This window comes from Flavonifractor sp. (assembly GCF_019422385.1).
Taxonomy (GTDB): domain Bacteria; phylum Bacillota; class Clostridia; order Oscillospirales; family Oscillospiraceae; genus Flavonifractor; species Flavonifractor avistercoris.
Map to the genome: position 1 here is coordinate 1 of NZ_JAHZDL010000004.1, position 57,559 is coordinate 57,559.

Consider the following 57,559-nt stretch of genomic DNA (forward strand, 5'->3'; position numbering starts at 1 on the left):
CTTAGCTGGCTTTCTCCGAATGAATTCACTGTCCAATATGTTTGACAAACCTACAAAAAAATGGCGGCGGATTCCAGCGGAAAAATGAATCTCCTTCTTGCAAAAAGGCGAAAGATAGGATATACTACTCATATCCTAGAGAATCGGAGGTATTCCCCCTATGGCTCAGATTACGAAAGATACCATCATTGGCGATATTCTGGACATCGCGCCGGAGACGGCCCCCATTTTCCTGTCCATCGGCATGCACTGCCTGGGCTGCCCCTCCTCCCGCGGGGAGACGGTGGAGCAGGCCTGCATGGTGCATGGCGTGCAGGTGGATGAGCTGTTGGAGCGCATCAACGCCAGCATGGCCGAGGCCAAGTAAGAAGTTTGAGCGGCTCAAAAAGGAGTGGCGGTTAAAAGCCGCCTCTCAGTCTGTCGAAAAAGCCTCGCAGAGTTCGCGCCCGCAGGCGCGAAAAAATTGAAATCTGTTTTCTCCGGCGACATGTGCGTCGGAGAAAACACTTCTCAGGCCGCAAGTGTGGGATTTGTCCGCTTCAGGCGAACAAATCCTGCGCGCGGCGGACTGCATCCTGCTCGAAAAGTGGCAAAGCCACTTTTTCGACAGTTTCAGAGGCGGTTAAAAGCCGCCTCTTTTTTTCTCCGGAGGTGACGTATTTGAGAAACATGGAGCTCTCGCCCCGCCTGCGCTCTGTGGCGGAGCTGGTGCCCTGGGGGGCGCGGTTTGCGGATGTGGGCACTGACCATGCCTATCTGCCTGTCTGGCTGCTGCAGCGGGGGGTGATCTCCCGTGCGGTGGTCTCTGACCTGCGGCAGGGCCCCCTGGATCGGGCGCGAAGCACGGCGGAAAAATACGGCCTGACCAACCAAATGGATTTTCGCCTGTGTGACGGCCTGTCCGCCATCCGTCCGGAGGAGGCGGACACCATCGCCATTGCCGGGATGGGCGGGGAGACCGTGGCGGCCATCCTGGCCGCCGCCCCCTGGATCTGGGAACGGGACTGCCTGCTGCTGCTTCAGCCCATGAGCGCCCAGCCCTTCCTGCGCCAGTGGCTCCAGGCCCACGGATACGCCATCCGGCGGGAGGTTTTGAGCAGGGAAGGGGATACCATTTACACCATTTTTGTGGTACGTGCAGGCCCCATGCGGGAGCTGACGCCGGCGGAGCTCTGGGCCGGATGCCAGCAGGAGGGGGAGCAGGCCCCTCTGCGTGCGGATTATCTGAACCGCCTGCTGCACCAGACGGAGCGGGCGGCGGCGGGCCTGCGCCGATCCACCCGGGCAGAGGATGCCCAGCGGCTGGCAGAGATGGAGCAGGTTTTCCAGGGCCTGCTGGACATGAAGGAGGAATGGCTGTCATGGCAACGGTAAGAGAGGTATATCAGTATCTGGACGGGCTGGCTCCGTTCTCCCTGCAGATGGACTTTGACAACGCCGGCTTTCTGGTGGGGCGGGGAGACCGGACGGTGACAAAAATCCTGGTCTCCCTGGACATCACCGAGGAGGTGGCGGCAGAGGCCGCGGAGGTGGGGGCGGAGCTGATCGTCTCCCATCACCCGGTGATCTTCCATCCTGCCAGGTCGGTGACCGACGGCGGCCCGGATGGCCGCATCCTGCTGTCCCTGATTGAGCACGGAATCGCCGCCATCTGCGCCCACACCAACCTGGACGCGGTGGCCGGCGGCGTCAACGACGCCCTGGCCCAAAAGCTGGGCCTGGTGCAGATTGAGCAGCTCCATCAGGATGGGGTGGACGCCTCCGGCCGGCCCTACGGCATTGGCCGGGTGGGCAATACCGTCGGTGCGCCCATGTACGCCCCTGCCTTCGCCGCCTTTGTGAAGGAGGCCCTGGGGGCCAACGGGGTGCGCTATGTGGATGCCCGCCGGCCGGTGCGCCGGGTGGCCGTGGGGGGCGGCGCCTGCGCCGACATGCTGCGGGACGCCCTGGCCCTGGGGTGCGACACCTTTGTCACCGCGGATGTCAAGTACAACGGCTTCCTGGACGCCAAAGCCCTGGGGGTGAACCTGATCGACGCGGGCCACTATCCCACCGAGCAGGTGGTGTGCCCCGTACTGGCCAAATGGCTGTCCTCCGGCTTCCCCCAGGTGGAGATTGTCCCCACAAATCGGCATAAAGAGGTCTTTTCCTACCTCTAAGGGGTTGCCAAGCCGCCGCAATCGTGATAAACTAGTTCCGCTGATTTTCGATAGCAGGAAGGGAACGAATCAATATGTCAGGACATTCCAAGTGGCACAATATCCAGAAGACGAAGGGTGCGGCCGACGCCAAGCGCTCTCAGATATTTACCAAGATCGCCCGCGAGATGATCGTGGCGGTCAAGACCGGCGGCAGCGGCGACCCCAATAACAACTCCCGCCTGGCCACCGTCATCGCCAAGGCAAAGGCCGCCAACATGCCCAACGACAACATCAAGCGCACCATTGACAAGGCTCTGGGCTCCGGCAACACCGACAGCTACGAGAACGTGGTGTACGAGGGCTACGGCCCCTCCGGCGTGGCCGTGATCGTGGATGCCCTCACCGACAACCGCAACCGCACCGCCCCCGAGGTGCGCCACCTGCTGGACAAGTACGGCAAGGGCCTGGGCGCCACCGGCTGCGTGTCCTGGTCTTTCGACCGCAAGGGCGTGATCGTCATTGAGAAAGAGGATCTGGATGAGGACACCGTCATGATGGACGCCCTGGACGCCGGCGCCGACGACATGCAGGTGGAGGACGAGGTGTTCGAGGTGTACACCGATCCCGACGCCTTTGGCTCCGTGCTGGCCGCCCTGGAGGAGAAGGGCTACACCTTTGTCCAGGCCGCGGTGGAGATGGTTCCCCAGAACTATGTCAAACTGGAGAACGAGGACGATATCAAGAATATGGAGAAGCTCATCGACCTCCTGGAGGAGAACGACGACGTGCAGAACGTCTGGCACAACTGGGATCAGGACTGAGCGGATACAGACAGACGGGGAGCGGCAAATCGGCCGCTCCCCGTTTTGCTGCGCTGCCCGGCTATAAATAGGGCTTCATCTGGACGATATTGGCCTCCTCGGTGGCCAGGAGCTTGTGAGCCAGCTCCCGCACCCGCACATCCTTGCCGTGATAGCTGTGCAGATTCCGGAGCCCCTTGGTCAGACCCATGGTATTGCCCTGGATCATCATCTCCGCGATTTTGGATGTGGACTGGCCGGCCATGGATCGGAAGGCGCCCGCCATCCCGGCAGAGAACCTGACCACCGGGCTGAGCCCCTTCGGTTCCTGCCCCCGGGCACGGAGCATCTCGGCCGCAGTGCCGTGAATGGCCCTGTACTCCGCCAGCTGCTGCTCCAGAGCCGCGCGGAAGGGCCCCTCCCCCGAGTGGGGCAGGACGGTTTCAATCCCATCCCGCCCCATCTCGGTGGTGGGCGAAACATCGTAGAGCAGTTCGGCTTCGGTAAGCAAATGGATCACCTCCCACACAGTATGCCATGGGAAAGGAGAAATTATCGGCCGCCGTCCTGGAAATACCCGGACAGCAGGGCCAGCAGCTCGCTGGAATACCGCGGCGCATCCCTTTATGATTCGGAAGCCAGTCTCGGCAGAGGCCCGGCCCGTCAGGCGCCGTTTTCAGAGAGGTATGCCTCCATGGCCGCACGGTTCAGCAGTCGAAGGCTCCGATAGCCCGTCCGTACCCAGCCCCGCCGGTCAAACTCCCCCAGCACCCGGCTCACCGTCACCCGGCTGACCCCCACGGAGGAGCCGATCTCCTCGTGGGTGCAGTGGAGCTCTCCCCGGGCGTCGGCGGGGAGGGAGAGAAGGTGCCGGGCAATGCGCTTGTCCGCCGGGAGAAATTCGCCGTCCACATGCTCTGAGAGCAGGCGCACCCGCCTGGCCAGATTTTCCAGCATGGAGATGGCCAAATCCGGGTGGCGGGCAAACACCTCCGTCAGCCGCTGCCGGTCCACCTCCACCAGCTGGCAGGGGGTAACCGCCACGGCGGAGGACACCCGGGGCTGCCGGTCAAAAAAGGCGGCCTCTCCAATCAGCTCGCCGGCGTGGGGAAGGGTAAGGATACGCTCTTCTCCCTCTGGAGAACTGATATAGCACTTTACCGTGCCGGATACAATGTAGTAAAAGCACTCCGCCCGGGTGTCCTGCAAGTAGATCAGCTGGCCCGGCTCCTTGTGCTGGACAGGCTGTCCGTCGGCTAGGGGGGTCCAAATATTGCGCAGCATGGCCATCGCCTCCTGAATCAAATTGTAACACGCTTTACATTCTTTTGACAAGGGCCATGGTATGCTGAATGCAACAATCATAAAGAGGAGGCACCCAAAGATGGGAATGACCATGACCCAAAAGATCCTGGCCAAGCATGCCGGCCTGGACCACGTTGTCCCCGGTCAGCTGGTGGAGGCCAAGCTGGATCTGGTGCTGGGCAACGACATCACCACCCCAGTGGCGGTTTCTGAATTCGATAAGGCCGGGCTGACCCAGGTATTCGACAAGGACAGGATCGCCCTGGTGCTGGATCACTATACCCCCTGCAAGGATATCAAAGCCGCCCAGCTCTGCGCCCAGGTGCGGGAGTTTGCCAAGCGCTTCAACATCACCCACTTCTACGACGTGGGCTGCATGGGGGTGGAGCACGCCCTGCTGCCGGAAAAGGGCCTCACCGCCCCCGGCGAGTGCATGATCGGCGCCGACTCCCACACCTGCACCTACGGCGCGGTGGGCATGTTCTCCACCGGCGTGGGCTCCACCGACATGGCCGCCGGCATGGCCACCGGCCTGGCCTGGTTCCGCATTCCCTCCGCCATCAAGGTGACTTTGAAAGGCAAGCTCCAGCCCTGTGTCTCCGGTAAGGATGTGATCCTCCACCTCATCGGTACCATCGGGGTGGACGGCGCCCTGTACAAGTCCCTGGAGTTCAGCGGGGAAGGGGTGGCCTCCCTGTCCATGGACGACCGTTTCACCATCGCCAATATGGCCATCGAGGCGGGCGCCAAGAACGGCATCTTCCCAGTGGACGACAAGACCCGGGCCTATCTGGACGGCCGGGTGACCCGGCCCTGGGAGGCGGTGGAGCCCGATCCCGACGCCGAGTATGAGCAGGAGGTGGTCATCGACCTGGATACCCTCCAGCCCACCGTGGCCCTGCCCCACCTGCCCTCCAACACCCGCACCGTGGATCAGGTGGCGGGCACCCACATCGACCAGGTGGTCATCGGCTCCTGCACCAACGGTCGGCTGGACGACCTCCGTCAGGCCGCGGCGGTGCTCAAGGGCCGCAAGGTTCACGACGGGGTGCGCTGCATCGTCATCCCCGCCACCCAGCAGATCACCCTGGATGCCATGGCAGAGGGCCTGATCCAGACCTTCATCGAGGCCGGCTGCGCCGTGTCCACCCCCACCTGCGGCCCCTGCCTGGGCGGACACATGGGCGTCCTCTCCGACGGGGAGCGGGCTATCTCCACCACCAACCGCAATTTTGTGGGCCGCATGGGCCCCGTCACCTCCGAGATCATCCTGGCCAACCCGGCGGTGGCCGCCGCCTCCGCCGTGGCGGGGTGCGTGGCGGATCCCCGCAAGCTGTAACCGGCCGGTTCTGAATCTGTAGGGCGGGGGCTTGTCCCCGCCGCCCAAGAAAGGATTGTTATCATGAAGGTCTATAAATACGGAGACAACGTGGATACCGACGTGATCATCCCCGCCCGGTATCTCAACGCCCCCGACGAAAAGTCCTTGGCCTCCCACTGCATGGAGGACATCGACGCCAGCTTCGCCTCCACCGTGGAGCCGGGCGACATCATCGTGGCCGGGGCCAACTTCGGCTGCGGCTCCTCCCGGGAGCACGCCCCCCTGGCCATCAAGGCCAGCGGTGTCAAGTGCGTGATTGCCCCCTCCTTTGCCCGCATTTTCTACCGCAACGCCATCAACATCGGCTTCCCCATCCTGGAGTGCGCCGAGGCGGCGGAGGGCATCCAGGCCGGCGATACGGTGAGCGTGGACTTCAATACCGGCGTGATCACCGACGAGACCACCGGCAAGACCTATCAGGCTGCGCCCCTGCCCGAGTTTGTCCAGGGCATCGTGGACAACGGCGGCCTACTGAAATCCCTGAAGGCCCGGGGGGTGGCGAAATGAACTATAAAATCGCCCTGATCCGCGGCGACGGTATCGGCCCCGAGGTGGTTGGAGAGGCCGTCAAGGTGCTGGAGGCCGTGGGCAGAAAGTTCGGCCACAGCTTTACCTATGAGGAGGTGCTGCTGGGCGGCTGCGCCACCGACGCGGTGGGGAAGAGCTACCCCGACGGCACTGCCGAGAAGTGCAGAGCCTGTGACGCGGTGCTGCTGGGCGCGGTGGGCGGCCCCAAGTGGGGGCCGGACAAGCCCGCCGAGCAGCGGCCCGAGACCGCCCTGCTGGCCATCCGCAAGGATCTGGGCCTGTACGCCAACCTGCGCCCCGCGACCCTGCGGCCCGCCATGGCCGACACCTGCCCCCTGAAAAAGGAGACGGCGGAGAAGGGCATCGACCTGATGATGGTGCGGGAGCTCACCGGCGGCGTCTACTTCGGCAAGCGGGACAAGTACCAGACCGAGGATCGGGGCCTGGAGTGTACCGACCTGATGGCCTACTCGGAGAAGGAGATTGAGCGGGTGGGCCGCCGGGCCTTTGAGCTGGCCCGGCTCCGCCGGAAGAAGGTGTCCAGCGTGGACAAGGCCAACGTGCTGGAGACCAGCCGCCTGTGGCGCTCCGTCATGCACCGGCTGGCGGAGGAGTATTCCGACGTGCAGTACGAGGACGTGCTGGTGGACAACTGCGCCATGCAGCTGGTGAAGGATCCCGGCCAGTTCGACGTGGTGGTTACCGAGAACATGTTCGGCGACATCCTGTCCGACGAGGCCAGCATGGTCACCGGCTCCATCGGCCTGCTGCCCTCCGCCTCCATCGGCGACACCGCCCCCGGCCTGTACGAGCCCATCCACGGCTCCGCCCCCGACATCGCCGGCCAGGACAAGGCCAACCCCATCGCTACCATCCTGTCCGTGGCCATGATGTTCCGCTACTCCTTCCGCCTGGCCGCCGAGGCCGACGTGGTGGAGGCGGCGGTGGACGCGGTGCTCTCCGAGGGCTGGCGCACCCCCGACATCGCCGAGCCCGGCGTCACCCCCATCGGCACCAGACAGATGGGAGATCTGATCTGCCAGCATATCTGACCATCGGCGGGCAGCCACTTGGCTGCCCGCCTCAGCGTGTCGAAAAAGTCTTTTCGACACGCTTCTGAACTTTTTGAAACTTTTTTGAAGTTTCAAAAAGTTGTTTGATCAAACGCGAAAGGGAACCCTGACGGTTCCCTTTCACACTATCCTTCCTTCCGAATCCTTTGGCTGGAGGGTTTATCGACAGCCTCCGGCGGGCGGCCACTTGGCTGCCCGCCTTTCTCTTGACCGGCCAGATCCCATTTGATATAATGAGTTCAAAGGCACAGAAGGGGAGGGGACGGCTGTGATTTTGGCGGTAGACGTAGGCAACTCCAACACCACCGTCGGGCTGTTTGACGAGGCGGGGAAGCTGACCCTCCGGGCCCTGCTGGAGACCTCCCGGGGCAAAACCCGGGATCAGTGCGCCATTGATCTGCTGTGCGTGCTGAATCTCTACGGCGCCCAGGCGCGGGCGGTGGACGGGGCCATCCTGTCCAGTGTGGTGCCCCCCCTGACCGCTGTTTTCATCGACGCTATCGCACGGCTCACCGGGAAGCCCCCTCTGGTGGTGGGGCCCGGCATCAAGACGGGCCTGAACATCAAGGCGGAGATCCACAACCAGCTGGGCAGCGACATTGTGGCCTCCTCTGTGGCGGCCATTGCCAGGTATCCCAGCCCCCTGGTCATGGTGGATATGGGTACGGCCACGTCCCTGTCCCTGATTGTGGGCAGCGTGTACGAGGGGTGCAGCATCATGCCCGGCCTGGCCCTGGCGCTGGACGCCCTTTCGGAGCGTGCGGCGGCCCTGCCGCCTATCTCCCTGGAGAGCCCGTCCACGCCGACGCTGCTGGGACACACCACCGAGGAGGCCATGCGCTCCGGCGTGCTCTATGGACACGCCAGCATGGTGGACGGCATGGTAGACCGGATGGAGGCGGAGCTGGGGCAGGCGGTCACGGTGGTGGCCACCGGCGGCAACGCCCCCCGCATCCTGCGCTATTGCAAACGGCATATCCACTACGACGCCGACCTGGTCATGACCGGGCTTTATCTGCTCTATCAGAGAAACGCAAAAAAGCACCGGAAGGCGTGACGCTTCGGCCCATTTCCCTGTACTCGACGGCTGCTCGCCGTGAGTAAATACATTGCGCTGCATCCTTGAAGGAGAGAGGAGCGGCAGCAGGAGGTAAAGTGAATATGAGAGCACATGAGAAAACCAGGCGGCTGACAGGACTGGCCCTGATGACGGCCATCGTCGTAGTCCTGCAGCTAGTCGCAAGCGCGCTGGTTCGGGTGGGCGTGTTCGCCCCCACCCTGACCCTGGCCCCCATCCTGATCGGGGCCGCCATCTACGGCCCCAAAGCGGGCGCCTATCTGGGCGGCGTGTTCGGTGTGGTGGTAACGATCACCTGCATCATCGGCTGGGATGCGGGCGGCAACGCCCTTTGGAATGCCAACCCCTTTTTGACCGCCCTGATCTGCATTGTCAAGGGAGTGGCGGCCGGCCTGGCGGCCGGCCTGGTCTATCGGGCTGTCGTGGGAGACAGCCTGGCCCACGGCCGGATGATAGCCGGCTCCGTTGCGGCCGGCATTGTCAGCCCGGTGGTCAACACCGGAATTTTCCTGCTTGGCCTGTTCTTCCTGTTCCCCAGCTTTTTGGAGGCGTGGGCCACCAGCGCGGGACAGACGGTTCTTACCTATATGATTTTTACCATGGTCAGCATCAACTTTGCTCTGGAGCTGGTCATCAACCTGGTGCTCAGTACCGTGATCGTCCGCGTCATCGGTGCGCGGATGCTCCGCTGACAGCAGGCCCACAGACGGCGTCCATCCGGTTCGGATGGACGCCGTTTTGCATTTTGCCAAGAAAAATCATTCATAATTGGCGAGAATTTTTGGATAAGGGCTTGCAATTTTGCAAGTTGAGGCATATAATAGGGCAGAATTTGATAAGACAAGGGAGAGATTCCATTGAAAGAGCTGTCCAGGATCGCCACGGAGGTTCGCGCTTCCACCACCATGGCCATTGACGCCATGTTCAAGCAGATGAAGGCTGACGGCATCGACGTCATCGGCTTCGGCGCCGGTGAGCCCGACTTCAATACCCCCGACGAGATCAAGGCGGCGGGCATCGCCGCCATCGAGCAGAACGCGACCCGCTATACCCCCGCCGCCGGCACGGTGGAGCTGCGCCAGGCGGTGTGCGGCCGCATGAAGGCGGACTGCGGCCTGGAGTACAAGCCCAGCCAGGTGGTGGTGAGCAGCGGCGCCAAGCACCTGGTGTACCTGGCCCTGCGGGCCCTGGTCAACCCCGGTGACGAGGTGATCCTGCCCGCGCCCTACTGGGTCAGCTACTATGAGCTCATCAAGATGGTGGGCGGCGTGCCCGTGGTGGTCACCGCCACGGAGGCCGAGCACTTCAAGCTCACCGCGGAGAAGCTCTCCGCCGCCATCACTCCCAAAACCAAGGCCATCATGCTCAACAACCCCTCCAACCCCACCGGCATGATGTACAGCAGGGAGGAGCTGGAGGCCCTGGCCGCCGTGTGCACCGAGGCGGACATCTATGTTATCTCCGACGAGATCTACGCCTGCCTGGTCTATGACGGCGGGGAATTCACCAGCTTTGCCGCCCTCAGCGAGGACGCCAAGGAGCGCACCATCCTCATCAACGGCGTGTCCAAGGCCTACGCCATGACCGGCTGGCGCATCGGCTACGCCTGCGCCAACGACCAGATCGCCAAGGTCATGGCCAATTATGTCAGCCACTCCACCGGCTCCCCGGTGGCCATCTCCCAGAAGGCCTCCGTGGCCGCCCTCACCGGCTCCCAGAAGAAGGTGGAGACCATGCGCCAGGCTTTTGAGGAGCGCCGCAACTATATCGTGGAGCGGATGAACGCCATCCCCGGCGTCAGCTGCATCAAGCCCGAGGGCGCCTTCTACGTGATGATGAACCTGGAGAAGCTCATCGGCAAGACCATCCACGGCGTGGAGATCACCGACGACGACGTGTTTGCCGACGCCTTCCTGAAATACGGCCTGGTGGCCGTGGTGCCCGGCTCCGGCTTCGGCGCGCCCAATTTTGTCCGCTGGTCTTACGCCACCTCCATGGACAACATCAAGGAGGGGCTGAACCGCCTGGAGAAGTTCCTCCAGGGCTGATTTCCCGGAAAACTGACAGCACCCCCGCGGGCCGCGGCCCGCGGGGGTGCTTTGTGGATTGGACGGATTACGCCATGCCCCGCAGCAGATTGACCATCTCAATGGCTCCCTGGGCGCACTCAGCGCCCTTGTTGCCCGCCTTGGTGCCGGCCCGCTCGATGGCCTGCTCAATGGTGTCGGTGGTGAGCACGCCGAAGAGCACCGGCACGCCGGTGTTCAGGGACGCATTGGATACCCCCTTGGACACCTCGGCGCACACATAGTCGTAGTGGCTGGTGGCCCCCCGGATCACTGCCCCCAGGGTGATGACCGCGTCGTATTTCCCGCTCTTGGCCATGGCCTGGGCCGCCAGGGGGATCTCAAACGCGCCGGGCACCCAGGCCACGGCGATGTCCTCGTCCCGCACGCCGTGACGGAGCAGACCGTCCTCGCAGCCGCTGAGCAGCTTGGAGACGATGAACTCGTTGAACCGGGCGGCCACAATGCCCACGCGGATGCCCTCGGATACCAGTTTGCCCTCATAGATTTTCATGGTGATGTTCTCCTTTCCCTGTCCCTATTTCAGTAATTCAGGATGTGCCCCATGCGGTGCTGCTTGGTCTCCAGATAGAAGCGGTCTTCCTCGGTGGCCTCCATCTGGATGGGTACCCGCTCCACGATGGTCAGGCCGAAGTCGGCGAGCTGGTACACCTTGTCCGGGTTGTTGGTGAGCAGGCGCATGGTCTTTGCCCCCAGATCGCGGAGGATCTGGGCGCCGATGTAGTACTCCCGGAGATCTCCGGCAAAGCCCAGGGCCAGGTTGGCCTCCAGGGTGTCCATGCCCTGATCCTGGAGGGCATAGGCCTTCAGCTTGTTCAGCAGGCCGATGCCCCGGCCCTCCTGCCGCATGTAGAGGAGCACGCCCCGGCCCTCCCGTTCAATCTGGGTCATGGCGGCGGCCAGCTGCTGGCCGCAGTCGCACCGCAGGGAGCCGAAGCAGTCGCCGGTGAGACACTCGGAGTGAACCCGGCACAGCACATCTCTGCCGTCCCCAATGTCCCCCTTTACCAGGGCCACGTGGTGCTCCCCGTTGAGCCGGTTTCGATAGCCGTAGGCGGTGAACTGGCCGTACCTGGTGGGCAGGCGGGTGACCGCCACCTGCTCCACCAGCTTCTCGTGCCGCTTGCGGTAGGCCTGGAGATCCCGGATGGTGATGAACTTCAACCCCCACTCCTTCGCCTTCTCCTGGAGCTGGGAGGCGCGCATCATGGTGCCGTCGTCCCCCATGATCTCGCAGCACAGGCCGCAGGTTTTCAGCCCCGCCAGCCGCAGGAGATCCACCGTGGCCTCGGTGTGGCCCGCCCGCTCCAGCACGCCGTGCTCCCTGGCCAGCAGGGGGAACATGTGGCCGGGCCGCCGGAAGTCCTCCGGGCGGGCGGCATCATCGGCGCAGGCCCGGGCGGTGACCGCCCGCTCCTCCGCTGAGATGCCGGTGGTGGTGGACACGTGGTCGATGGAGACGGTAAAGGCCGTCTCGTGGTTGTCCGTATTATGGGACACCATCTGGGGAAACCGGAGCCTCTGGATGAACTCCAGGGACATGGGCATGCAGATGAGCCCCTTGCCATGGGTGGCCATGAAGTTGACCTGCTCGGTGGTGACGGACTGGGCCGCGCAGATCAGATCCCCCTCGTTCTCCCGATCCGGGTCGTCGGTGCAAAGGATCATGCGGCCCTGCCGCAGCTCCTCCAGGGCCTCCTCGATGGTGCTGTATGGAAACATAGGAATACCTCCTCAATCAAAAGCCGTTCTGCGCCAGAAACTCCAGGGTGAGGCCGCCGGCTGGGGCGGCCTGCGCATCCCGGGGGCGCAGCAGCTTTTCCACGTATTTGCCGATGATGTCGGTCTCCAGGTTGACCACATCCCCCGGCCCCTTGCCGCCCAGAATGGTGACAGCGGCGGTGTGGGGGATGACCGAGACGGAGAAGTCCCGCTCCGTCACCCCGGCCACCGTCAGGCTGATGCCGTCCATGGCGATGGAGCCCTTCTCCACGATGTACCGCAGCAGGGAGGGGGAGGCTGCCACCGTGTACCATACGGCGTTGTCGTCCCGCCGCCTGGCGGTGATGGTTCCGGTGCCGTCGATGTGGCCGGAGACGATGTGCCCGCCCAGGCGGCCGCCCGCCGGCAGGGCCCGCTCCAGATTGACCCTGCCGCCCGCCGTGAGGGCGGACAGGGAGGAGCGGTTCAGGGTCTCGTGCATCACGTCGGCGGTGAAGCCGCCGGAGTCGATCGCTGTGGCGGTGAGGCACACGCCGTTGACCGCCACGCTGTCCCCGACCTTCAGATCGTCCAGAATCTCCCGGGCACCGATGGAGAGCACCGATGAGTGGGCCCCCCGGCGGACGGAGCGAAGGACGCCCACCTCCTCAACCAGCCCGGTGAACATGCGCATCCACCTCGCCTTCCAGCAGGATGTCGTCCCCCAGCCGGGTGACGGTAAGGCCGCTGAGTTGGAGCGCCCCGTTCGGCAGGGCCACCCCCAGGCCGCCCACGGGGGAGGGGGCGTCCGCCCCGCCGAAGAGCTTGGGGGCGATGTAGGCCTGTACCTTCTGCACCAGCCCGGCGTCCAGGAAGGCCCCGGCCATGGCCGCGCCGCCCTCCACCAGGAGGCTGTCGATCTCCTCTTTTCCCAGCCGGTTCAGCAGAGCGGGCAGCTCTACCCGCCCGTCCGGGCCGGGCAGCTCCCACACCCGGCACCCCGCGGCCTCCAGCGCGGCCCGGCGGGCCGGATCGGCCTGGGCGGCGGCCACCACCGTGGGCACCTCCCGGGCGGTTTTGACCAGGCTGGAGTCCAGGGGGAGCCGCAGGGCGGAGTCGCAGATCACCCGCAGGGGGTTGCGGCCGCCCTCAAGTCGGCAGGTGAGCAGAGGGTCGTCGGCCAGGGCGGTGCCGATGCCCACCAGAATGGCGGAACAGCGGTGGCGATCCCGGTGCACCCGGCGGCGGGCCTCCTCGCCGGTGATCCACCGGGATGCCCCGGTGCGGGTGGCGGTCTTGCCGTCCAGGGTCATGGCGTATTTCAGCACCACATAGGGCCGCCGAGTCTGGATGTAGTGGAAGAACACCCGGTTGAGGGCGTCGCACGCCCCCTGGAGCACGCCGGTGTCCACCCGGACGCCGCGGGCCCGCAGGATGTCCAGGCCCCGGCCCGCCACCAGGGGGTTGGGGTCGCCGGAGCCCACCACCACCCGTGCAATCCCGGCCTCCAGGATGGCGTCGGTGCAGGGGGGCTGCCGCCCCTGGTGGCAGCAGGGCTCCAGGGTGACGTAGAGGGTGGCTCCGGCGGGGGAGCAGGTGCAGTCCGCCAGTGCCTCCCGCTCTGCGTGGAGCCCGCCGCATCTGCGGTGCCATCCCCGGCCGATGACCGCCCCGTCCTTCACCAGGACAGCCCCCACCATGGGGTTGGGGGAAGTCCAGCCCGCGCCCCGCTCCGCCAGCTCCAGGGCCATGGCCATGTAGTCCTCGTCTGTTTTTCTCGTATGCCTCGCCTCCGAAAAGAAAAGATGCCTTGAACCAGAGTCCAAGGCATCACGGCCGGGCATCCGCCCGCGCGGCAAACAAAAAAGCCCTGGAATCTGCAAATTCCAGAGCACTCTTTCCAAACACGCGCGGGGACAGCAAACAGACGCTGCGGCACACGATCTTCTTCCATCCAGACTGTACTGTCGGCCCCGGAGTCACACCGGGTCATGCCTTTCGGCTCGCGGGCTATACCGCCGGTGGGGAATTGCACCCCGCCCTGAAGATCCTGATTCAATTGAGACAAGTATACTACCCGACGGGATGCCTGTCAACTCCCTTTTTTCCATTTTCCACAAAGGAAGGGCCGGAGGGAACAGGTTCTTTTGCGGGATTTTTTCTTGCCCCCGCACGGTTTTTGTGATAGGATAAACCCGCTTGAATCGGCGGCGGAACCCGCCTGCAAATTTTTCCTTGTGAGCCGACCAGTTTTATAGTATACTAGTCCCGTTGTATTTTGACGGAACTGGAAAAGAGGTTATGCCTGTGCGTCACGACCGATATGAGAGTCCGCTGTCCTCCCGCTATGCCAGCGACGAGATGCAGTATGTGTTCTCTCCGGATAAGAAGTTCACCACCTGGCGCCGCCTGTGGGTGGCCCTGGCCCGGGCCGAGATGGAGCTGGGCCTGCCCGTCACCCAGGAGCAGGTGGACGAACTGTCCGCCCATATTGACGACATCGACTACGACAAGGCGGCGGAATATGAGAAAAAGCTCCGCCACGACGTGATGGCCCATGTCCATACCTACGGAGATGCCTGCCCCAAGGCCATGCCCATCATCCATCTGGGCGCCACCAGCTGCTATGTGGGGGACAACACCGACATCATTCTGATGCGGGAGGCCCTGGAGCTGGTGCGCGACAAGCTGGTGCGGGTGCTGAACCACCTGGCCGGGTTTGCCCGGCAGTACAAGGCCCTGCCCACCCTGGGCTTCACCCACTTTCAGCCCGCCCAGCTGGTGACGGTGGGCAAGCGGGCCACCCTGTGGATGAACGAGCTGCTGATGGATCTGGAGGAGGTGGAGCACCGCATTGCCTCCCTGAAGCTGCTGGGCAGCAAGGGCACCACCGGCACCCAGGCCTCCTTCCTGGAGCTGTTCGAGGGCGACCACGAGAAGTGTCGGGAGCTGGAGCGGAAGATCGCCGCTGAGATGGGCTTTGACGGGGTGGTTCCCGTGTCCGGGCAGACCTATTCCCGGAAGATGGACTACTATGTGGTGTCCACCCTGTCCGGCATCGCCCAGTCGGCCAGCAAGTTCGCCACCGATATGCGCCTGCTCTGCCACCTGAAGGAGGTGGAGGAGCCCTTCGAGAAGAACCAGATCGGCTCCTCGGCCATGCCCTACAAGCGCAACCCCATGCGGTGCGAGCGTATCTGCGCCCTGGCCCGGTACGTCATGGCCGACGCGGTGAACCCCGCCGTCACCGCCTCCAGCCAGTGGTTTGAGCGCACCCTGGACGACTCTGCCAATAAGCGCCTCTCCGTGCCCGAGGCCTTCCTGGCTGTGGACGCCATTCTGAACATCTATGCCAATGTGGCCGGCGGCCTGGTGGTTCACGAGAAGGTCATCGAAAAGCACGTGCTGGAGGAGCTGCCCTTCATGGCCAGCGAGAACATCATGATGGATGCGGTGAAGCGGGGCGGCAACCGCCAGGAGCTCCACGAGCGTATCCGCGTGCTCTCCCAGGAGGCGGGAGCCAACGTAAAGGACTGTGGCCTTAGCAACAACCTGATCGAGCTGATCGCCGCCGATCCGGCCTTCTCCATGCTGAGCCGGGAGGAGCTGACCGCCCATCTGGAGCCCGCCCGCTACATCGGCCGGTGTCCGGAGCAGGTGGAGGAGTTCCTGTCCGCCGATGTGGATCCGGTGTTGGAGAAGTATGCCGGTGCCCTGGCGGGCCGTGAAACAGAACTGAAGGTTTGACCGACTGATACAGAAAGGGAGATTCTACATGGAAAAAGCAGTGCGCCGCATCGGCGTGTTTACCAGCGGGGGAGACGCCCCCGGCATGAATGCCGCTATCCGTGCTGTGGCCCGTACCTGCCAGCACATGGGTATTGAGTGCGTGGGCATCCGGCGGGGCTATCACGGTCTGATCAACGGCGATTTTACCAAGCTGGATTTTGAGAGCGTCAGCGATCTGTCCCGCCGGGGAGGTACCATGCTCTACTCCGCCCGCAGCGAGGAGTTCAAGACCCCCGCCGGCCAGGAGCGTGCCGTGGCCACCTGCAAGATGCTGGGCCTGGATGCGCTCATCGGCATCGGCGGCGACGGCACCTTCCAGGGCCTGCTCCGCCTGGCGGAGCGGGGCCTATCCGTGGTGGGCATCCCCGGCACCATCGACAACGACATCGCCTGCTCCAGCTACACCATCGGCTACGACACCGCCTGCAACACCGCCCTGGAGTCCATCGACAAGCTGCGGGACACCATGCAGTCCCACGAGCGCTGCTCCGTGGTGGAGGTGATGGGCCACCGGGCGGGCCACCTGGCCCTCAACGTGGGCGTGGCCTGCGGCGCCACCGCCGTGATCGTCCCCGAGCACCCTGTGGACATTGAGAACGACCTGCTGGAGCCCATCCGCCGGGCACGCCTGGGCGGCCGCACCCATTTCATGGTCATCGTGGCCGAGGGCGTGGAGGGTGGCGCCTATTCCGTCGGCAAGGTCATTGAGGACGCCACCGCCCTGGATACCCGGGTCACCGTGCTGGGCCACATCCAGCGCGGCGGTTCCCCCTCCTCCCGCGACCGGATCACCGCCACCTACATGGGCTTCGAGGCGGTGCGGCTGCTGGCCGAGGGCAAGACCTGCCGCGTGGTGGCCCTCCAGGGCGAGAACTACGTGGATTACGACATCACCGAGGCTCTGCAGATGAGCAAGAGCCTGGATCAGCACACCTACGAGGTCATGCGCGCCCTGACCGGCGTACAGTAAGCACCGGATCCATACGGCAAGGAGGCCGCCGCCCGCAGACAGCGGGCGGCGGCCTCCTGTTATGAAACACCGCTCACACGAAAACCGGGTGCAGAGTCCTTTATCCTCTACCGCGTGGCCAGCACCTTTTTCAGGTGGGCGAAGCGGGGAAGGGAATTCTCCAGCCGGTAATCGGCCTGCCCCTGGATGAGGGGGAGGGCGTAGTCGAGGAAGGGCTGCTCCACGCCGTTGCCGGCGGCGTTGATCCATCCGCGGGGAACCTTTTTCTCGAAGTTCGCCACGATATCCAGCGGCTCCAGCGTGGTCTCGCAGCGATAGCCGCCCTCCCGGGTGCAGCGGAAGGCCACCATCTTTCCGGTATTTCCGGCCACAGCGGCCTCCACCGCCGCCTTGCCAGCCAGATAGGCCTCGTCAATGTCAGTCTGGGAGGCGATGTGGGTGCTGCACCGCTGGAGCAGAGAGAGCTCAATGCCCCGAACCTTTGCGCCGGTGTGCAGCTTGATGATGTGGGCCAGACGGGTGGCCAGGCCGCCCAGTTGGACATGCCCGAACCCGTCGGTGGCGGAGATCTCCGCCTCGGACACATAACGGCCGTCGGCATAGTGGATTCCCTCGGACACGGCCACCATACACTTGCCCGTCTTCCCGTAGATCTCCTTGACGTCATGAATGAACCGATCCATATCAAAGTCGACCTCCGGCAGATAGAGCAGGTCGGGGCCGCAGCCGGTGAGCCCGGCCAGGGCGGCGGAGCCGGCCAGCCAGCCGGCGTGGCGGCCCATGATCTCGATGATGGTAATCGTGCCGGTATCATATACGTGGGCATCATGCCACACCTCAGCGCAGGAGGTGGCGATGTATTTGGCGGCGGAGCCGTAGCCGGGGCAGTGGTCGGTGCCGTTGAGATCGTTGTCGATGGTCTTGGGCACGCCGATGATGCGGCACTCATAGCCCTGAGCCCGCATATACCTGGAGATTTTGTTGCAGGTATCCATGGAGTCGTTGCCGCCGTTATAGAAAAAGTACCGCACGTCATAGCGCTGGAAGATCTCCAGAATACGGCGGTAATCGGTGTCGTCTCCCTCCGGATCTGCCAGCTTGTAGCGGCAGGAGCCCAGCACAGAGGCCGGCGTACTGCGCAGCAGCTCCAGCTCGCCGGGATCCTCCTGTCCCATGTCGTACAGCTTGTCCTCCAGCACACCCTTGATGCCGTAGGCGGCGCCGAGCACCCGGGTAATGCAGTCGGAGTCCAGCGCGGTGCGGATCACACCCAGGGCGCTGGCGTTGATGACGGCGGTTGGGCCGCCGGACTGCGCGATGATACAGGCCCCTCTCAATTCACTCATGTCTGACCCTCCTGAATCCAAAATTGGAATCTGTAGTTCGGGGTGATTTCTGCCAAATATCATAGCACGTCCCCTTGAAATTTTCAATGAGAACTGATAAAATCTAAGATGGATTTCGATAAAGGAGATGACTGCTATGCCTCTCGTTACAACCAAGGAAATGTTCCAGAAGGCTTATCACGGCGGTTATGCCATCGGCGCCTTCAATGTCAATAACATGGAGATCGTCCAGGGCATCACCGAAGCCGCCAAAGAGGTCAACGCCCCTCTGATCCTCCAGGTGTCCAAGGGCGCCCGCGCCTATGCCAACCACACCTATCTGATCAAGCTGGTGGAGGCCGCCATCATTGAGACCGGCCTGCCCATCTGCCTCCATCTGGATCACGGCGACAGCTTCGACATCTGCAAGAGCTGCATCGACGGCGGCTTTACCTCCGTGATGATCGACGCCTCCTCCAAGCCCTTCGAGGAGAACATCGAGCTCACCCGCAAGGTGGTGGAGTATGCCCACGACCACGGCGTGGTGGTGGAGGCCGAGTTGGGCGCCCTGGCCGGCATTGAGGACGACGTGCAGGTGTCCGCCGAGGAGTCCCACTACACCCGCCCCGAGGAGGTGGAGGAGTTCGTCTCCAAGACCGGCTGCGACTCCCTGGCCATTGCCATCGGCACCAGCCACGGCGCTTACAAGTTCACCGCCGCCCAGTGCACCCGCAACGAGAAGGGCGAGCTGGTTCCCCCGCCCCTGCGCTTCGACATCCTGGACGAGGTGTCCAAGCGCCTGCCCGGCTTCCCCATTGTGCTCCACGGCTCCTCCAGCGTACCTCAGGAGTATGTGAAGATGATCAACGAGAACGGCGGTAAGATGCCCGACGCCGTGGGCATCCCCGAGGCGGAGCTGCGTCAGGCCGCCCGCGGCGCGGTCTGCAAGATCAACATCGACTCCGATCTGCGCCTGGCCATGACCGGCACCATCCGCAAGTTCTTTGCCGAGCACCCCGACAAGTTTGATCCCCGGGAGTATCTGAAGCCTGCCCGGGCCAACATCAAGGAGCTGGTCAAGCACAAGCTCATCGACGTGCTGGGCTGCGACGGCAAGGCATAATCGTTAAAAAGCCGAAAAAGCAGGGAGGGGCGGATGCCTCTCTCCGCTTTTTTACAAAAATATTTGCGCGCGCAATTTTATAATTGCGCGCGCAAATATTTTTGGCTATAATATTGTCGAATTCACGGGACGGACTTCCACTGTGCTCCGCCCGAACTGCTGAGAGGAAGGAAAAATGGAGTTTATCCGGTGGTGTTCCATCCTTGACCGCCAAAACAAGCGGTATCTGGACAAAAAGCTGGCGCCCTTCGGGCTGAACAGCAGCCAGCACATGTACCTCATCCGGGTATGCCGGGAGCCGGGCATCACCCAGGACAGCCTGTTCTCCCGCTTCTATATTCATCCCAGCAACATCACCCGGGCCCTGGCCGCTTTGGAGCAGGGGGGCTTCCTCCGCAAGGAGCTCCATCCACAGGATCGGCGTACCTGCCGCCTCTATCCCACGGAGCGGGGGCGGGAGGTCTACCAGCAGATCCTGGATATCTGCGACAGCTGGGAGGCCACGGTGATGGAGGGCCTCCCGCAGGAGGAGCGGGAGCGCCTGGAGAAGCTGCTACAGCGTCTGGGCCGCCGGGCGGTGGCCCTGCTGGAGCAGCAGGAGAAAGAGAGGGAAACAACTTGAATCAGGAGCCGGAGATACGGACGGAAAATCCGCTGGGCTATGCGCCGCTGCCCACCCTGCTCAGGCGCTTTGCCGTGCCCAGCATCATCGCCATGCTGGTCAGCTCGCTGTACAACATCGTGGATCAGTTTTTCATCGGCCAGGGGGTTGGCTATCTGGGCAACGCGGCCACCAACGTGGCCTATCCGCTGACCACCATCTGCCTGGCAATTGCCCTGCTCATCGGCATCGGCAGCGCCTCCCGCTTCTCCCTGTCCCTGGGGGAGGGGAACCCGGAGCGGGCGGCCGAGGCCGTGGGCAACGCCATCGGCATGATGGTGCTCTTCGGGCTGGCCTACGCGGTGGTGATCCAGCTCTTTCTGGAGCCTCTGCTCACCGCCTTCGGGGCCACGGAGGACGTCATGCCCTATGCCGTCAGCTATACCCGCATCACCGGCCTGGGCATGCCCCTGCTCATCATCACCAATGCCATGAGCAATCTGGCCCGGGCGGATGGAAGCCCCAAATATTCCATGGCCTGCATGCTGGTGGGGGCGGTCATCAACACCATTCTGGATCCCATCTGCATTTTCCTCCTCAACTGGGGGGTGGCGGGGGCGGCCTGGGCCACCGTGGCCGGACAGTTCGTGTCCTTCCTCATGGCCGTCCGCTATGCCCGGCACTTCCACCGCATCCAGCTCCAGAGAAGGCACTTTCGCCTGCGCCCGGACACCTGCCTGCAGACCGTCTCCCTGGGCCTGAGCGCCAGTCTCAATCAGCTGGCCATCACCTTTGTGCAGATCGTGCTCAACAACTCCCTGACCTACTATGGCTCCATGTCCCCCTACGGAAAGGAGATCCCTCTGGCCGCCTGCGGGATTGTGATGAAGGTCAACGCCATCATGCTGGCCGTCATCATCGGCATCAATCAGGGTTCCCAGCCCATCATCGGCTTTAACTACGGAGCCAGGCAGTTCCGGCGGGTGAGGGACATCTACCGCCTGTCCATCACCTATAACCTGGCCGTATCGGTCACCGCCTTTCTGCTCTTCCAGCTGTTTCCCGCCCAGATTGTGGGCCTGTTCGGGGACAGCGGCAACGCCCTGTACATGGAATTCGCCGTGAAATTCATGCGGATTTTCCTGTTCATGGCCTGTGTCAACGGGGTGCAGATGTTTTCCTCCAGCTTTTTCTCCGCCATCGGCAAGCCGATCCGGGGCGCGGTGCTCTCCCTGACCCGGCAGGTGATTTTCCTGGTTCCGCTGCTGCTCCTCCTGCCGCTGGTGTTCCCGGTGCCCATTGACGGCATCCTGTTCGCCGGCCCTATCGCCGACGGGGCCGCCTTCCTCACCTCGGTGCTCCTGGTTCGCCATGAGATGGCACGCATCCGGCAGCAGGAGCTGGCCCAGACGCAATAGAACACCGCAGCCCGCCGGGGAAACCCGGCGGGCTGCTTGGCATCTGGAGCTGTTATGAGAGATAGGGCAGCTTGACAGGGACGCCGTCCGCCACCATGGGAACGCCCCGGGCCAGGACGGTATGGACGTTCCAATCCCGATCCAGCAGCAGCACATCCCCGTCCGCCCCCACGGTGAGGCGGCCCTTGCGGGAGAGGTACAGCCCGTCGGCCACATTGCGGGTGACCAGACAGACGGCGGTCTCCAGGGGGACGTGGTGCTCCGTCACCAGGCAGCGGAGGACAGGGAGGAGGGTGCTCATGCTCCCCACGCCCATGCCCACCATGGTACGGCGGTCCTCCGACCAGCGGGGCAGGCTGCCCCCCGCGTCGGAGCTGATGGTAATCCGCTCCGGCGGGACCTCCTCCAGGGTGCGCAGTACGGGCAGGGCACACTTCTCCGGCTCCTCACCGGCGGTGAAGTCCACCATGCCGCCCTTTCGGGCGAATTTGACGGCCTCCTCCTGCCAGCGGCCCATGTGGGTGGGGCGGAAGTGCCAGATGGGCAGATCCGTGGCCTCCAGCAGGTCGTAGACCAGCCCCAAGCCCCGCTTTCCGGCCCCCATATGGATATGTACCACCCCGGGCTTCCCGGCGGTGAGGGCCCCCAGGCGTACCTGGCTGGCCATGTGAATGAGCTGCTCCAGGGAGGGATGGCCGCTTCTGTGGTCGGACAGGGCCACCTTGACCCCCAGGATCTCCGAAATAAAGGCCACGTCGTCCTTGAGAGAGCCGGTAACCGTGGGAGACGGCACGTCATAGGCGCCGGTGAGGCAGTAGGCGGTGATACCCTCTTCATTCAGGGCCTTGGTCTTGGCCAGCAGGCTCTTCGGGCTGCGGGTGGCGCTGTCGGTGCCCAGCAGCCCCACCGCCGTGGTGACTCCGGCAGTGGTGAAGTCGGTGAGGGAGAGCTCGGGAACCCGGCTGCGGAAGCCGCACTCTCCGCCGCCGCCGGTGAAGTGGACGTGCTGATCCACCAGACCGGGCAGGGCGGTAAGCCCGCTGCCGTCCACCACCTCCACATCGGGCAGGGCGGGAGACAGGTTCTTTCCCACGGCGGCCACGATGCCGCCGCACAGGAACAGATCACAGACGCCCTTTGGCTCCGGATCAAACAGATTGACAGATTTCAGCAGGATGGGGTGCATGGGAAGCCTCCTTCTCAGGAATGTTTATCAGGACGGGAGAATCACTTGGTCGTCGGGGGAGAGCCCGGAGAGGATCTCGGTGTACCTGCCGCCGGTGAGGCCTGTCTCCACCTCCACGGTCACCGGCTGGCCGTCCCGCAGCACCTGGACGGTGCCGCCGCTCACCGCAGAGGAGGGAACCGCCATGCAGCCCTCGCTGCGGCCCGTGAAGATCTCCACGGTGACGTTCATGCCGCTCTGGAGGGCCTGGGTGTCCGTCAGGCTGATCTCCACAGTGTACTCCGTCACACCGCCGGAGGTGATGCCGGTCTCGTCCTTCCGGCTCACGGTGCCGTCATAGACCAGCTCCTCGCCCTGGTCGGTGGTGAAGGTGACCCGGGCCGACTGGCCCACGCCCACCTCGTTGATGTACAGCTCGTCGATGTCCGTGTGGACGCACAGATCCTCCGGCTGGGCCAGGGTGGCCAGGGGAGTGGCGGCGGAGGCGAAGTCGCCGGTCTTGAAGGTGCGCGTCAGCACGGTGCCGTCCACCGGCGCCGTCACCGTGTAGTCGGACAGGCTGTCCTCCAGCTGGGTCAGGCTGACCCGGGCCGACTCCACCGACAGGGCGGCGTTGGTCACCGCGTTGGTCAGGCTGGCGTTTTCAATGGTCATTACCGTCTGGCCGGCGGTGACGGCGGTGCCCGCCTGGATGGGGAGGGAGGCCACCTGGCCGGACTGGGTGGCGTAGATGGACTGCTCCGTGGCGTTTGCCACAGTGCCCGACTCCATGCAGGCCGCCCCGCCCACTGACGCCATGGCGGTGTCTCCGCTGCTCACTGCGCCCGGGTTGGCAAAGGAGAGCTCCACATACACCCCCTGCCGGCCGCCGGACAGGGTGGTGGGCGTGTCGTATACCCGGGTCACCGTGCCGCTGACGGTTCCGGCCTTGCCGGGAAAGCTGATCACCGCGGTGCTGCCCGCGGCAAAAGCCGCCGCGTCGTCCGCCGCAAAGGGCACCGTCAGGGTCAGGCTCCCGCTGTCTACCAGGGCGGCGATGGCGGTGCCGGTATTCACGTAGTCGCCCACGTGGACATAGACCTCGGTGACAGTCCCGGAGGCGTAGGCTGTCACGGTCAGATCATCACAGGCGGCCGCCGCCTGGCTGTAGGACGCCTGGGCGCTGGACAGGGAGAGCTGCGCCTGGGTGATCTGATCCTCCAGCTCACCGGAGTCGATGACATAGAGCACCTGTCCCGCCGTCACCGTATCCCCCTCCTCCACGGAGCAGGAGAGGATTTTCCCGCTGACCGTCGGGATGACGGAGTACTCCTCATGATAGCCTACCGTGCCGGTGGCTTCCACCGTGCGCTCCACCACCGCGTCGGTCTCCGGCGCCACGGTGTTGTAGGAGTCCTGCCCGCCGGAGCAGCCTGCCAGCAGAGCGGTCAGCCCGGCCAGGGCCGCCGCCCCCCATCTGCGTACCTTCATCTCTGACACCTCCAGGTTATTCCACGCTCTTGAGAGCGCCCAGCATATCAATATCCCGCATCTTCCGCCCGATCACCACATTCACCGCCAGCGCGAACAGAAGGGTTATTGCGCCGGAAAGCAGCAGGGAGACGGGCCGCGTGGCCTCCACCAGATCCATGGTGGTGATGGCCTGAAGGATCATCCGGTTGAGGGCGACACCCAGAGGGATGCCCAGGATAATCCCGCAGACGGCGAAGATGATGTTCTCGCTGAGCTGGAGCGTTTTGATCTCCTTATCGTGAAAGCCCAGCACCATCAGGGTGGCCAGGCTGCGGATCTGCTCAAAGAAGCTCATGATGCCAAGGTTGTAGATGACGATGCAGGCCAGGCCGCCGCCGAACAGGATCAGGATGTAGACCACCATGGACATGCTGTTCATCTGATCCACCGCCGCCTGGGTGGCTACCTCCCGGGTCTGCCAGGCATCCACAAAGTCATAGTCCGCCAGCCGGGCTGCCAGGGCGTCGGGATCCTCCGCTGTCACATAGGCCGCCGTCGGGGTGTAGGCCAGGCCCAGGCTCCGCCACAGGCTGCGGCTGATGTAGACTCCGCTGACGCTCCGGTTGAGCTCCGCCACCTTCACCGGGTAGTAGGCGCTGCTGCCGGTAAAGCGGAGCGTCACCGTGCCGCCGGCCTCCACGCCCAGCTCCTCCGCCAGGCTCTCCTCCAGCACCACCCCGTCCGCCGGCAGGCTCAGGACACCCTCGGCATAGGGGTCATACCGCTTGAGGGAGAGCTGATCCTCCGCCACGGTGATGGTGGCGGTGGCCTGCCGGCTGTCGGTGTAGAGCCACCCGGCGGTAGTCATCTCCAGCTCCGCCCCGGTGACCCCCACGTCCTGGGTGATCCGTCGGTACTGCCCCTCGGTTACGGAGGTGCTGAAATCCACCATGAGGTCGTAGCGGTTCTGCCCCTCAGACAGGGCGGCGGAGTAGTGGTCGATGGAGTCCCGCAGGGCAAAGGCCAGAAAGACCAGGGCCATGCAGAAGGCGATGCCGAAGATGCAGGTAAACATGCGCACCTTGTTGCGGAAGGTGTTGCGGATGATGTACTTCTGGTTGAAGCCCAGGCGGCGCCACAGGAGAGGAAACCGCTCCAGCAGGACGGCCTTGGTGCTCTTGGGGGGCTTGGGGCGCATGCACTGGGCGGGAGTCTCCTTCAGCAGCGAGCGGGCCACCAGCCAGGCGCTGCCGATGCAGCACAAGGCGGTGAGGCCCAGGGCCTGTCCCCAGGCGGCATAGTCGTGCACCACCGTGTAGGGGGGCAGGTCGCACCCCATGGCCACGGTATTGACAATGAGGGCGCACACATACCGGCCCGACCAGGCGCCGATGGGGAAGCCCACCGCCACCACCAGGATGGCGTGGAGCAGGTAGTAGAACAGGATGGTGCTGTCAGCGTAGCCCAGGGCCTTGAAGGTGCCGATGTCCGGGCGGGCGTTCTCGATCAGGCGGTTCATGGTGCTCACCATCATCAGCACCGCACACAGGAAGAAGAGCACCGGGAAAATGCTCAGGATGGGAGCCAGGTTGTCCCGCATCTCCATCAGGTAGGAGGCAACGGTGTTGTCCTCCAGGGCCAGCACATTGATCACCCGGTCTCCCAGGGCATCATCCACGGCCGTCCGGAATTGGGCGCTGGAGACGCTGCCGTCGGTGGTGACGCAGATCTGGTTGTACCGGTTGGCCCCCATAAAATCGGAGAGGAGCTCCTCTGTGCCGTAGGCGAAGGCGTAGCGGGAGAGATCCGGAGCCGGATTGGTGGCGTTGACCAGGTACATGCACTCGGGATCCTTGATCAGCCCGCAGATATACAGCCGCAGCTGCCGCCCGGTTCCGGTGACGGTGAGCTCGTACCAGTCCCCCACCTGGAGGCCCCGGGCCGCGGCCAGCTGGTCGCTGACCGCGATCTCCCGTCCGCTGTCCGGCAGGGTGCCCGCCACCACATAGGGGGTGTTGATGGCGTAGTCCTCCGGAACGGCGTAGAGCTGGAGGGTGACGTCGCTGTCGTACCGCTCCTCCGCGTCCAGCACGATGCGGGGCTGCACCCCGGTGACGCCGGGCAGCTCCGCCAGGGTGCGGCAGTCACCGGCGTCCAGGCTGGTTCCGGTCAGCCAGTAATCCGCCGTGTTCTGACCCTCCAGGTATTGTTCAGAGATGCGATCCAGGTTAAAGAGAATACCACTCAAGGCGGTATAGACCATGACGGCGATCAGGGTGATGATGCTCACCGAGATCAGGCGGGAGGCGGTGCGCCGCAGATCCCGCACAAAGTTTTTCCAGATCATGCTACCACTCCAGTTCCTGCACCGGCACCGGGTGGGGATTCTCCGTGAAGGACTCGATCTTACCGTTTTTCATGCGGATCAGAATGTCCGCCGTGGGGGCCAGCGCCCCGTTGTGGGTGACCACAATCACGGTTTTTCTGCTCTGCCGGCACAGATCGTACAGCAGGGCCAGGATGGCCTTGCCGGTCTGGTAGTCCAGGGCGCCGGTGGGCTCGTCGCACAGGAGCACGTCCGGGTTCTTGGCCAGGGCCCGGGCGATGGCGCCCCGCTGCTGCTCGCCGCCGGAGCACTGGGCGGGGAAGTTGTTCAGCCGGTCGCCCAGCCCCACCATATTCAAGACCTCTCTGGCGTCCAGAGGGTTTTTGCAGATCTGGCTGGCCAGCTCCACATTCTCCAGCACCGTCAGGTTGGGCATCAGATTGTAGAACTGGAACACGAAGCCGATGCTCTCCCGGCGGTAGTCGGTGAGCTGCCGCTTGTTGAATTTGGAGATCTCCTTGTCGTTGACCCGCACCAGGCCGGAGGTGGGGGAGTCCATGCCGCCCAGGATGTTGAGCACCGTGGACTTGCCGGCTCCGCTGGCACCCAGGATGATGGTGTATTTGCCCTCCGGAATGGTGAAGCTGATATCGTCCACCGCCCGGATGGTGGTCTTGCCCATGATATATTCCCGCACCACATGCTCCAGCTGTACACCCGCCATATGCGTCCACTCCGTTTACTCTGTGGTTTCTCTGCAAGTCCGGCCAATACTGTATTTACTTCTTTTATCATAGCGCCAAGCGCGGCAAAACGCAAGCCCGGGATTGCTTGGAATCCCGAAGCAATTCCGCCGGAAACAGGAACTGCGCCCCGTGCCGTCCGGCACGGGGCGCGGTTCCTGTTATTTGTCAAAGGCCGGGTTGGTAAAGTAGACGTTTTTCTGATCCATCTTCTCCTTGGCCAGGCGCACCGCTTCGCCGAAGCGCTGGAAGTGGACGATCTCCCGCTCCCGCAGGAAGCGGATGACGTTATTGACGTCGGGGTCGTCGGACATGCGCAGGATGTTGTCGTAGGTAACCCGGGCCTTCTGTTCGGCGGCCATATCCTCGGACAGGTCGCAGATCACGTCGCCCTTCACCGCCATGGAGGCGGCGTTCCAGGGGAAGCCGGAGGCGGCGGTTGGGTAAACGCCGGTGGTATGGTCTACAAAATAGGGGGCGAAGCCGCCCTCCCGCACCTGTTCGTCGTTCAGGTTGCGGGTCAGCTGGTGGACGATGGCGCCGATCATCTCTAGGTGGCCCAGTTCCTCGGTACCTACATCGGGGTCAAAATGGCATCCGGCGGAGAAAAAGCAGAGGCCGGGCAGCTTGCCCGGCCTCTGCTGGTTTGGAGTTCACAAAAATCATCTGCGGCTTACAGCACCATGCCGATAAAGCACTGGCAGGCCAGGAACAGGACGCCGCCGGTGACCAGGGGAGCCAGCCGCCCGGCGCGGCCGGAGACCAGCCGCTCCCGCAGCGTGGTGAACAGGAAGGTCAGCACCAGAAAGACGGCACCGCCCACCACGGCCAGCCGCACCGCCTCGCCGCCGGCGGTAAGCCCGGCCCCGAAGGGGAGCAGGCCGAAGGTCAGCGCACCCAAAAGCCCGGTCACGCCCCAGTCGCGCTGGGGAATGCGCTTCGTTAGGTAGCACTCCAGCACCAGGGCGATCAGCACCAGGGCGGCCACGGCGGGCAGGCTCACCACGGGCAGGATGGCGGCGGGGAGAAACACCCGGCACAGCAGGGCGGCCAGGCTGGCCAGCCCCACCACCGCGGCCAGAAGGATATTCAGCGTGTAGTTTTTCTGCATGGACTCAACCTCCCCACTCTGTGGCGCCGGAGCTCACGTCCGCCCCGGTGACAAAGGCGGAGGCGGAGTTGACCGCGTTGGCCACCGCCCGGGATGTGACGGTGGCGCCGGTGATGGCGTCAAAATTTTCCCCCACGGCCAGATCACCCTGGCTCCACACCAGCTGGGACAGAAATTCCGCGTCGGAGAGGGCCTCCATGCCCAGGCCGAAGGTCTCCTCCATATCCCGCACCACGGCGCCCACCACGGTGCCCTGAAAATCCACGGCCACCAGCATGGTGATGTCCCCGGCGTAGCCGGCGGTGACGGTCTCCACGATGTAGCCCGTGGTGCCCCGGTAGACGGTGGAGATGTTGGCGTCCTCGCCGGAATAGGGCTCCTCCACATAGGGCCCGCCCCCGGGCAGCAGGGTCTGGAAGATGGCCTCCTGCTCCGCGGCGGCGTTTTCCGCCTCCACAGTGGCCAGCGCGGCGGAGAGGGCCAGCAGGATCAAAAAGGCGGCCGCAATCACGGCAGCGGCCCGCACAAGGGCTTTCTGTCTCATCCGGCCTCCCCTCCTTTCCGAACCCCAAAGCGCACCGGCGGCAGGAGCTTGTCCAGCGCCCAGGCGCAGGCGTTCATCAGCAGAATGGCGTAGGTGACCCCCTCCGGATAGAGGCTGTTATAGCGCAGGAGCATGGTCAGTACGCCGCAGCCGATGCCGTAGATCAGCTGGGCCCTGGGCAGGACGGGGGAGGTGGCGTAGTCGGTGGCCATAAAGATGGCCCCCAGCATCACGCCGCCGCCCATCAGGCTGTAGAGCATCCAGCTCAAAGGCTCCTGTCCCCGGGGGAACACCAGGGCCAGGAAGGTCACCGTGCCCAGATAGGCGGCCGGGATGCGCCAGGAGATGACCTTGCGCCAGATCAGGATGGCGCCGCCCACCAGCAGGGCCAGGGTGGACACCTCGCCGATACAGCCGCCGATATTGCCCAGGAACATATCGGCCAGAGATGCCTCCGGCAGGGCGGGCATCACCATGCTGTGCAGGGGGGTGGCGGCGGTCACCACGTCCGCCGTCGAGGAGAACAGGGGCAGCTCCACGCCGGCGGGGGCGTAGCGGGTCAGGCTGGCGGGCCACAGCAGCAGGAGCAGGGCACGGGCGGCCAGGGCGGGATTGAAGATGTTCTGGCCCAGGCCGCCGCCCAGGCCCTTGACCACCACAACGGCGAAGACGCCGCCCACCGCGGCCATCCAGTAGGGGGTGGTAGCAGGCAGGGTCAGGGCCAGCAGCAGGCCGGTGACGGCGGCGGAGCCATCCAGTACAGAGCCGGGCCCTCTGGTGACCGCCAGAAAGACCCATTCAGAGGCTACACAGGCGGCCACGGTCACCAGCACCAGCAGCAGAGCCCGGGGGCCGAAGAACCAGACGCCCGCCAGCAGGGTGGGGAGAAGGGCCAGCAGCACGGTGCCCATGACGCGGCGGGTGGTCTCCCCGCTGCGGATGTGGGGGGAAGAGGAAGTGATCAGCTTCAAGAGGCATTTCCCTCCTTTAAGGTCTGTTTGGCCGCGCGGAACCGCTCCACCAGGGGGAGCTGGCCCGGGCAGACGTAGGAGCAACAGCCGCATTCGATGCAGTCGGAGACGTGGAGCGCCTCTAGGGCGTCCAGACTGCCCGCCGCCTCGTAGCGATAGAGGTACAAGGGCTGGAGGTGCATGGGGCAGGCCTCCACGCACTTGCCGCAGCGGATGCACACCGGCCGGACAGGGGTGGCGGCATCCCGGGTGAGGCAGAGCACGGCGTTGGTGCCCTTGAGCACGGGGACGGAGAGATCTCCCTGGGCGGCGCCCATCATGGGACCGCCGGCGATCACCTTACAGGCGTCCTCCGTCAGCCCTCCGGCTGCGGCGAGCACATCCTGATAGGAGGTGCCGATGCGGACAATGAGGTTTTTGGGCTCCCGCACCCCCTCGCCGGTGACGGTGACCACCCGGCGGGTGATGGGTTCCCCGTAAAAGACTGCCCGGCAGATGGCGGCCACCGTGCCGGCGTTGAACACGCCGCAGCCCACGGAGATGGGCAGCTTGCCGGGGGGAACCTGCCGGCCGGTGACGGCCTGCACCAGCTGCTTCTCCGCCCCCTGGGGGTAGCGGGTGGGCAGCACCGCCAGCTCTATGCCCGGATACTGCTCCAGGCAACGGCGGACAGAGTCGATGGCCTGGGTCTTGTTGTCCTCTACGGCCAGCACCACCCGGTCGGGCTGGAGGATGGCCCGGAGCACCGAGGCGCCCCGCAGCACCCGCTCGGGAGCACTGCACAGCAGGGCGTCGTCCGCGGTGATATAGGGCTCGCACTCGCAGGCGTTGATGAGGACGGTGTCCACCCGTCCGGCGGCGCTGACCGCCTTGATGTCGGTGGGGAAGGTGGCGCCGCCCATGCCCACGATGCCGGCCTCCCGGATGATGGTGAGCAGATCGTCCGGCGAGAGGCCTTCCAGGGTCTCGTGGGGCACCAGGGTGCGGTCGGGGGTATCCAGGCCGTCGTTCTCCAGCACCGCCGACAGCACCGGCCGTCCGGAGGGATGGGGGCGGGGCTCCACCGCCAGAACCCGGCCGGAGACCGAGGCGTGCACCGTGGCGCTCAGGCCCTCGGCGTCGCCGATCTTCTGGCCCAGGCGCACGGTGTCGCCGGGCTTTACCAGGGGGGTGCAGGGCTTGCCGATATGCTGGAGCATGGGGATTACAACTTGGGCGGGCAGTGGAGCGGGGGACAGGGGGGCACCCCGGGAGAGCTCCTTGCGGCCGTCCGGATGGACGCCGCCCCAGAACAGATGTCTCATGGATTCACCTCTTTGTCAGGATCAAATTCTCCCGATGGGGGAGAACTAAGTGCGAATCAAGTCGGAAAAGCCGGGACTGTAGAACTGCTGGCCGGAGGCATCCACCCACATGGCCTGGGCGTCCCAGCGGTCCAGAAGGGCCTGTCCCTCCGCCTGGGGGAGGGTGAACAGGGCGGTGGAGAGGGCGTCGGCCAGGCCGGAGTCGGCGCAGACGATGGTCACCGAGCGCCAGTAGGCGGCGGGGGACAGGGTGGCGGGGTCAATGATGTGGTGGTAGCGCACGCCGTCCACCGTGTAGTATCGCTGGTAGTCCCCGCTGGTCACCACCGAGCCCTGGCTGAGCTCCAGTGTGTGCAGGAATTCCTCTCCATCTCTGTCAGGGGACTGGATGCCCACCACCCAGGGCTGGCCGTCCGCCTTGGGGCCGGTGGCCCGGATGTTGCCGCCCACGCTGACCAGCAGACCGGCGGGGGCCTGCCGGCAGACCTGCTCCACGGCGTAGCCCTTGGCGATGGCGCCCACATCCAGCCGGGTTTCCGGGTCGGTGATCTGGACGGTGGAGGCTGCCTCGTCGATGACCACGGAGGAGAAATCCGTGTGGAGGGCGGCCTCCTCCAGGGCGGCCCGGTCGGGGAGGGCGGCATGCTCCGGGTCGTTGATGCCCGCCTCCCGGGCCTCATGCCACAGGGAGAGGACGCTGCCCATGGCGGCGTTGACCCTGCCCTCCGTCTCTGTATAGACCTCCCGGCAGAAGAGCAGCAGATCCAGGATGGGCTGCTCCACCTTCACCGGCGGCCCGCCGGCGGCGTCGTTGACCGTTTTCAGGTTGACCACGCCGGGGTACTCGTTGTAGATGTCATAGAGCTGGTGGTACTCCAGCAGGCCGTCGTGGATCTCCTGGGCCATGGCCTGGAACCCGGCCTCGTCCGCGGCGTAGCCCTTGATGGTGGTCACCGTGTCGAACAGGGTGAGAAAGGTGGCCTCATACCGGGTGAGGCCGGGGGAGGGGGCGGCTGCCGGTGTGCCGGCACAGCCCGCCAGCAGGAGAAGGGTCAGCAGAAGAAAGGGGAGACGCCGCATGTCTTATGCCGCCTTGGCCACCAGGGTCTGGAAGGCCCCGATGGAGATGGTGACGGAGGCGGCCAGATCCGCGTCGGCGGCCTTGCCGTCCTCGGTGACGGCGATGCCGCTGACCTCCGCCGGGGTCTTGCCGGTGACATAGGCGGCAAAGCCGGCTGCCTGCTCATACCACTCCTTGCCGATGGAGCTGAAGTCCCGCATGCCGTAGCCGTCCCCCAGCTGGTTCTTGGAGGGCTGGGCGGCGGTGAGATCGGTGGTGATCTGGCCGGCGGTGTCAAAGTTCACGCTGGCCTGCACCGCGTCAATGACCATGCTGGTGATGGTGTCCCCATTCATGGTAATGGCGCCCACGGTGGCATAGGCCTGGGCCAGGCCGTCCTCCTCGGCGGAGGCGCTTTTGCTGTCGGTCAGGCTGGTGGTGGAGGTGAGCACCAGCGTGTCTCCCTTGCTGGCGCCCAAGTGTTGGGCGTTGGCCACGGCCTGCTGGATCCCATCCAGATAGCCGCCGATGGACATGGTGACGGAGGAGGCCAGGTCGGCGTCGCCAGCCTTGCCGTCCTCGGTGACGGCGATGCCGGTCACCTGGTCAATGGTCTTGCCCACCACATAGTCGGCGATGGCCTGGGCCTGCTCATTCCACTCTTTTCCGATGGAGCTGGCTTTCCGCATGCCGTAGTCGTCCCCGCGCTCGTTCTTGGAGGTCACCGGGGTGGAGAGATCGGTGATGAGCTGGCCGGCGGCGTCAAAGTTCACCTTGGACTGAATGGCGTCGATCACGCAGTCGTCAATCACGCCGTCCTCGCCCACGGTGACGGCCACCAGGGTGATGTCGGCCTGGGCCAGGCCGTCGCCCTCGGCGGAGGCGCTGGTACTGCTACCCACCGAGGTGATGAGGGACAGGCCGGTCTTTACGGCCTCGCCGGACGAGGGATCGGCGGGAGCGGGGGTGGCTGCGGGCGCCTCGGTGGGGACCACCGAGGGGGTGGGGGCCGGGACGGCCACCACGGCGGTGGTGCCGCAGCCGGCCAAAAGCCCGAGGCTCAGCGCCAAGGACAGGGCGATCGCGGGGAGTCGTTTCATGGGCATGGTACATTCCTCCAGTTCAGTGTGGGGGGTGCGGTCGGACGCGGAATCTCCGGGCCGGAGCCTCTGAAAGACCCAGGCCGCAGAGGATGCGCGCTCCCGGCGGCACATTGTGAATATTATAACAAACTCACGCGCTCCATGCAACGCAAAAAATCCCGGAACTCAGCTTTGCGCGGCATCAAAATGCGCAGAAAATCTTTCTTTATTGAATTTTTTTAGGGAAGCTGGAACAAAATACGGCAATCTGTTGAAGGCAGAAAAATTTTTATAAAAACGAACAAAATTTTCGGTCGCACTATCTAATTGCTGAGGTGCTCTCCGCCGAATTTGGAGCAGCCGTCAGACAAATCCTGTAACATCAGAGGAACCCGGCTGCGCATAATGCGCAGCCGGGTTCCTTGTGCTGGGGTGGAAAGGGGAAAGTGGAAACTGGTTCCAGAACTCAGGCAAAGGCGCGCTGGAGCATGACGGCCACCTCGGCCCGGGAGGCGGTGCCGGCGGGATCCAGCCGGTTTCCGCTCTTGCCGGAGAGGATGCCCTCATCCACGGCCCAGCGCACGGCGTCGGCGGCCCAGGAGGCCACGGAGTCACCGTCGGCATAGCCGCTCAGATCCGCGGTGCCGGGCTGTGCGCCGGCGCTGCGGTAGAGCATGACGGCCAGCTCCTGCCGGGTGATGGAGCCGTTGGGGTTGGAGCCGTCGGAGATGCCCTCATCCACGGCCCACTTCATCCCGGCCTCATACCAGGTGCTGCCGGTGCTGGTGTCCACGCCGGCCTGGCGGGCCAGCACGGTCATCAGCATGCCGCGGGTGGTGGAGGCGGCGGGGGAGAAGGCGGTGGAGGAGGTGCCGGTCATCAGGCCGTTGTCCACCGCATAGGCGATGCCGTCGGCGGCCCAGTGGCTGTCAGGGACGTCGGTAAAGCTGACAGAGACGGCGTCCAGATCCAGCGGCTGGTCGGAGAGCATCTTGGCATAGATGGTATTGGTCACATAGCGGTAGTCGTCCTGCTGGTGGGCGCGGTTGTTGACGGAGTTGGCGAAGATGGTGAGATCCATGCCGTTCCGCTCCAGGGCGATGGCCTCCACGAAGCCGTCGATGGGGGTGCCGTCCTCGTTGAGGCAGCAGCCGGCGATGAAGCTGTCCTCGTCGATGGCCTGAATCAGCACGGTGGCGTCGGCGGGGACGGAGGTGAGGACGCCGCAGCTGTAGGTGTACATCACATAATCCTCGTCGGCGGCGTAGCTGGCGGTGGTCAGGCTGTCGGCGGGGTAGGAGACGGTGTGGAGCGCCTCCATGCCCAGGGTGGTGTAGGCCAGGTCGGTGACCAGGTTCTCGGTGATGTAGCCCAGCGGGTCGGAGCCGGTGGCGATGTAGGGGGTGCCGGCCTTGACGGCGGCCACGGCGGCCGCGCCGGTCTCACCCTGGTCCAGGGCCACGTTGCCCACGATGATGTCGGCCTTGGCGGGGTCGTCGGTGATGGTGAAGCCCAGCTGCTCGGCATAGGACTCCACATCGTAGTTGGAGGTGCCGTTGTTGTAGACGTTGCGGTACTCCTTGAAGCCATAGCCCTTGCTGAAGAACTGGGCGAAGTAGCCCTCGGTGACGATGGAGCCGGAGAACTCGTCATAGCGGCCGGCCAGGAAGATGGTGGGCTTCTGGATGGCGCTGGCGGCGGGCATCTCGCTCACCCGGACGGCGGAGAGGACGAAGTCGTCCGCCACGGACTGCCAGCTCTCCAGGGAGAGGACGAAGTCGCCCTTGTAGTCGCCGCCGGTGACCATGCCGACGGTGTTGCCGGCGTCCAGCAGGGCGTTGACGGCCCGGACGGCCTCGTTGCCGTTGTTGGAGAGGATCACGATGTCGCCGGCGGTACCGGACAGCTGGGAGGCGCCGGAGACGCTGGTCACCTCGGTGAGCACGCCGTCAAAGGCGCCGATCTGGTCCACGGCGACGCAGTCGAAGCCGCGCATGGCCGGGAAGTTGGACACGGACTCGGAGTACAGGTCGGGGAAGCCGGAGGCGGAGGCGTCGGCGCCCTCCCACAGCACGGCGTTGGCGTAGTTGCGCTTGGCCTGGTGCATATCCACCACCAGGGAGCCGGCGGCGTAGGTGACGCCGCCCACGGCGGTGTCCTCGTCCAGGACGGACAGCTTCACGCCGTTGTGCAGCAGGAACTCGCCCATCTCATAGGCGTCGGCGATGTCGCGCTGAGAGGCGGAGTCCACGGGGATCACGTAGTACTCGGGGAAGTAGTTGTCGTTGCCCGCGTAGGGGACGCGCCAGGTATCGGAGTCCAGCTGGTTGTTGTTGACGTCCACATACCACTTCTCCATGTCGTCGCGGTGGTCTTCGTTCTCGATGCCGCGGCGGAAGAACTCCAGCTGGTTGTTGTAGATGTCGTCCTTGTTCTCCATGACGTAGTCGATCAGGCCGTAGATGCCGTACTCGAACAGGTCGGTGGAGGCCTCGTTGTTGTATGGGGTCTCAATGGTGTAGCCCAGGGAGCCGCAGTTGAGCATGGCGTAGCTGGGGCCGTAGTTGGTGCACAGGTCATCCCAGGCGGACCAGTGCATGGTGGAGGGGTCATAGTCGTCCCGCAGGGGGGTGTAGTAGGACCAGTAGAGGGTATCAGGATGCTCCTCCCTGGTGGCGGACATGGTGCCCAGGGCCGCGGTGCCGAAGGCCTCGGCGCCCAGGGCGAAGTTCTTCACCAGCAGGTCGTACTCCAGGTTGGGCTCATGGGGCGGGGTGCAGGGCTCCACCAGGAACTCAGTCATATAGCCGTGGAGCTCGGCGAACACCACCGGGTTCCAGTCGTTGATCACCTGAACCAGGTTGGTGGTCTCGCTCTGGGTCTGGTTGGAGGCGTCCCGGTTCAGATCGAAGCCGTTGTCGTTGCGGCGGGCGTTGTAGGTCCGCCCGTCGGGGTTCTCGTTGGGGCAGATGACAAAGATGATGTCGTCCAGGATGTCGTCCACGTTCAGCGTGATGTCCTCGCTGATGGTGTAGAGCTCGCTGGCGTCGTTGACGCCGGTGTTGTTCTGGATGTTGCCCTCGGCATCGGCGGTGAACTTCTGGGAGCCCAGTCCGGTGATGCCCAGATCAATCACGTCGGGGGCGAACATGGTGGAGATGTCCACGCTCTCGTCCAGGAAGCCGGTGAGGGTGTTGTAGGTGATGGTCTCCTGGGTGGCCAGGGCCCGCAGCACGTTGAGCTGGGCGTCCACGCCGGGATCCTCATCGGGGTGCACGTTGTTCAGGAAGAAGGGCACCCGGTAGTCGCCCATGGTGCCGGCCTCCAGCTCGGCCTGGAGGGAGGCGGGGTCGGTCTCGGCGATGGCGTTCATCTCCTGGAAGGCGTCCACGGACTCCTTGCTGTCGGAGAGGGTCACATAGTACTGATCCCGGCCGCCCTCGCTCTGGCCGAAGGTGGTGACGGTGATGTACCGGCCGGGCAGGGCATCATCGATAATCTCCTGAATGGCCTCGTCCACGTCATCATAGCGGGTATAGCTGTCGTAGGCGTTGACAATCATGTCCGTCTCAGCGATCACCGTGTCGCCGTCCCGCACCGACAGGGTATAGGGGCCGATAAAGCTGGGCCAGGCGTTGCGATTGCGGGAGGACTCGTCGTTGATCCCCGTAAAGGATGCGGCGGTAAAGGGTAGGGTGACGGTGACCGTATTGCCGGACTGGGCGGCTGTGACTTCGCCCAGCGTGAACAGGTCGGTGCCGCCGGCACCGTTGTTCCAGACCTGCCAGTTGTTCAGCAGGTCGCCGGGGTAGTAATAGGGGTAGATATCAGGATCCTGGAAGCCCTCGTCCCGGGTGAGATACCAGGTCAGGTCGGCGGCCCAATCCGCCGGTTCTGCGCCGTTCAGCACGGAGGCATCCACGGTCAGCGTTGCGGTAAAGTCCTGATCTTGATCCACCAGGGTCAGGGTGGAATCAGATACCGACAGCGTCGGAGATGTATCCTCCGCGCCCACGGCAGAGGTAACGGTGCCCAGGGAGAACAGCATGCTCAGTGCGAGGAGAAGGGAGCAGAGCCTGGCAAGGCGCTTCGCCCTCAGTGTCATGGTTGAGGCCTCCTTCATTGAATTTGTTTTTTGTTCCTCTCTGTTGTCTGTGACAGCACGCTTCTTACTGCATGGGAGGGCTCCTCCTGATTATCAAAAATATGGAACCTGACTACTTTATAATAGTATGCAATCATACTCACGTCAATATGGTAAAAAAACATAATTACAGCGAAATATTATTGTACAAAATTTACAATTTCGGAGGTAAATATGTTGGAAGAAAAATTTTCGTATTGATATTGGGGGCTGTTCGATGAATGCACCCACTATCTCAGAAAATGCGCTGACAGGCGAGGCTGGTCCGCAGCGGGGAACCCTGTCCGGGACGGTGCTTCAGGGCACAGGGCAGATGATGCTCTTTCCTGCCTGAAAAAGTATGTACGACTCCACCTACTGGGAGGGCGACGATCTGCGCAACACCCCCCGCAAGCTGGCGGGCCTGACCAAGTTCGGCAACGTGACCCTGCGCTGGGGCGTGTCCGACGACTCTGACTTCCTGGAGTGGGTCTACTCCGTTGCCCCCACCAACACCGCGCCTCCCACGGCATGGTGCGGCATGCTGGAGGGCTGCAGATTTCTACCGGCAGCATCGGCACCAGCTTAAGAAGGTGGAAGAACGGTCCGGCCTGCCTGTGGAATGGTCGGACCATGCGTCCGCAATTCAAATTCACTCCGGTCTGCTGGAACAGGCTGTTTCACCAGATGTTCTGGATCATCTGGTAGGGTGGACCAAGGAGATGCCGGGAGTTTCCTGGCCAGCCAGTCCCCACCTGCGCCATGCGACAGGTTTATCAATATGCTGAAATATATTTTATGTTTAACATCAAATATATAAGAAAAAATTATTTTAGATATATAAATCTAAAAAAAAATAAACTTGCAAAAATCTTCGAAAATACGCTCAAATATCCCCAAAATATATTACACTAAATTTTATATTTTGCACAGGTCTGCAAACGGGACAATCATGGAAAAGCATTCCTCCCCTTGGGCTTTTATGATATAATAAAATATAATCTATGATATGTATCAGGGGAGCAGTCCCCCGCCTGATTTCAGGTGCGAGGAAGTGAAAAGGGATGGAAAAACTGCATTGGCAGGAATGCAGGCCGGACAAGATCCAGGTCCGGGGCGCCAAGGTCCACAATTTAAAAAGCATCGACGTAGAGGTGCCGCTGAACCAGATCGTGGGCATCGCCGGGGTGTCCGGATCGGGGAAGTCCTCCCTGGCGCTGGGGGTGCTGTACGCCGAGGGCTCCCGGCGGTATCTGGAGGCCCTGTCCACCTATACAAGAAGGCGGATGACCCAGGCCGCCCGGGCGGATGTGGACGAGGTTCTGTATGTCCCGGCGGCCCTGGCCCTCCACCAGCGGCCCGGCGTACCGGGGATCCGCAGCACCTTCGGCACGGGGACGGAGCTGCTCAACAGCCTGCGGCTGATGTACTCCCGCCTGGCCAGCCACCGCTGTCCCAACGGGCACTATGTGCCGCCCTCTCTGGCGGTGGCGGCGGGGCAGGAGCTGACCTGCCCGGCGTGCGGTGCCCGTTTCTATGCTCCCGGCGCCGAGGAGCTGGCCTTCAACAGCCAGGGGGCCTGCCGCACCTGCGGCGGCACCGGCGTGGTGCGGGCGGTGGACCGGTCTACCCTGGTCCCGGACGAGTCCCTGACCATCGACGAGGGGGCGGTGGCCCCCTGGAACAGCCTCATGTGGTCGCTGATGACCGACGTGTGCCGGGCCATGGGCGTGCGGACGGACGTGCCCTTCCGGGAGCTGACGCCGGAGGAGAAGGACATCGTCTACAACGGCCCGGCGGAGAAGAAGCACATCCTCTACCGGGGCAAAAAGCTGGACCAGGCCACCGAGCTGGACTTCACCTATTACAATGCGGTTTACACCGTGGAAAACGCCCTGTCCAAGGTGAAGGACGAGAAGGGCATGAAGCGGGTGGAGAAGTTCCTGAAGGAGGATGTGTGCCCCGACTGCGGAGGCACACGCCTGTCCGAGGCGGCCCGGGCGCCCCGGCTCCGGGGCATCGGCCTGGACGAGGCCTGCAAGCTGTCCCTGGAGGCGCTGGTAGGCTGGGTGGCGGAGGTGCCCGCCTCTCTGCCCACAGAGATGCGCCCCATGGCCGAGCGCATCTGCGAGTCCTTCCAGACGGTGGCCCGGCGGCTCATGGAGCTGGGGCTGGGCTATCTGACCCTGGACCGGGCGGCCGCTACCCTCTCCACCGGGGAGCGGCAGCGGATGCAGCTGGCCCGGGCGGTGCGGAACCGCACCACCGGGGTGCTGTACGTCCTGGACGAGCCCTCCATCGGCCTGCACCCGGCCAACCTGGTGGGCCTGACCCGGGTGATGGAGGACCTGGTGGCCGACGGCAACTCTGTCCTCCTGGTGGACCACGACACCCAGGTCCTCGCCCAGGCGGACTGGCTCATTGAACTGGGCCCCCGGGCCGGGGCGGATGGAGGCCAGGTGGTGGCCCAGGGGACGGTGGAGGACCTGGGGCGGAATCCCGCCTCCCAGATTGGCCCCTTCCTCACCGGGCAGGCCAGGGTGCAGGTCCGCCAGCCGTCGGGGGCGGGGGACCTCTTTGCCAAGGGGAGGCTCCACCTGTCCACCGGGACCATCCACACGGTGAAGCCCCTGGAGGTGGACCTGCCCAAGGGGCGGCTCACGGTGGTGACAGGGGTGTCCGGGTCCGGCAAGACCACCCTGATCCTGGAGAGCCTCCTCCCCGCCCTGGAAGCGGCCGCAGCGGGGAGCCCCCTGCCGGCCCATGTAAAGGGGGTGGAGGCCGGGGGCATCACCCAGGCCAAACTCATCGACGCCACCCCCATCGGCCTGAACGTCCGCTCCACCGTGGCCACCTATGCCAACGTCCACGACGAACTGCGGAAGGTCTTTGCCAAAACCCCGGCGGCCAAAGCCCTGGGGTACAAGGCGGGGGACTTTTCCTACAACACTGGCCGCCTCCGCTGCCCCACCTGCGACGGCACCGGGAGCGTCAGCCTGGACGTGCAGTTCCTCCCCGATGTGGACATCCCCTGCCCCACCTGCCGGGGCAGCCGGTATGATAAGAAAGCCCACCAGGTGGCCTACACCGCCAAGGACGGGGCGGCGGCCTACACCCTCCCCGAGATCATGGCCATGGACATCCAGGGGGCCCTGGCGGCCTGCCGGGACTGGAAGCCCATCCGCCAGCGGCTCCAGGTCCTGGCGGACCTGGGGCTGGGGTACCTCACCTTGGGGGAGGCCACCCCCAGCCTCTCCGGTGGGGAGGCCCAGCGGCTGAAGCTGGCCAGCGAGATGGGCCGGGGCCAGGAGGACACGGTCTTTGTCTTTGACGAGCCCACCATCGGCCTGCACCCCCTGGACGTGCGGACGCTGCTGGGGGTGTTCCAGACCCTGCTGGACAGCGGTGCCACCGTGGTGGTGATCGAGCACGACCTGGATGTGATCCGCAGCGCCGACTACTTGGTTGACATGGGTCCCGGCGGCGGGGAGTCCGGCGGTGAGATCGTGGCCGCCGGCACGCCCGCCCAGGTGGCGAGGAATCCTAGAAGCATCACCGGGCGTTATCTGTAAAAGTGCCCCGCAACTCCGCTGCCTGGAGAGAGCAACGGGGCTGCGGGGTATTTTCTTGACGCGGGAGACGTCAGAGCGGGCCGCCGCTGGAAGCTGCGTCCGGTTCACCAACAGGAAAGCTGGCCCTGTCTGATGCATACCCTTGGTACAAAGGGGGCGGGCAGGATGGCGGAGCGGGCCAGGCTGGAGCAGATCAGAGGCGGGCGGGCCGTCAAAGAGGAGACCGATCCGGAGTTCTGGTTCCACATACAGCGGGCCGTCCTGCTGGCGCTGAAGGACGACGGTATTCTGAGCGAGGTGCAGCTTCCATACGCAGAAGAGATGCTGCGCCAGCAGTGCCGCGGAGGCGGTGCAGGGAGGGGAGGAGACACTCCGTGATCAAAGTGGCATCCTACTGCCGTGTGTCCACCGACAAGGACGACCAGGCCAACTCCTTTGAGAGCCAACAGCGGTATTTCCGGGCGTACATCGACCGCCAGCCGGAGTGGGAGCTGTACCAGATCTATGCCGACGAGGGGATCACCGGCACCTCCACCAAAAAGCGGGCGGCGTTCAACCAGATGATCGCCGACGCCCGCATGGGAAAGTTTGAACGCATCCTCACCAAGGAGGTAAGCCGCTTCTCCCGGAACATCCTGGACACCATTGCCTACACCCGGGAGCTGAAGGCCCTGGGTGTAGGGGTGCTGTTCCTGAACGACGGTATCAGCACCCTGGAGCCGGATGCCGAGCTTCGGCTGTCCATTATGGGATCCATCGCCCAGGAGGAGAGCCGCAAGACCTCCAGCCGGGTGAAGTGGGGCCAGACCAGGCGGATGGAGCAGGGGGTGGTGTTTGGCCGTTCCCTGTTGGGCTATGATGTAAAGGATGGACGCCTGACAGTAAATCCAGAGGGCGCGGAGCTGGTACGCCTGATCTTTCACAAGTACGGCGTGGAGAAGAAGGGAACCACGGTGATCGCCCGGGAGCTGCGGGAGGCGGGCTACCGAACCCACCGGGGCGGCATCCGGTGGAACGGAAGCTGTATCGTGAAGCTTCTGAAAAACGAGAAGTATGTGGGGGATCTGATACAGAAAAAAACAATTACCCCGGACTATCTCACCCACGCCAAAAAGGCCAACCACGGTGAGGAGGAGCTGGTGATCATCCGGGATCACCACCCGCCTATCATCGACCGGGAGCTCTGGGACGTGGTGCAGGAGGAGCTGAAAAAGCGAAACCGGAATGGCGCGCTGGGAGCGGGGCATTCCAACCGCTACATATTCAGTGGAAAAATCAAGTGCGGCGAGTGCGGCGCCAGCTTCGTGTCCCGCCAGAGGAAGCGGAAGGACGGAAGCCTCAGTAGGAGGTGGAGCTGCTACTCCGCTGTCAATGAGGGCGGTATCCACGTGGATCCCCAGGGGAACCGGGTTGGCTGTGACGTGAGGATGGCCCTCCGGGATGAGGTGGCTATGGATATGCTGCGGCAGGCGCTCCGCACCCTGCGGCTGGATTCCGGCGGTCTTATCGACAGTGTGACGGCCATCGCTCTGGAAGCCATCCGGGCAGGGGAGCAGAGCGGGGGAGAGCGTCGGGAGTCCCTGGAGCTGCGGCTGGAGCAGCTGAACCGGAAGCGGGAGGCCGCTCTGGACGCCTTCTTTTCCCGGGACATCACCAGGGAGGAGATGCGGCGGATGACAGGCCGGTACGACCGGGAGGCCGCGGAGCTCCGGGAACGGCTGGCGCGGACCGGGGCCCGGTCGGAGAGCTCCTGCGAGAAGGCCGCCTTGCGGGACGATATCCGGCGGCGGGTGGCCGGTCTGGTGAACGGGGAGGGGGACAGCGAGATCTTCTGCAAAACCATCCTGGACCACATGGTGGTATACCGGGACCAGCGGGTGGAGGTACGGCTGAACCTGCTGCCCCAGACCTGGTGCTTCGTACTGGAGCGGCTGAAGCAGACGGCCCAGAATGACCCCGATGTACCGATATCGGTCAGCAGGCCCTTGAGCTCGGGATAGGGCATGGAGTAGCGCTGGCTCAGGTAGCGCAGGGAGGCACCCAGCTCACCGTCCGGCCCGCCGTACTGGCTGATGATGAATGAGGCCAGCTTGGGGTTGCAGTTGGCGATTTTGACCGGATATTGCAGCTTTTTCTCATAGATAAACATTTATTTCGTGCCTCCTTCCTGGAAGTTCCAAGGCCAGGGGTCGCAGAGCCAGGCCGCCCAGCTCTTGGCGTCGGCGGCAGACATCTGGGTGACGGGGCCGTTTGCGGCCTCGTATTTCTCTCTGGCCTCCTTCTCCATGGCGGCATACTGCTGATAGAGTGCAAACGCCTCCGCGTCACCCTGGTGGGTGTCCAGATACAGGCCCAGCTCGGCCAGCACGAACTCCAGGGCCTGGAGCTCCGCCAGGGCGCCGCCCAGCACCTTCACCGCCTCAGGCTTGACCCGGAAGGGCAGGTTCAGTCCGGGGAAGAGGGTGCCGTTGTTCAGCGCGTCCTGCTGGGAGTAGCGCTTGGAGCCGGTCTGCTGAAAAGGCACATAGGGGACGGCCAGCGGCGCGCATTCAGGCAGGGTGCCGCAGGCATCACCGCAGCCGCCGGGCGTACCCGGCGTGGTGGGTACGTTATTTTCGGGATACAAGTACAGTTCCTCCTTAGGCAGATTGAAGAGGGAAGGGGGAACGGTTCCCGCCAGGCCCCCTTCGTCTCCATTCTATGCCCGGGCAGGGCGGGGGGAACCCGGTCGAACCGACCCGAAACCGGGACTCGGAGGCGCCTGGGCAAAAATTGGCGGCACATGCCGCCCTTTTCTCTCCCATGGCTGCAAAAACTTTTTTCCGAGGGCCGCCCCTCCGCAGGTGGTACCCAAACACCGCCCCGTGTGTTATAATAGGAACCGCCCCCTCATACCGTGATGGAGAGGGGGCGGTAGCGATGATATTCAGAAGAATTGGCAGATGGCTTCTCCTGTCCGTGCTTATGCTGGGGACGGCCTATTACCTCTGGCTGTGGCCCGGAGGGACGGAGGCGGTGTTTGCTCCGGCCCGCGGCGAGGGGAGAACCCTGGTCCTGGACGCGGGCCACGGCGGGGAAGATGGGGGCGCGGTTTCCCCCTCCGGTGCGGTTGAAAGCGGGATCAATCTGTCCATCGTGTGCAAGCTGGATCAGCTCCTGGGGTTCTACGGCCAGTCCCCGCTCCTGCTACGCAGTGAGGACGTCTCCCTTCACGACGCGGACGCCGATACCCTGCGGGAGAAGAAGGTGTCGGATCTCCACAACCGGGCGGCCCGGATTGAGGACACGGAGAACGCCGTGCTGCTCAGCGTCCATCAGAACACCTATCCGGACAGCCGGTACCGCGGCGCCCAGGTGTTCTACGCAGGCGGGGGGGAGGAGAGCCAGTCCTTTGCCGTGCTCACCCAGGAGGTCCTGCGGGCGGCGCTGGATCCGGACAACAGCCGTCAGGCCAAGCCCATTCCGGATACCGTCTATCTGATGAACCACATTACCTGTCCGGGGATTCTGGTGGAGTGCGGCTTCCTGTCCAATCCGGAGGAAGAAGCGCTGCTCCAGTCCGACGGCTACCAGAGCAAGCTGGCCTCCGCTCTGGCCGCCTCCTGGCTCCAATGGCTGGCCGGGGAGGGGAGCCCGGCGGGTGCCTGACCATACCAAAGAGGGGAGAGCAGTCCCAGATGAAAGCAAAAACCCTGTTTTACTGCACCGAATGCGGCAATGAGACGGCCAAGTGGGCGGGGCAGTGCCCCGCCTGCAAGGCGTGGAATACCCTGGTGGAGCGGCCGGCCGAGCCGAAGAAAAAGAGCGCGGCGGCGTCCGCCTCCGGCGGGGGCCTGAGGACTGGCAGAAGCCGTCCTCGGCCCATGGGGGAGGTAGAGACCACTCAGGAGCTCCGCTTCGCCACCGGCATGAGCGAGCTGGATCGGGTGCTGGGCGGGGGAGCGGTAGAGGGCTCCCTGGTGCTGGTGGGCGGCGCGCCTGGTATCGGCAAGTCCACCCTGATGCTCCAGATCTGCGACAACCTGTGTCGGTTCGCCAAGGTGCTCTATGTGTCCGGCGAGGAGTCGGAGCGGCAGATCAAGCTGCGGGCCGAGCGGCTCCACGTCCGGGGCGAGGGGATGTACCTGCTGGCGGAAACCAGCCTGGAGGATGTTCTGGAGGCGGTGAACGAGCTCCAGCCCGATATCCTGATCGTGGACTCCATCCAGACCCTCTACAACGGTGATCTGGCCACCGCGCCGGGCAGCATCGGCCAGGTGAAGGACTGCACCATGGCCCTGATGCAGCTGGCGAAAGGGCATGGGATCACCGTCTTTGTGATCGGCCATGTCAACAAGGAGGGCTCCATCGCCGGGCCCAAGGTTCTGGAGCACATGGTGGACTGCGTGCTCTACTTCGAGGGAGAGCAGCAGAACTCCTACCGCATCCTGCGGGCAGCCAAGAACCGCTTCGGCGCCACCAACGAGATCGGCGTGTTCGAGATGGCGGATTCCGGCCTCAGTGAGGTGCCCAATCCCTCGGAGATGCTGCTGTCCGGCCGCCCCCAGGACACGCCGGGCACCTGCGTCACCTGCGTGATGGAGGGGGTGCGGCCCGTGCTGGCGGAGGTGCAGGCCCTGCTGGCGCCCACCAGCTTCAATGTGCCCCGGCGCACCTCCAACGGCTTCGACTTCAACCGGGCCAATCTGCTGCTGGCCGTGCTGGAGAAGCGGGGCGGGCTGCTGGTCAGCTCCTGCGATGCCTACATCAACGTCATCGGCGGCCTGTTCCTGGACGAGCCCGCCGCGGATCTGGCCATGATCATTGCCCTGGCGTCCAGCTTCCGGGACAGGCCTGTGCCTGGCGATTTGGCCGCCATCGGCGAGGTGGGCCTCACAGGAGAGCTGCGCTCGGTGAACGCCCTGGGCCAGCGGCTCAGCGAGGTGCGGCGGCTGGGCTTTACCAAGTGCCTGGTACCGGCCCGTACCGGAAGCAAGCTGGACGCGCCCGACGGGCTGCAGCTTATCCGGGTCCGCAATATCCGGGAGGCTCTGGCGGCGCTCCTGTAGGATTCGGCTGTGCCGCGCTCCGGCGGGGCACAAAATTCACGCAGGGCGACTCGGCGCAGGGCGCGCCGCTGGATGCGGCGCGTTCCAGTGTACAAACGCCGTCCTGTTGATAGACACACGCGCTGGTGCAGGCAATCAGGCTCACCAGTTCCAACTCCAATCGAGAGGGGGGTACGCCTCCAACTCAACAAAATAAAAATTTTGTTGAGTTGGAGGGAGGGTTTTGCACCACAATGACTATAAGCTGTCTGCCCCGCCGGTGCTGCGGGACTTTCTGGTCTACCACGAGACCATTCAGGGACACTCTCAAAAAACCGTGGATGAATACTACTTAGACCTGCGCAACTTCTTTCGCTACATCAAGATTGTCAAGGGCAAGGCGCCGCGCACGGCCGAGCTGGACGAGATCCCCATTGACGATCTGGATCTGGAGCTGGTCAGCTCGGTCACCCTCAGCGATGTCTACGCCTACATGAACTACCTGAGCCGTGACCGGGCCAAGCACGCCAACAGCCCCTCCACCCGCTACGGCCTGGAGGCCACCGCCCGGGCCCGGAAAATTGCGGCGATCCGCTCGTTCTATAAGTATCTCACCAGCAAGGCAAAATTACTCGGGGAAAATCCCATGCAGAATCTGGATTCCCCCCGGCTGAAAAAATCCCTGCCCCGGTATCTGAGCCTGGATGAGAGCATCCAGCTTCTGGAATCGGTGGACGAGCCCAACCAGGCCCGGGACTACTGTATTCTGACCCTGTTTCTCAACTGCGGGTTGCGGATTTCAGAGTTAGTTTCATTAAACTTACAGGACGTCCGGGAGGAGCAGCTCCGGGTGCTGGGCAAGGGTAACAAAGAGCGGATGATCTTCCTCAACGATGCCTGCCGGGCCGCCCTGGACGACTGGCTGGAGGAGCGCAGCCACCAGGCCGCCGCCGATCCCAACGCCCTGTTCCTCAGCCGCTCCCACACCCGGGTGACCACCGCCGGCATCCACTATATGGTCAAGCAGCGGCTGAAAAAGGCGGGGCTGGATGCCTCCCTCTACTCCAGCCACAAGCTGCGGCACACGGCGGCCACCCTCATGCTCCAAAACGGCGTGGACGTGCGCACCCTCCAGGAGGTGCTGGGCCATGAAAACCTGAACACCACCCAGATCTACACCCACGTGGACAATGAAAACCTGCGCTCGGCGGCCAAGGCCAACCCGCTGGGCCGGGTCAAGGCCCGGAAAAAGCCGAAGTCTGCGTCATCGGACGAGAACTGAGTGCGCATAATTGCCGCTATTGTGGCTGCCGCCCAAACCAGAACGGCGGGCGGAGCCAGTTCCAGAACGGGAACGGGGGCCGCTCCGGCCGGGGCGGCGGAGCCTCTTCCCCGCCGGTCTCCCGATAGGCGCCCAGGATATGGAGGAAGCGGATCTCCTGGAACTCATAGGTGCTGAGGGGCCGCCAGTCGGCGTCGTAGGAGTGGGCGGCGATCAGGGTGTTGTCCAGGGTGGCCGGACTGCCGATGGACACCACCACCGGCGTATGGCCGAACACATCCTTGTCAAAGCGGAGCTGGACAAAATCCCCCGGCTCCAGCTGTTCCAGCTCTGTGGAGAGGCCAAACGGGCCGGCGTTGGGCTGTGAGCGGGTGATAAAATTGTAGAAATACTCCACCCCCGTCCAGGCCGGCGCCTTGTCGTTGGCATCCCGGTAGAACCAGCCGTACACCGGGTCGAAGTTCATCACACCGGTGCCGGCATAGAGGCACTGGGAGGCGAAATTGGTGCAGTCTCCACCGATCTCCTCATAGTCGTAGTAGTTCGGATTCCGGCTGTAGGCCCACTGATGGGCATAGGCCACGGCGGCCTGGCGGTCATAGGGTATCTGTTCCAGCACGGTCCTCTCCCCTTTCTCCCGCCATCCTATTCCGGGAAACAGAAAAGCGTCCCAGCCGTAGGCTGGGACGCTTTTTTCATGCTTATGCCCCCTCAAAGAGGGCCAGGAACTCCTCCTCCGTGAGCACGGGGATGCCCAGCTCCTGGGCCTTGCGCAGCTTGGAGCCGGCCGCCTCCCCCGCTACCACGTAGGAAGTCTTTTTGGACACTGAGCCGGACACTTTGCCCCCCTGTGCCTCGATCATGGCCCCGGCCTGGTCCCGGGTGAACCGCTCCAGGGCGCCGGTGAGCACGAAGGTCTTCCCCGCCAGCTTGTCGCCCACCGGGGCCTCATGGCTCTCCAGGTTGACCCCTGCCTCCCGCAGGGTCTCGATCAGGTGCTGGCTCTGGGGGCTCTGGAACCAGGAGATCAGGCTCCGGGCCGTGATGCCGCCGATGTCGGGCACGGCGGTGAGCTCCTCCTCACCGGCCGCCATCAGGGCGTCCAGGGAGCCGAACCGGGCCGCCAGCACCTTGGCCGCCTTCTGCCCCACCTGCCGGATGCCGAAGGCGAACAGAAGCCGGGACAGGTCGTTGGACTTGGACTTCTCGATGGCGGCGAGCAGGTTCTCCGTGCTCTTCTTGCCCATGCGCTCCAGCTTGGCCACCTCCTCCCCGTCCAGGTGGTAGAGGTCGCCGGGGCCCTGCACCATGCCGGCCCCCACCAGACTCTCCACCACGGCGGGGCCTAGGCCCTCGATGTCCATGGCGTCCCGGCTGGCGAAGTGGACCAGGTGGCGCAGACGCTGGGCGGGGCACTCCGCGCCGGTGCAGCGGATGTGGGCGCCATCCTCGTCACGCACCACCGGGGCCCCGCACACCGGGCAGTGGTCGGGCAGATGGTAGGGCTCCGTTCCCTCCGGCCGCCTGTCCTTCAGCACCTCCACGATCTCGGGGATAATCTCCCCCGCCTTCTGTACCAGCACCGTGTCCCCGATGCGGATGTCCTTTTCGGTGATGAAGTCCTGGTTGTGGAGGGTGGCGTTGGTGACGGTCGTGCCCGCCAGGCGAACCGGCTCCACCACCGCCTTGGGGGTGAGCACGCCGGTGCGCCCCACCTGCACCACGATGTCCACCACCCGGGAGGGTTTCTGCTCCGGCGGATACTTGTAGGCTGCCGCCCACCGGGGGAATTTGGCGGTAGAGCCCAGGGTTTCCCGTTCTGCAAGGCTATTTACCTTTACAACAGCGCCGTCGATGTCAAAGGGATAAGCCTCCCGGCCCTCCCCCATGGCCTTGATCCGCTCCGCCGCCTGGGCGATGGTCTGACAGGTGTCATGTGGAATTACTTTAAACCGCTGCTGCTGCAGGTACTCCAGGGTTTCCGAGTGGGTGGTGAAGGTGCGCCCCTCCGCCCACTGGATGTTGAACACCCGGATGTCCAGCCCCCGGGAGGCGGCGATCTTGGGGTCCAGCTGCCGCAGGGAGCCCGCCGCCGCATTGCGGGGGTTGGCAAAGAGACTCTCCCCTCTCAGCTCCCGCTCCTCGTTGAGCCGCTCAAAGCTCTTCTTGGGCATGAACACCTCCCCCCGGACAATCAGGGAAGGCAGGGCCTCCGGCAGGCGCAGGGGGATGGAGGGGATGGTTTTCAAGTTCTCCGTCACGTCCTCCCCCACCTGGCCGTCGCCCCGGGTGGCTCCCCGGACAAAGAGGCCGTTTTCATACTCCAGGGCCACGGACAGGCCGTCCACCTTGGGCTCCACGTCGTACTCCACGCCGTCGGGCAGGGCCTCCCGCACCCGCTGGTCGAACTCCTCCAGCTCCTCCACGGAGAACACGTCCTGGAGGCTCTCCAGGGGCACCCGGTGGTGTACCTCCTGGAAGCCGTCCGCCACCTTGCCCCCCACCCGCTGGGTGGGCGAATCGGGGGTGATCAGCTCCGGGTACTTGGCCTCCAGCTCCTCCAGACGGCGGAGCTTGTGGTCAAAGTCGTAGTCGGACATACTGGGGTTGTCCAGCACGTAGTATTCATAGTTGGCCTGCTCCAGCTCCCGGCGCAGGGCCTCTATCTCCTGTCTCTCGTCCATGTTGAACCTCCACTTGGAAGTGTTGGGTAAATCGGGGGGCCAGTCGGCGCAGAAGCAGGGCAGTCAGGCCGCCGACAAAGGCCCCCAGTGTATTCAGGATCAAATCGTCTACATCGGTGGAGCGGTTGACAAAAAGCTGGAGAAACTCGATGGAAAAGGAGACGCAAAAGCCGGTCAACAGCCCCTTCCACCACCGGGGCCGCCACAGCAGATTGGGGAAAAAGCCCACCGGCAGAAAGATGAGCGCGTTTGCCATCGCCATATAAAACGTCCAGCTCCCCATGGTCTGAAAGCTCCACAGGAAATAGGGTCTCCAACCGATGTACTGCGCGGATTGGGACAGCGGCGTCAGTGGGAAAAATGCCTCCCGACCCTGAAACGCCTCCTGCCAGTGGTACAGCGTCCAGAAATTGGCCGGAAAAACGGTCAGAGCGGCCAATCCGGCACCAAACATGACAAAGAGAAGCAGGACGGTTTCCCGCCAAACACCGCTGGCCAATCCCCGACGGGCCAGCCGCCGCCTTCTCCATGGGCGCAGGGCAAAGAAGACCATGGCGGCCAAAACCATGCAGGGGAGCATCTGGGCCACATAGTCCCAGGAGATTGCAACGTACCACAGCAGGGTATCCATCATTTTACCCCTTTCCGTCGATATGTGCCCATCATACCACGGAAATGCCAAGGATGTTTTACGGTTTCCTTACAGATTTCTTACGGGCTTCCCGGCAGCTCCAGATAGGCATCGGGCACCTGGCCCACCAGCAGGGTCTCCGCCGCGCACACCTGGGCCTCCACGACGGTGTCCACCGTGCCGCCGGGGATCAGCAGGGTGCACTCCACCCGCACATTCAGCATGATCCGGTGGAGGGTCTGGTTGATCCCCGCCGAGGTAAAGACGTTTTCGAAGTCCGCCGTGGGCACGGCGGCGGTGAGCACTCGTACCGGCAGCACCGGCCCCAGGTCGGAGGCGGTGGCGAAGCCGGTGAGGCTGCCCAGGGGGACGCCCAGCTCCTGGCTGTCAAGCTGTTCCACCTGCGTGAGCACCTGGTCCAAGATTTCCGTCCGTAAGGCATTGAGCTGGGCGGTGTTGGCAGCCAGGACGCTCACCTGCCCGGCGGCGTCCTTCTCCAGGGTGACCAAGTCGCTGTAGGAGATGGCCTCACTGGTGAGGGTGCCGTTCACCGCGTCGTTGACGATGCGGGTGACGGCGTTCTCCACCCTGGCCTGGGCCAGTGCCGTGAGGGTGGGCCGCATAGCGGAGTCGATCAGAAAGATGACCGACAGGGCCAGCCCCACCCCGATCACCAGAGGGAGCAGCCGCCCACCTCCCCGCTCCGGCTTTGGCCCCCGACGGCGGGGCGTCCGCAGCCAGGGGCGGATTCTCGGCCTGCCGCGCATGGCCTCACCTCCCGGTTTAGCCTATGCGGAAAAGGGCCTGCCCTATTCCCCGCGCAGAAGCTCCTCCACCGCCAGCATGACGCCGGCCTTGCCGCTCTCGTAGGTGAGGCCGCCCTGGAGATAGGCGGTGTAGGGCTCCCGCATGGGCGCGTCACAGGACAGCTCGATGGAGGCCCCCTGGATGAAGGCCCCGGCGGCCATGATCACCTGACAGTCGTAGCCCGGCATGTCCCAGGGCTCCGGGGTCACATAGGAGTCCACCGGCGCGCCGAACTGGATACCCTTGCAGAACTTTTTCAGGGGCTCCGGCGCGCCGAAGTGGATCATCTGGATAATGTCGTGGCGTACCGCGTCGGAGGTGGGCTCGGTCTCATAGCCCAGCAGCTCCATGATCCGGGCGGCAAACACCGCCGTCTTCACCGCCTGGGCGGTGGTATGGGGGGCAAGGAAAAGTCCTTGATAGAGGCTGCGGTTGGCCCCAAAGGTGGAGCCGCACTCCTTGCCGATGCCGGGGGTGGTGAGCCGCATGGCGGCCCCCTCCACTAGGTCGTGCCGTCCGGCGATGTAGCCGCCGGTGGGGGCCAGGCCGCCGCCGGGGTTCTTGATCAGGGAGCCCACCACCAGATCGGCCCCCACCTGGGTGGGCTCGATGGTCTCCACAAACTCGCCGTAGCAGTTGTCTACCAGGATGGCGGTGTCCGGATTGTTTTCCCGCACCACCCGGCACAGCTCCCCGATCTCCGCCACCGACAGGGACGACCGGGTGGAGTAGCCCTTGGAACGCTGAATCAGCACCGCCTTGACCCGGGGATTTTTCACCGCCTCCGCCAGGCCGGCGGGGTCGGGCGCATTGTCAAGCAGTTCCACTTGCTGATACTCGATTCCGTAGCTTTTCAGGGAGCCGGGGCCCTTGTCCACCACGCCGATCACGCCCAGCATGGTGTCGTAGGGGGCCCCCACGGCGGACACCAGGATGTCGCCGGGTTTCAGCGCCCCGAACAGGGCGCAGGAGATGGCGTGGGTGCCGTTGACGAACTGCAGGCGCACCAGGGCGTCCTCGGTGCCGAAGATGTCGGCGTAGATCTGATCCAGGGTGTCCCGGCCCAGATCGTCGTAGCCGTAGCCGGTGGTGCCTGCGAAGTGGGCCTCCGCCACCCGGTGCTTCTGGAAGGCCGCCAGCACCTTGCGGGTGTTCTCCTCCGCAATGGCGTCAATGCGGCCGAACTGCTCGGCCAGCTCCGCCTGGGCCTGGGCAGCCAGGGCCAAAACTTTGTCGCTTATCTGTAAAGGCATTTCCTATTACACACTTTCCTGTCTCTATATTTTAAGTCAATCCAGCTTAGCCTGGGCGAAAGCGGCTACCAGGGCGGCGCAGGCCTCGATATCCCCCGCATCCGCCATCTCCAGCGGGGTGTGGACGTAGCGGGTGGGGATGGAGATGCCGCCAGTGTACACGCCGGCCCGGCTCTGGTGGATGGCCCCGGCGTCGGTGCCGCCGTAGCGCAGGATGTCCTTCTGACAGGGGATCTGCCCCTCCTGGGCCAGCTTCTCCAGCCTGGCCACCACCGACGGGTGGCAGATCACGGAGCTGTCCATCACCTTGATGGCAGCTCCCTTCCCCGCCGAGCTGCTGCACTCGTGGGGGGCGGAGGGGATGTCATCGGAGTCGGTGACATCCACGGCGATGCCGTAGTCCGGCTCCACCCCGTAGGCTGCCGTCTTAGCGCCCCGAAGCCCCACCTCCTCCTGGACAGTGAAGGCAAAGGTCAGGTCGTTGTCCGTCTCCCCCAGCCGCTCCATGGCCATGAGGAGCACCACGCAGGCAATCCGGTCGTCCAGGTAGGGAGAGAAGATCCGGCTTCCGCTCTGGAAGGCGGCGGTGTCGTACACCGCCACATCCCCCACCTGCACCATGGATCTGGCTTCCGCTTCATCCTTGGCGCCGATGTCCACGTAGAGGTGCTCCAGCTTCATCTCCTTGGCCTCCACCTTGCCCTCCAGGGCCACCACGCCCCGGACGCCATTGGCAAACCGGACGGGGGCGCCCAGCACCTCGTGGGCGGACAGACCGCCCACCGGGCCAAAGCGGAGGAAGCCGTGCTCGTCAATGTGGGTGATAATCAGCCCGATGGAGTCCATGTGGGCGGCAAAGAGCACCTTGGGCCCCTTTCCCTTCTTGTGACAGAGCAGGTTGCCCAGGGTGTCCACCGTGCACTCGTCCACATAGGGCGCGGCGATTTTGCGGATGGCCTCGGCCACCGCCCCCTCCTGCCCGGAGGGGCCAAAGCAGGCATTCAGCGCCCGCAGGGTCTCTAAAATCTCCATGTTGTTCACTCCTTTTCCGCCAGATCGCTGAGGAAGGCCCGGGTCAGGGCCAGCATACCGTCCACGTCTCCCAGAGAGACCAGCCCCGAGGGGGTGTGGTGGTAGCGCACCGGCACCGACAGCATGGCCGTCCGCACACCGGCCTTGGTGCGCTGGAGTGCGGCGGCGTCCGTCCTGCCGGGGATGCTGCCGCTGGTCTGCCAGAGGATAGTCTCTCGCTCCGCCAGGGACCGCAGCTCCTCAAACAGGCCCCGGTCGGCGATGGAACCCTTGTCCATCACGGGCAGGACGACGCCCTTCCCCAGGGTGCAGCCCCGCTTATGGGCGGGCACGCCGGGGGCGTCCGCCGTGTCGGCCCCATCCAGCACCAGGGCGATCTCCGGGGTGACGGAGAAGCCCGCGCCGAAGGCGCCCCGGTTGCCCACCTCCTCCTGGGCGGTAAAGACAAAGGTGCAGTCCAGGGGCAGTTCTTCTTTCAGAAGGGTCAGCAGGACGGCGCACCCCACCCGGCTGCCCAGGGCCTTGCCCTGGAACAGGCCGCTGCCAAATTCCCCGGCGGTGGAGTCAAAGGCCGCCACATCCCCCAGGGACACCAGGGCCTCCGCCCCGGCCTTGTCTTTGGCGCCAATGTCGATATAGAACTCGTCCAGCTTGGGGACGGACTTCTCCTCCTCCCGGCTCACCAGGTGGTAGGCCTTGAGCCCCACCACGCCGGGGATGCCCTTGGGGCCCACCCGCACCGGCTTGCCCAGAAGCACCCGGCGGTCAAGAGCGCCCACGGCGTCAAATTTCAGATAGCCCTCGTCGGTGATGCGGCGCACCATGAGCCCCACCTCATCCATGTGGGCGCACAGCATGACCTTGTTGCCCGTGGGCTTTTTCCCCTTCTTGGACACGATCAGGTTGCCCAGGGTATCCACCCGCAGGGTGTCGGCATAGGGCTTGGCCTCCGCGTACAGGTAGTCCCGCACGGTGTCCTCCCAGCTGGACACGCCGTCCAGTCCGCAGAGGGTTTTCAGCAGCTCCTTCACCGTACCGCCTCCTTCCCCAGATTCTCCGTAAAGGCGGCCAGCAGCTGGGCCACCCCCTCCATGTCGGCCAGGGACAGGGTCTCCACCGGTGTGTGCATATACTTCAGGGGCAGGGACAGCACCGAGGTGGCCACCCCTTCCCTGCTGATCTGCATCTCCCAGCCGTTGGTGCCCGTGTGACCGGACATGATCTCCAGCTGGTAGGGGATGCCGTGCTCCTTGGCCTTGGCGATCATCCGCTCCGTCATCCACCGGGTCATGTTGGGTCCCACGCCGATGGCAGGGCCGCCGCCCAGCTCAAAGGTCTTGTCCGCCGGGCCGTCGGGGGTCTTGCCGTGGGTCACGTCCACCGCCACGCAGAAGTCGGGGGCCACGGCCCAGGTGCCCACGGTGGCCCCCGCGCCGGACACCTCCTCCCGGGTGGAGCCCATGATGTGGAGCTCCACATCCAGCTCCTTGTCATGCAGCAGCTCCGCCGCCCGCAAAAGGGTGACGAAGCAGGCCCGGTCGTCCATGGACTTGCCGCACATCTGGTCCTCCCCCAGGGGGAAGCAGCCCGCCCGGTACACCATGGGGGTACCGACGGGTACGGCCCTCTCCGCCTCCTCCTGGGACAAGCCCACGTCCACGTACAGCTCGTTCAGGGGCACGCTCTTGTTCTCGTCTCCCCCCGCCGGGCAGGCCACCAGCCCCCGCAGGGGCGGGTCGGTGAGCACCACCAGCTCCCGGCCGGGAAGCATCCGGGGATCCACCCCGCCGATGCTGCGAAAGCGGAGGAAGCCGTCCTCCACGCCGGTGACAATCAGGCCGATCTCGTCCAGGTGGGCGTCCAGCAGCAGCTTGGGGGCGTTGGGGGTCTTGCTGCGGCGCACGCCGAGCACATTGCCCATGCGGTCGATGGACACCTCATCCACCAGGGGGCGGAGCAGCTCCGCCGCCACGGCCGCCGCAGGGCCCTCAAACCCGGAGGGGGCGGTGCAGGTGCACAGCCGCTCCAGGGCTTGCCTCATATCCAAATCCCATCATCCTTTCCGCCCGGAAAAGGTCGGGGCCGGGAAATCCCGGCCCCGGAGCCTCACTCCAGACCGTAGATAATCTTTTTGAAGGCCGCGCCCCGCTCCATGAAGTTCTTGAACCTGTCAAAGGAGGCACAGGCGGGCGACAGAATCACCACATCGCCGGACTGAGCCGCCTGGCAGGCCGCCAGCACCGCCCCGTCGAAGGAGCTGTACTCCTGGATGGGCAGGGCGTCCGGGCGGTAGCCCGGGGAGGCCTCCACCGCCGCGCGGATCTTGGGGGCGGTGTCCCCCGTCAGAAACAGGGCCTTCACGTGCTCCACCACCTCGGGGCCCAGCACGTCGAAGGGGATGTGCTTGTCATACCCGCCGGCGATGAGGAGCACCTTCTCTTTGAAGGAGCGTAGGCCGGCGATGGTGCGGGAGGGGCTGGAGGCGATGGAGTCGTTGTAGTACCGCACGCCCCGGAGGGTGCGCACCAGCTCGATGCGGTGCTCCACCCCGGCGAACTTGGCGGCGAAGTCCCGCACCACCTGGTCGGGCACCAGGCCGTCCAGGGCGGCGATGGCCGCCATATAGTTCTCCACGTTGTGCTCGCCGGGCAGGAGGATGTTCTCCAGGCAGAGCACCGGCCGCTCGTGCATGTCGTTGCGCACCCAGATGGCCCCGTCCTTCACAAAGACGCCCTTCTCCGGCTCCGTCCGGCGGCTGAACAGGGTCACCCGGCCCCTGGCCTCAGGCGCAAAGCCGCTGGTGATGCCGTTGTCGGCGTTGAGCACCAGCAGGCCGCCGGGGCCCTGGTGGGTGAAGATGTTCTTCTTGGCGGCGATGTACTCCTCCATGGACTTGTGGACGTCCAGGTGGTTGGGCGCCAGGTTGGTGATCACCGCGATGTCCGGGCTCTGCTCCATGGTCATGAGCTGGAAGGAGGACAGCTCCAGCACCGCGATGTCGCCGGGCTCCATGCCGTCCACATCGGGGAGCAGGGGCCGGCCGATGTTGCCGCCCACGTACACACTCTTCCCCGCCGCCTTGAGCAGCTCGGCGATAATGGTGGTGGTGGTGGTCTTGCCGTCGCTGCCCGTCACGGCGATGGTTTTGCAGGGGCAGACCTGGAAGAACACCTCCATCTCCGAGGTGATGACGCTCCCCCGCTCTTTTGCCGCGATCAGCTCCGGCACGTCGGGCCGCAGGCCGGGGGTGCGGAAGATTACGTCATGATCCAGCCCCTCCAGATAGTCCGAGCCCAGCCGCAGCTCGGCCCCAAGGCTCTCCAGCTCCTCGGCCTGGCCGGCGAAGTCGTCCCGCTGGCGCTTGTCGCAGGCGGTCACCTCAATCCCCGACCGCAGGAGCATCTTGATCAGGGGGGTGTTGGACACGCCGATGCCGATCACCGCCACCCGCTTCCCCCGCAGGGACGCCAGATAATCCTGTATGGTGGAACTCATAGCACGTTCCTCCCTCATATAGTCTGTAACTAAATAATTATATCCTATCGCGGAAAAAATTTCAATGAAAATGCGGCGGCTTGGGGGACACTCACGATTCCCATTTGACAACCGGGCCGGGATCCGGTACAATGTGCTTCGCAAGCAAGCTGGACAGCCGCGCGGGCGGGGCGAAAGGCCCGTCTGTGAGGAAAGTCCGGGCTCCACAGGGCAAGGATAACGGGTAACACCCGCCGGGGGCGACCCTAGGAAAAGTGCAACAGAGATATACCGCCATTGCAGTTGAACTGTGCTGGTAAGGGCCATGCGGCGCTGTGCGCCGCGCGGGGGATAGTGTGAAAGGGGGCCGGCGAGGCCCGCCTTTCGCGTCCGGTCACCCCGCCGCAGCGAATGCAATTCCGAAGGAATTGCCTTTCCACCCTTACCATTGCAGCTCAGCTGCAATGGTAAGGGTGGAAAGGTGAGGTAAGAGCTCACCCGATGGCGTGCCAAGCGTCCATCGCTGTAAACTCTATCCGGAGCAACGCCGTGGAGGGACATATGGCCGGCCCGGC

At 64.4% G+C, this 57,559-nt stretch carries 50 protein-coding genes, 1 other RNA gene, 2 pseudogenes and 1 riboswitch; of the genes and pseudogenes, 23 read left to right on the top strand and 30 right to left on the bottom strand.

The annotated features are described in order from the left end of the window. Window positions 1–160 precede the first annotated feature (160 nt). From QZ378_RS01110 to QZ378_RS01125, 4 genes are all read left to right on the top strand, one after another. Window positions 161–367, top strand: coding sequence for a DUF1858 domain-containing protein (locus QZ378_RS01110; protein WP_087240505.1), 207 nt, complete (start codon window positions 161–163; stop codon window positions 365–367). A gap of 302 nt (window positions 368–669) precedes the next feature. After that, a complete protein-coding gene (locus tag QZ378_RS01115; RefSeq protein ID WP_291257060.1) occupies window positions 670–1,374 on the top strand; it encodes a class I SAM-dependent methyltransferase in 705 nt (234 codons plus the stop codon). Further along, window positions 1,362–2,159, top strand: a complete 798-nt coding sequence (locus QZ378_RS01120) for a Nif3-like dinuclear metal center hexameric protein (protein WP_087240509.1) — start codon at window positions 1,362–1,364, stop codon at window positions 2,157–2,159. The genes QZ378_RS01115 and QZ378_RS01120 overlap by 13 nt, the downstream gene beginning before the upstream one ends. 74 nt (window positions 2,160–2,233) lie before the next feature. Then, window positions 2,234–2,962, top strand: a complete 729-nt coding sequence (locus QZ378_RS01125; protein WP_087240511.1) for a YebC/PmpR family DNA-binding transcriptional regulator — start codon at window positions 2,234–2,236, stop codon at window positions 2,960–2,962. 61 nt (window positions 2,963–3,023) lie between these two features. Here QZ378_RS01125 and QZ378_RS01130 read toward each other — a convergent pair whose 3' ends face one another. Together QZ378_RS01130 and QZ378_RS01135 are read right to left on the bottom strand one after the other, a co-directional pair. After that, window positions 3,024–3,452 (bottom strand): hypothetical protein, encoded by a 429-nt coding sequence (locus tag QZ378_RS01130; RefSeq protein ID WP_291257027.1) that lies wholly within the window; start codon window positions 3,450–3,452, stop codon window positions 3,024–3,026. Window positions 3,453–3,604: 152 nt separating this feature from the next. Next, a complete protein-coding gene (locus tag QZ378_RS01135; RefSeq protein ID WP_191379327.1) occupies window positions 3,605–4,225 on the bottom strand; it encodes a Crp/Fnr family transcriptional regulator in 621 nt (206 codons plus the stop codon). A gap of 100 nt (window positions 4,226–4,325) precedes the next feature. Here QZ378_RS01135 and leuC point away from each other — a divergent pair, with 100 nt between their 5' ends. From leuC to QZ378_RS01165, 6 genes are all read left to right on the top strand, one after another. Continuing rightward, on the top strand, window positions 4,326–5,585 hold the full coding sequence (gene leuC / locus QZ378_RS01140; protein ID WP_191528933.1) for a 3-isopropylmalate dehydratase large subunit: 1,260 nt from the start codon (window positions 4,326–4,328) through the stop codon (window positions 5,583–5,585). Between the two features lie 63 nt (window positions 5,586–5,648). Beyond that, on the top strand, window positions 5,649–6,134 hold the full coding sequence (locus tag QZ378_RS01145) for a 3-isopropylmalate dehydratase small subunit (protein ID WP_191379325.1): 486 nt from the start codon (window positions 5,649–5,651) through the stop codon (window positions 6,132–6,134). Beyond that, window positions 6,131–7,207 (top strand): 3-isopropylmalate dehydrogenase, encoded by a 1,077-nt coding sequence (gene leuB, locus QZ378_RS01150; RefSeq protein ID WP_291257028.1) that lies wholly within the window; start codon window positions 6,131–6,133, stop codon window positions 7,205–7,207. Before QZ378_RS01145 ends, leuB begins: the two co-directional genes overlap by 4 nt. Window positions 7,208–7,496: 289 nt before the next feature. Then, window positions 7,497–8,285 carry a type III pantothenate kinase gene (locus QZ378_RS01155; protein WP_291257029.1) on the top strand — a complete coding sequence of 263 codons (789 nt, stop codon included), beginning with the start codon at window positions 7,497–7,499 and terminating at the stop codon, window positions 8,283–8,285. A 104-nt stretch (window positions 8,286–8,389) separates the two neighbouring features. After that, the gene (locus QZ378_RS01160; RefSeq protein ID WP_191528930.1) at window positions 8,390–8,998 is read left to right on the top strand and encodes an ECF transporter S component; all 609 of its coding nucleotides are present in this window, start codon (window positions 8,390–8,392) and stop codon (window positions 8,996–8,998) included. Between the two features lie 165 nt (window positions 8,999–9,163). Next, a complete protein-coding gene (locus QZ378_RS01165) occupies window positions 9,164–10,354 on the top strand; it encodes a pyridoxal phosphate-dependent aminotransferase (RefSeq protein ID WP_291257030.1) in 1,191 nt (396 codons plus the stop codon). Between the two features lie 67 nt (window positions 10,355–10,421). Here the strand turns inward: QZ378_RS01165 and ribE are convergent, their stop codons facing one another. From ribE to ribD, 4 genes are read right to left on the bottom strand one after another with little or no spacing between them, the layout of a single operon-like run. Next, entirely contained in the window at window positions 10,422–10,886 is a 465-nt protein-coding gene (ribE, locus tag QZ378_RS01170) for a 6,7-dimethyl-8-ribityllumazine synthase (RefSeq protein ID WP_291257031.1), read from the bottom strand. A 29-nt stretch (window positions 10,887–10,915) separates the two neighbouring features. Beyond that, entirely contained in the window at window positions 10,916–12,115 is a 1,200-nt protein-coding gene (locus QZ378_RS01175) for a bifunctional 3,4-dihydroxy-2-butanone-4-phosphate synthase/GTP cyclohydrolase II (protein ID WP_291257032.1), read from the bottom strand. A 16-nt stretch (window positions 12,116–12,131) separates the two neighbouring features. Further along, window positions 12,132–12,782, bottom strand: coding sequence for a riboflavin synthase (locus QZ378_RS01180; RefSeq protein ID WP_291257061.1), 651 nt, complete (start codon window positions 12,780–12,782; stop codon window positions 12,132–12,134). Next, window positions 12,763–13,938 (bottom strand): bifunctional diaminohydroxyphosphoribosylaminopyrimidine deaminase/5-amino-6-(5-phosphoribosylamino)uracil reductase RibD, encoded by a 1,176-nt coding sequence (gene ribD / locus QZ378_RS01185; RefSeq protein WP_291257033.1) that lies wholly within the window; start codon window positions 13,936–13,938, stop codon window positions 12,763–12,765. Before ribD ends, QZ378_RS01180 begins: the two co-directional genes overlap by 20 nt. A 94-nt stretch (window positions 13,939–14,032) precedes the next feature. Continuing rightward, window positions 14,033–14,147: riboswitch (FMN riboswitch) on the bottom strand. 254 nt (window positions 14,148–14,401) lie between these two features. Between ribD and purB the strand changes: the two genes are divergently transcribed. Then, window positions 14,402–15,841 carry an adenylosuccinate lyase gene (gene purB / locus QZ378_RS01190; protein WP_291257034.1) on the top strand — a complete coding sequence of 480 codons (1,440 nt, stop codon included), beginning with the start codon at window positions 14,402–14,404 and terminating at the stop codon, window positions 15,839–15,841. Window positions 15,842–15,869: 28 nt separating this feature from the next. After that, complete coding sequence (locus tag QZ378_RS01195) at window positions 15,870–16,853, top strand: ATP-dependent 6-phosphofructokinase (protein WP_291257035.1); 984 nt, start codon at window positions 15,870–15,872, stop codon at window positions 16,851–16,853. Window positions 16,854–16,960: 107 nt separating this feature from the next. Here the strand turns inward: QZ378_RS01195 and QZ378_RS01200 are convergent, their stop codons facing one another. Beyond that, window positions 16,961–18,199 (bottom strand): 6-phosphofructokinase, encoded by a 1,239-nt coding sequence (locus tag QZ378_RS01200; RefSeq protein ID WP_291257036.1) that lies wholly within the window; start codon window positions 18,197–18,199, stop codon window positions 16,961–16,963. A gap of 136 nt (window positions 18,200–18,335) precedes the next feature. Here QZ378_RS01200 and fba point away from each other — a divergent pair, with 136 nt between their 5' ends. From fba to QZ378_RS01215, 3 genes are all read left to right on the top strand, one after another. Next, complete coding sequence (gene fba / locus QZ378_RS01205; protein WP_087240543.1) at window positions 18,336–19,301, top strand: class II fructose-1,6-bisphosphate aldolase; 966 nt, start codon at window positions 18,336–18,338, stop codon at window positions 19,299–19,301. 175 nt (window positions 19,302–19,476) lie between these two features. After that, the gene (locus tag QZ378_RS01210) at window positions 19,477–19,923 is read left to right on the top strand and encodes a MarR family transcriptional regulator (protein ID WP_191528922.1); all 447 of its coding nucleotides are present in this window, start codon (window positions 19,477–19,479) and stop codon (window positions 19,921–19,923) included. Then, complete coding sequence (locus QZ378_RS01215; RefSeq protein WP_291257037.1) at window positions 19,920–21,320, top strand: MATE family efflux transporter; 1,401 nt, start codon at window positions 19,920–19,922, stop codon at window positions 21,318–21,320. The genes QZ378_RS01210 and QZ378_RS01215 overlap by 4 nt, the downstream gene beginning before the upstream one ends. Before the next feature lie 52 nt (window positions 21,321–21,372). Here the strand turns inward: QZ378_RS01215 and iadA are convergent, their stop codons facing one another. The 12 genes from iadA to QZ378_RS01275 form a co-directional block, all read right to left on the bottom strand. Then, window positions 21,373–22,506, bottom strand: a complete 1,134-nt coding sequence (gene iadA / locus QZ378_RS01220) for a beta-aspartyl-peptidase (RefSeq protein WP_191528921.1) — start codon at window positions 22,504–22,506, stop codon at window positions 21,373–21,375. A gap of 27 nt (window positions 22,507–22,533) precedes the next feature. Further along, window positions 22,534–23,976: an HlyD family efflux transporter periplasmic adaptor subunit gene (locus tag QZ378_RS01225; RefSeq protein WP_291257038.1), complete on the bottom strand. Its 1,443-nt coding sequence runs from the start codon at window positions 23,974–23,976 to the stop codon at window positions 22,534–22,536. A 16-nt stretch (window positions 23,977–23,992) separates the two neighbouring features. Beyond that, window positions 23,993–26,305, bottom strand: a complete 2,313-nt coding sequence (locus QZ378_RS01230; RefSeq protein WP_291257039.1) for an ABC transporter permease — start codon at window positions 26,303–26,305, stop codon at window positions 23,993–23,995. Window position 26,306: 1 nt separating this feature from the next. After that, entirely contained in the window at window positions 26,307–27,008 is a 702-nt protein-coding gene (locus QZ378_RS01235; protein ID WP_087240553.1) for an ABC transporter ATP-binding protein, read from the bottom strand. A gap of 180 nt (window positions 27,009–27,188) precedes the next feature. Beyond that, a complete protein-coding gene (locus QZ378_RS01240; RefSeq protein ID WP_191385239.1) occupies window positions 27,189–27,653 on the bottom strand; it encodes a manganese catalase family protein in 465 nt (154 codons plus the stop codon). A 47-nt stretch (window positions 27,654–27,700) separates the two neighbouring features. Next, window positions 27,701–28,138 carry a hypothetical protein gene (locus tag QZ378_RS01245; protein WP_291257040.1) on the bottom strand — a complete coding sequence of 146 codons (438 nt, stop codon included), beginning with the start codon at window positions 28,136–28,138 and terminating at the stop codon, window positions 27,701–27,703. 4 nt (window positions 28,139–28,142) lie between these two features. Further along, window positions 28,143–28,682 (bottom strand): FMN-binding protein, encoded by a 540-nt coding sequence (locus tag QZ378_RS01250; RefSeq protein WP_291257041.1) that lies wholly within the window; start codon window positions 28,680–28,682, stop codon window positions 28,143–28,145. After that, entirely contained in the window at window positions 28,679–29,653 is a 975-nt protein-coding gene (locus QZ378_RS01255) for an RnfABCDGE type electron transport complex subunit D (protein WP_291257042.1), read from the bottom strand. Before QZ378_RS01255 ends, QZ378_RS01250 begins: the two co-directional genes overlap by 4 nt. Further along, window positions 29,650–30,957: an electron transport complex subunit RsxC gene (gene rsxC, locus QZ378_RS01260; RefSeq protein WP_291257043.1), complete on the bottom strand. Its 1,308-nt coding sequence runs from the start codon at window positions 30,955–30,957 to the stop codon at window positions 29,650–29,652. Before rsxC ends, QZ378_RS01255 begins: the two co-directional genes overlap by 4 nt. A gap of 45 nt (window positions 30,958–31,002) precedes the next feature. Then, window positions 31,003–32,037 (bottom strand): FAD:protein FMN transferase, encoded by a 1,035-nt coding sequence (locus QZ378_RS01265; RefSeq protein ID WP_291257044.1) that lies wholly within the window; start codon window positions 32,035–32,037, stop codon window positions 31,003–31,005. Window positions 32,038–32,040: 3 nt separating this feature from the next. Further along, window positions 32,041–33,123 carry a hypothetical protein gene (locus QZ378_RS01270; protein WP_291257045.1) on the bottom strand — a complete coding sequence of 361 codons (1,083 nt, stop codon included), beginning with the start codon at window positions 33,121–33,123 and terminating at the stop codon, window positions 32,041–32,043. Window positions 33,124–33,565: 442 nt separating this feature from the next. Continuing rightward, a complete protein-coding gene (locus tag QZ378_RS01275; RefSeq protein ID WP_291257046.1) occupies window positions 33,566–37,204 on the bottom strand; it encodes an S-layer homology domain-containing protein in 3,639 nt (1,212 codons plus the stop codon). Between the two features lie 379 nt (window positions 37,205–37,583). On the opposite strand from QZ378_RS01275, the gene QZ378_RS01280 reads away from it, so the two are divergent. From QZ378_RS01280 to QZ378_RS01295, 4 genes are all read left to right on the top strand, one after another. Next, window positions 37,584–37,811, top strand: a complete 228-nt coding sequence (locus QZ378_RS01280) for a phage tail protein (RefSeq protein ID WP_291257047.1) — start codon at window positions 37,584–37,586, stop codon at window positions 37,809–37,811. A gap of 475 nt (window positions 37,812–38,286) precedes the next feature. After that, window positions 38,287–40,794, top strand: coding sequence for an excinuclease ABC subunit UvrA (locus QZ378_RS01285; protein WP_291257048.1), 2,508 nt, complete (start codon window positions 38,287–38,289; stop codon window positions 40,792–40,794). A 165-nt stretch (window positions 40,795–40,959) separates the two neighbouring features. After that, complete coding sequence (locus QZ378_RS01290) at window positions 40,960–41,172, top strand: hypothetical protein (RefSeq protein ID WP_291257049.1); 213 nt, start codon at window positions 40,960–40,962, stop codon at window positions 41,170–41,172. 5 nt (window positions 41,173–41,177) lie between these two features. Beyond that, window positions 41,178–42,794: a recombinase family protein gene (locus tag QZ378_RS01295; protein ID WP_291257062.1), complete on the top strand. Its 1,617-nt coding sequence runs from the start codon at window positions 41,178–41,180 to the stop codon at window positions 42,792–42,794. Here the strand turns inward: QZ378_RS01295 and QZ378_RS01300 are convergent. Then, a pseudogene (locus QZ378_RS01300) lies at window positions 42,755–42,943 on the bottom strand (manganese catalase family protein); the annotation flags it as partial. The gene QZ378_RS01295 and the pseudogene QZ378_RS01300 overlap by 40 nt on opposite strands. Further along, window positions 42,944–43,420, bottom strand: a complete 477-nt coding sequence (locus tag QZ378_RS01305; protein ID WP_087240583.1) for a spore coat protein CotJB — start codon at window positions 43,418–43,420, stop codon at window positions 42,944–42,946. 293 nt (window positions 43,421–43,713) lie between these two features. On the opposite strand from QZ378_RS01305, the gene QZ378_RS01310 reads away from it, so the two are divergent. The 3 genes from QZ378_RS01310 to QZ378_RS01320 all read left to right on the top strand — a co-directional run bounded on the left by QZ378_RS01310 (window position 43,714) and on the right by QZ378_RS01320 (window position 47,103). Beyond that, a complete protein-coding gene (locus tag QZ378_RS01310) occupies window positions 43,714–44,442 on the top strand; it encodes an N-acetylmuramoyl-L-alanine amidase (RefSeq protein ID WP_291257050.1) in 729 nt (242 codons plus the stop codon). A 29-nt stretch (window positions 44,443–44,471) separates the two neighbouring features. After that, a complete protein-coding gene (gene radA / locus QZ378_RS01315) occupies window positions 44,472–45,842 on the top strand; it encodes a DNA repair protein RadA (protein ID WP_291257051.1) in 1,371 nt (456 codons plus the stop codon). 223 nt (window positions 45,843–46,065) lie between these two features. After that, window positions 46,066–47,103, top strand: a complete 1,038-nt coding sequence (locus tag QZ378_RS01320) for a tyrosine recombinase XerC (protein ID WP_291257052.1) — start codon at window positions 46,066–46,068, stop codon at window positions 47,101–47,103. Between the two features lie 118 nt (window positions 47,104–47,221). Here the strand turns inward: QZ378_RS01320 and QZ378_RS01325 are convergent. The 9 genes and pseudogenes from QZ378_RS01325 to murD all read right to left on the bottom strand — a co-directional run. Further along, window positions 47,222–47,722: pseudogene (locus tag QZ378_RS01325) on the bottom strand (amidase domain-containing protein); the annotation flags it as partial. A gap of 82 nt (window positions 47,723–47,804) precedes the next feature. Further along, window positions 47,805–49,787 (bottom strand): NAD-dependent DNA ligase LigA, encoded by a 1,983-nt coding sequence (ligA, locus tag QZ378_RS01330; protein ID WP_291257053.1) that lies wholly within the window; start codon window positions 49,785–49,787, stop codon window positions 47,805–47,807. Next, a complete protein-coding gene (locus tag QZ378_RS01335) occupies window positions 49,729–50,418 on the bottom strand; it encodes a VanZ family protein (protein ID WP_291257054.1) in 690 nt (229 codons plus the stop codon). The genes ligA and QZ378_RS01335 overlap by 59 nt, the downstream gene beginning before the upstream one ends. A gap of 80 nt (window positions 50,419–50,498) precedes the next feature. Beyond that, entirely contained in the window at window positions 50,499–51,185 is a 687-nt protein-coding gene (gene yunB / locus QZ378_RS01340; RefSeq protein WP_291257055.1) for a sporulation protein YunB, read from the bottom strand. A gap of 42 nt (window positions 51,186–51,227) precedes the next feature. After that, the gene (locus QZ378_RS01345) at window positions 51,228–52,478 is read right to left on the bottom strand and encodes a methionine gamma-lyase family protein (RefSeq protein WP_291257056.1); all 1,251 of its coding nucleotides are present in this window, start codon (window positions 52,476–52,478) and stop codon (window positions 51,228–51,230) included. A 36-nt stretch (window positions 52,479–52,514) separates the two neighbouring features. Next, window positions 52,515–53,510, bottom strand: a complete 996-nt coding sequence (locus QZ378_RS01350; protein ID WP_291257057.1) for a M42 family metallopeptidase — start codon at window positions 53,508–53,510, stop codon at window positions 52,515–52,517. 5 nt (window positions 53,511–53,515) lie between these two features. Next, the gene (locus tag QZ378_RS01355; protein ID WP_291257058.1) at window positions 53,516–54,541 is read right to left on the bottom strand and encodes a M42 family metallopeptidase; all 1,026 of its coding nucleotides are present in this window, start codon (window positions 54,539–54,541) and stop codon (window positions 53,516–53,518) included. After that, on the bottom strand, window positions 54,538–55,551 hold the full coding sequence (locus tag QZ378_RS01360; protein WP_291257063.1) for a M42 family peptidase: 1,014 nt from the start codon (window positions 55,549–55,551) through the stop codon (window positions 54,538–54,540). The genes QZ378_RS01355 and QZ378_RS01360 overlap by 4 nt, the downstream gene beginning before the upstream one ends. Window positions 55,552–55,616: 65 nt before the next feature. After that, entirely contained in the window at window positions 55,617–57,005 is a 1,389-nt protein-coding gene (murD, locus tag QZ378_RS01365) for a UDP-N-acetylmuramoyl-L-alanine--D-glutamate ligase (protein ID WP_291257059.1), read from the bottom strand. Between the two features lie 141 nt (window positions 57,006–57,146). Between murD and rnpB the strand changes: the two genes are divergently transcribed. Continuing rightward, an RNA gene (rnpB, locus tag QZ378_RS01370) (RNase P RNA component class A) lies at window positions 57,147–57,559 on the top strand; the annotation flags it as partial.

Bases quoted from the DNA above. Each gene is read 5' to 3' on its own strand.
- QZ378_RS01110 (WP_087240505.1), top strand. From the start codon at position 161: ATGGCTCAGATTACGAAAGATACCATCATTGGCGATATTCTGGACATC.
- QZ378_RS01115 (WP_291257060.1), top strand. From the start codon at position 670: ATGGAGCTCTCGCCCCGCCTGCGCTCTGTGGCGGAGCTGGTGCCCTGG.
- QZ378_RS01120 (WP_087240509.1), top strand. From the start codon at position 1,362: ATGGCAACGGTAAGAGAGGTATATCAGTATCTGGACGGGCTGGCTCCG.
- QZ378_RS01125 (WP_087240511.1), top strand. From the start codon at position 2,234: ATGTCAGGACATTCCAAGTGGCACAATATCCAGAAGACGAAGGGTGCG.
- QZ378_RS01135 (WP_191379327.1), bottom strand. From the start codon at position 4,225: ATGCTGCGCAATATTTGGACCCCCCTAGCCGACGGACAGCCTGTCCAG.
- leuC (WP_191528933.1), top strand. From the start codon at position 4,326: ATGGGAATGACCATGACCCAAAAGATCCTGGCCAAGCATGCCGGCCTG.
- QZ378_RS01145 (WP_191379325.1), top strand. From the start codon at position 5,649: ATGAAGGTCTATAAATACGGAGACAACGTGGATACCGACGTGATCATC.
- leuB (WP_291257028.1), top strand. From the start codon at position 6,131: ATGAACTATAAAATCGCCCTGATCCGCGGCGACGGTATCGGCCCCGAG.
- QZ378_RS01160 (WP_191528930.1), top strand. From the start codon at position 8,390: ATGAGAGCACATGAGAAAACCAGGCGGCTGACAGGACTGGCCCTGATG.
- ribE (WP_291257031.1), bottom strand. From the start codon at position 10,886: ATGAAAATCTATGAGGGCAAACTGGTATCCGAGGGCATCCGCGTGGGC.
- QZ378_RS01175 (WP_291257032.1), bottom strand. From the start codon at position 12,115: ATGTTTCCATACAGCACCATCGAGGAGGCCCTGGAGGAGCTGCGGCAG.
- QZ378_RS01180 (WP_291257061.1), bottom strand. From the start codon at position 12,782: ATGTTCACCGGGCTGGTTGAGGAGGTGGGCGTCCTTCGCTCCGTCCGC.
- ribD (WP_291257033.1), bottom strand. From the start codon at position 13,938: ATGCCCGGCCGTGATGCCTTGGACTCTGGTTCAAGGCATCTTTTCTTT.
- QZ378_RS01195 (WP_291257035.1), top strand. From the start codon at position 15,870: ATGGAAAAAGCAGTGCGCCGCATCGGCGTGTTTACCAGCGGGGGAGAC.
- QZ378_RS01200 (WP_291257036.1), bottom strand. From the start codon at position 18,199: ATGAGTGAATTGAGAGGGGCCTGTATCATCGCGCAGTCCGGCGGCCCA.
- fba (WP_087240543.1), top strand. From the start codon at position 18,336: ATGCCTCTCGTTACAACCAAGGAAATGTTCCAGAAGGCTTATCACGGC.
- QZ378_RS01210 (WP_191528922.1), top strand. From the start codon at position 19,477: ATGGAGTTTATCCGGTGGTGTTCCATCCTTGACCGCCAAAACAAGCGG.
- iadA (WP_191528921.1), bottom strand. From the start codon at position 22,506: ATGCACCCCATCCTGCTGAAATCTGTCAATCTGTTTGATCCGGAGCCA.
- QZ378_RS01225 (WP_291257038.1), bottom strand. From the start codon at position 23,976: ATGAAGGTACGCAGATGGGGGGCGGCGGCCCTGGCCGGGCTGACCGCT.
- QZ378_RS01230 (WP_291257039.1), bottom strand. From the start codon at position 26,305: ATGATCTGGAAAAACTTTGTGCGGGATCTGCGGCGCACCGCCTCCCGC.
- QZ378_RS01235 (WP_087240553.1), bottom strand. From the start codon at position 27,008: ATGGCGGGTGTACAGCTGGAGCATGTGGTGCGGGAATATATCATGGGC.
- QZ378_RS01245 (WP_291257040.1), bottom strand. From the start codon at position 28,138: ATGCAGAAAAACTACACGCTGAATATCCTTCTGGCCGCGGTGGTGGGG.
- QZ378_RS01250 (WP_291257041.1), bottom strand. From the start codon at position 28,682: ATGAGACAGAAAGCCCTTGTGCGGGCCGCTGCCGTGATTGCGGCCGCC.
- rsxC (WP_291257043.1), bottom strand. From the start codon at position 30,957: ATGAGACATCTGTTCTGGGGCGGCGTCCATCCGGACGGCCGCAAGGAG.
- QZ378_RS01265 (WP_291257044.1), bottom strand. From the start codon at position 32,037: ATGCGGCGTCTCCCCTTTCTTCTGCTGACCCTTCTCCTGCTGGCGGGC.
- QZ378_RS01270 (WP_291257045.1), bottom strand. From the start codon at position 33,123: ATGCCCATGAAACGACTCCCCGCGATCGCCCTGTCCTTGGCGCTGAGC.
- QZ378_RS01275 (WP_291257046.1), bottom strand. From the start codon at position 37,204: ATGACACTGAGGGCGAAGCGCCTTGCCAGGCTCTGCTCCCTTCTCCTC.
- QZ378_RS01280 (WP_291257047.1), top strand. From the start codon at position 37,584: ATGTACGACTCCACCTACTGGGAGGGCGACGATCTGCGCAACACCCCC.
- QZ378_RS01285 (WP_291257048.1), top strand. From the start codon at position 38,287: ATGGAAAAACTGCATTGGCAGGAATGCAGGCCGGACAAGATCCAGGTC.
- QZ378_RS01290 (WP_291257049.1), top strand. From the start codon at position 40,960: ATGGCGGAGCGGGCCAGGCTGGAGCAGATCAGAGGCGGGCGGGCCGTC.
- QZ378_RS01310 (WP_291257050.1), top strand. From the start codon at position 43,714: ATGATATTCAGAAGAATTGGCAGATGGCTTCTCCTGTCCGTGCTTATG.
- radA (WP_291257051.1), top strand. From the start codon at position 44,472: ATGAAAGCAAAAACCCTGTTTTACTGCACCGAATGCGGCAATGAGACG.
- ligA (WP_291257053.1), bottom strand. From the start codon at position 49,787: ATGGACGAGAGACAGGAGATAGAGGCCCTGCGCCGGGAGCTGGAGCAG.
- QZ378_RS01335 (WP_291257054.1), bottom strand. From the start codon at position 50,418: ATGGATACCCTGCTGTGGTACGTTGCAATCTCCTGGGACTATGTGGCC.
- yunB (WP_291257055.1), bottom strand. From the start codon at position 51,185: ATGCGCGGCAGGCCGAGAATCCGCCCCTGGCTGCGGACGCCCCGCCGT.
- QZ378_RS01345 (WP_291257056.1), bottom strand. From the start codon at position 52,478: ATGCCTTTACAGATAAGCGACAAAGTTTTGGCCCTGGCTGCCCAGGCC.
- QZ378_RS01350 (WP_291257057.1), bottom strand. From the start codon at position 53,510: ATGGAGATTTTAGAGACCCTGCGGGCGCTGAATGCCTGCTTTGGCCCC.
- QZ378_RS01360 (WP_291257063.1), bottom strand. From the start codon at position 55,551: ATGAGGCAAGCCCTGGAGCGGCTGTGCACCTGCACCGCCCCCTCCGGG.
- murD (WP_291257059.1), bottom strand. From the start codon at position 57,005: ATGAGTTCCACCATACAGGATTATCTGGCGTCCCTGCGGGGGAAGCGG.